The organism is Pseudomonas sp. NBRC 111143, from assembly GCF_001320965.1.
Taxonomy (GTDB): domain Bacteria; phylum Pseudomonadota; class Gammaproteobacteria; order Pseudomonadales; family Pseudomonadaceae; genus Aquipseudomonas; species Aquipseudomonas machongensis.
On record NZ_BCBT01000055.1, the window covers coordinates 1 to 43460 of the forward strand.

Sequence of the window (43460 nt, forward strand, 5' to 3'; positions counted from 1 at the left end):
CAAGGATCGACGAGGGATTGTTGCCATGAAGGACAAACCGGCGAAGGGGACGACACCGATCCCGGCCACCAGCATGAACGTGCAGAACGCCATTGCCGGCCTGCGCGGTCGCGACCTGATCTCGACCTTGCGTCAGGTCGGAAGCATCGGCCTGCGCAATCCGCTGCACACCGCCCACCATCTGCTGAGCCTCGGCGGCCAGCTGGGCCGCGTGCTGCTGGGCGACACACCCCACCAGCCGCACCCTCGGGACGCGCGCTTCAGCGATCCGACCTGGAGTCAGAACCCCTTCTACCGGCGCGGCCTGCAGGCCTACCTGGCCTGGCAGAAGCAGACCCGCCAGTGGATCGAGGAAAGCTCGCTGGACGATGACGACAGAGCCCGCGCGCACTTTCTGTTCAACCTGCTCACCGACGCCGTTTCACCAAGCAACTCGCTGCTCAACCCACTGGCGGTCAAGGAAATGCTCAACACCGGTGGCCAGAGCGTAGTGCGCGGCCTAGCCCACTTGCTCGACGACCTGCGCCACAACGATGGCCTGCCGCGCCAGGTCGACGATCGCGCCTTCGAAGTCGGCAGCAACCTGGCCGCTACCCCCGGCGCGGTGGTATTTCGCAACGAGCTGCTGGAGCTGATCCAGTACAAGCCGATGAGCGAAAAACAGTACACCCGCCCGCTGCTGGTGGTGCCGCCCCAAATCAACAAGTTCTATGTATTCGACCTGGGGCCGACCAACAGCTTCGTGCAATACATGCTCAAGAACGGCCTGCAGGTGTTCATGGTCAGTTGGCGCAACCCCGACCCGTGCCACCGCGAATGGGGCCTTTCGAGCTACGTACAGGCACTGGAGGAAGCGCTGGACGCCTGTCGCAGCATCAGCGGCAACCGCGACCCCAACCTCATGGGCGCCTGTGCCGGCGGGCTGACCATGGCCGCGCTGCAGGGGCATCTGCAGGTCAAGGGGCGCTTGCGCAAGGTGCGCAGCGCCACCTACCTGGTGAGCCTGCTCGACAGCCAGTTCGACAGCCCTGCCAGCCTGTTCGCCGACGAACAGACCCTCGAGGCCTCCAAGCGACGCTCCTACCAGCGCGGCGTGCTCGACGGCGGCGAGGTGGCGCGGATCTTCGCATGGATGCGCCCCAACGACCTGATCTGGAACTACTGGGTCAACAACTACCTGCTCGGCAAGACGCCACCGGCCTTCGACATCCTCTACTGGAACGCCGACAACACTCGCCTGCCTGCTGCGCTGCACGGCGAGCTGCTGGACTTCTTCAAGCTCAACCCACTGGTGCAGCCGGGTGGCCTGGAGGTGTGCGGCACACCGATCGACCTCGGGCAGGTCACGGTCGACAGCTTTACCGTGGCTGGCAGCAACGATCACATCACCCCCTGGGACGCGGTGTATCGCTCGGCCCTGCTGCTGGGCGGCGAGCGACGCTTCGTGCTGTCGCACAGCGGGCACATCCAGAGCATCATCAACCCTCCCGGCAACCCCAAGGCCTATTACCTGGAAAACCCTCGGCTCTCCAGCGACCCTCGCGCCTGGTTCCACGATGCCACCCGTAGCGACGGCACCTGGTGGCCGCAGTGGCTGGAGTGGATCTCACGCCGCTCAGGCAGCCTCAGACCGCCGAAGACCGAACTGGGCAGCCCCTCCTACCCACCGCTCGGGCCGGCGCCTGGCACCTACGTGATGGCACGCTGAGCCCATGAAGACCCGCGACCGCATCCTGGCCTGCGCCCTTGAGCTGTTCAACCGCCAGGGCGAGCCGAACGTCTCGACCCTGGAGATCGCCAACGAGCTGGGCATCAGCCCGGGCAACCTCTACTACCACTTCCACGGCAAGGAGCCGCTGGTTCTGGGCCTGTTCGAGCGGTTCGAAGATGAGTTGATGCCGCTGCTCGATCCACCGCTTGAGGTGCGCCTGGATGCCGAGGACTACTGGCTGTTCCTGCACCTGATCGTCGAGCGCATGGCGCAGTACAGCTTCCTGTTCCAGGACCTGTCCAATCTCACCGGCCGTCTGCCCAAGCTGGCACGCGGCATGCGCGGGCTGATCAATGCGATCAAGCGCACCCTGGCGGCGCTGCTGGCCAGCCTCAAGAGCCAGGGGTTGGTGGTGAGCGAGACCCAGGCGCTGGGGCAACTGGTTGAGCAGATCACGCTGACACTGCTGTTCTCGCTGGATTACCAGCGGGTACTGGGGCGCGAGGGCGATGTGGGGATCGTGGTGTACCAGGTGATGATGCTGGTGGCACCGCATCTGCAGGAACCGGCGCGCAGGGCGGCGGAGCAGTTGGCGGGGAAATATCTGGACGTGTAGGGCTGAACTTGCGGTGTTGCCACTGACGCATTCGCGGGCACGTCGCAGCGGCTGCTCACCGCTGCGACGTGCCCGCGAAACGCACGCCGCGATATCAGCTTTGGCTAGCTGGGCTCACCGGTGCCGACGGCGTATTGCCAGTTGCTGCTGCGCTTGCTGCCGGTGCCGTGGTTGCGGCCGGAGCGGCGGGCTTCGCGGCAGCCGGCTTGGCTGCAGTCGGCTTGGCCGGGGCTTTCTTCACAGCAGGTTTCTTCGCTGCCGCAGGCTTGGCGGCTACCGGCTTGGCTGCGGGTTTCGCCGCAGGCTTGGCGGCCGGCTTGGCAGCTGCAGCTTTGGCAGCGGGCTTGGCCGCAGGTTTAGCCGCGGCGGTCTTGGCAGCGGGTTTTGCCGCAGCAGTCTTGGCAGTTGGCTTGGCAGCGGGTTTCGCTGCAGCCTTGGCCAATGGCTTGGCAGCGGTCTTGCTCGCTGCGGACTTCGATGCCGAGGCCTTGGACACCGGTGCCACCGAGGCGCCTGTCAACTTCTCGATCTGCTTGGTCAGGCTGTCAACCTGCTGGTGCAGCGCCTTGATCTCGTTACGGCTGGGGACACCCAGACGCGAGATTGCACTGTTCAGACGCTTGTCGAAGGCCTCTTCCAGCTCGCTCCACTTGCCCAGCGCGCGATCCTTCACATCGGAGACTCGCGAGGTAGTCGCCGACTTGGCCGCATCGGCATCCTTCTTCGCCTGCTTTTCAGCCTTCTCGCCATCCTTCACCAGCGAATCGAAAAGCTTGGGGCCATCCTGGTCGACCTTGGAGTAGATCCCCAGGCCTGCCAGCCAGATCTTGCGGGAGTACTTCTCGATCCCGCCGATCCAGGAGCTGCCTTCTTTTTCGGTGTTCTTCTTGCCAGCCATCCTGCTCTCCTTATGGTTTGCGCGCGACACGCTCGAGCAACTCGGTCAGCTGTTCGAGTTTGATGGACAACGCCTCAACGTCATGTTTAGACGGAATGCCGATGCGATTCAAGGCGCGGGCCACCCGTGCGTCGAAAGCCTTTTCGATTTTGTCGAGCTGGACCTCGACCTTGCCACGTACCCGGCTCACTTCCTCGGCCGCTTCATCGAGCTGGCCGTTGGCCGCGTCGAGCTTCTTGTCGAGGGTTTTCTTACCGCGTTTCTCGACGCCTTCACCGGCCTTGACCAGCTCCTTGAAGTACTCCGAGCCTTCCTGGCCGACCCGGGCGTATGCGCCGATGCCTGCCAGCCAGATCTTGCGCGCGTAGCCGCGCACTTCGCTCAGGGTGCCTTGGGCGTTGTCCTGCTGCTTGAGATTCACTTTGGCCATACTGGTTGCCTCATGCTCGTAGAGGGAGGGAGGAACTGCCCATGGAAGTCGGGCTTGAGCATAAGGTAGGGGAGGAAATTAGAATCATCACCCTAAGCTGGTGATTGTGCTGGAACCGCTCTATAACAACGCCTTGCGGCCGCACGGGCGTCACGCCTCAAGCGCTTACCTGTTAAAAATGCCAGTTGCAGACGCAAAAACCAGCCTATTAGATGAGGTGACACCCCCCCCCGGAAGACATGAATATGAGCACCAGCACACATGGCGGAAAAGTAAATTTCCACAGCTACATCGAAAGTGGCGTCGATCCCAGAACACTGACGTTTTCGGCAAACATCCTCCTGGGCACATTGGTCAACCCCAACTACGATATTCGCCTTTTTTATTCGCCGCTCAATCAGAACGATTTTGGACTGGGTCTGGGGTGGCGGATCCCCGCGACGGTCTATAACAAAAAATCGAAGTTGCTTTCGCTATCAGATGGCCGTCTTTACCAAGTAGACGAAAACCTGAACTTGACGGACAGCAACGGTGATGTATTCCTGAAAGAAGAGCCAGGCGTGGGCTACCGGGTCACCTATCGAAGCACAGGGATCATCGAGTTTCTGGAGGCCGGAAAAATCGATCTCTGCCCCTGTACGTCTCGCTACTCTGCATTCGGCGTTGGCATGACACTGGACTGGGAGATTGATGAAGCGGCCAACAGTGTCAAATTGAAGAGCATTCATTCCCTGCATACCGACAAGGAACAGCTCCTTCAGATCGACTACGCGGCAGAGGCCCCTGTCATCAAGCTCTGGCCAGATCAGGACGAGCAAAGAACCTTCGCCCTAGAACTGAAATCAAATTACCTGTTAGGTATCGAAAACAGCAGTGTGCAACCACCGCTGAATTGGAAGTTTGAATACGAACTCACAAACATGCTCCCATATGAACCTGGTGTTTATCCCCTGAGCAGCATACGCTCCCCCTCCGGCAGCGTGGAAAAAGCGTTCTATAATGTCCGCGCAAGAGTTCAGGCTCACGCCACGGAAGACGACTTCACGCTATTCCTGAAAGCCGACACAGGCTCAAACACGTCATACACTATAACTTTGCGCCATGTAGGCGGGCATTTCATTGAACGCACCGGCCTTGAGTACGACACAAAAGGCGCACTCCTCTCAAGGAGTGAGTTCAGCTTTTCAGAAAAGACCTTCAACGACATCTTAAACAGCCCCTCCGAGGACTCTTTGAAGTATATTGAATGCGAACTGCTATCCACCACAAACCAAAGCTTAATCCGTTCCAGAGGCACCATTATTAATGATGTATCGACTTCATATTTACTCCAACTCAGCACTCAAGAAAATTTCAAAAACCAGCAATCGCAACTGAAAGAGCGTTTAAAAACAATTAACTACACTTACAATAAATTCTTCTCAACCACAAAAGAAACACATTTACTAAATGGTGCAACCCTGCTGACAAAAACCTATAAATACGACGCTCACGGACGCCTGGTCGAGGCGATAGAAAACCAGAGAAAAAAAACATTAAGCTACCTGTTGGACGACGCTGAAAGCAACCTGATCGCTTACGAAAAAACCATCCCTGACACGGTAGAAAAAAGTACCTACCTTGAGCGCTTTTACTTCTACACCCCACATAAACAAACTGACACTCCATTCAAAGGGCAAATCACCTACCTGCCTGAAGCGCTTATTACAAACCGCTATCAATCTGGAAAACTGAAACACCAAACGATTGACCACATCGAGAGCTATCACACTGACGCCAACAACAGCGAATACTTGCAAGTCGACGAAATGAGCTCATATGCAAGTAACTCTGAAATCATTGAAAGGCAGGCACTCCAAACCTGCTTGAACATCGCAGAATGGCCTGCCGACGGCTATGGCGACAGCACTAACTTGACTGAAGAACTCAAAACTTCTTACATCCACTCAACATCCGGAAAGACAGAGCGCATTGCAACACTAACGACGCGTGACGATTTGACATGTACCACAAGCAGTACCGTGTCGACGCGCACCGGCCTGGTCCTGGAAGAACAGGATATTTCTGGAAACATTTCCAGCTATACATGGGACGGTTTAGGCCGCCTGACCAAGACCCTCAATAACTCGGGCAGTGAGTTCGAAACGACAGAAACCTATGAGCACGGTCTGGCATTGCCAGACACGCTGAAATTCAAGGATGACAAACACCCCAGCTCAGCACTGAGTGGCTACATCCTGCACACCGACACCACGGGAGCCAAGACACTGTCGATCTACGACAACAGGAACCAGGAAATCGAGGTTTGGGAATGCAGTTCGGACCCTGAAAACGAATGGTACTGCCTGCAGAAAAAAAGCTACCTGGACGGGAAGGTTCGTGAAGTTATCGACTACGACTACTCCAGCCCAACGCCCGTTCACCGAACTGCACTCACGCAGTATCTCAGTGGCAATACCCGTTTCGATATCGAAAAAGATTCATCAGGCGATGCGAACACCACAGCCTATATTTATACCGTTGCGTGGGACACGGCTGAATATCGAGCGATCGCCAAAATATACTTCGACAACACTGTAGTCGAAAGTTCAAGTCAGGCTGAGCTAGGCGCAGGCACAATGGACGGCCTCATGCAGTTCTGGGTCAACGACGACAATGTGATCACCAAGGTAAAGGTACCGTTCGACTGCGTGAGCAGCAAACCGTTCGGCTTATGTGAAATGCAGTTTCTGGACACGCGCGGCAATGTCATCAACGTGCATCGCCTTGCTCTGTCAGTCACCGCCGACGACAGTCGCACCCTTACCGTCACGCCACACTCAACTGCCAGCCAGACCTACAATGCCGGTAAACGCACTTCGGTGACAGACGAACAGGGCCAGCTGACAAGCTTCGCCTACGACGTGTTCGGGCGTGTCACCACTACCACCTACTCGGATGGCAGCGTGCTGAACAAGACCTACCCCACACATTCCAGTCGGGAATTGATCGAGTCCATCACACTGACAGCAGGAGAAACCGTTCACGTACTTGGAACACAGGTATTCGATGGCCTCGAGCGTCTGGTTTCCAGCACCAGTACAGGTCAACGAACCTTCACCTACACCGATAACAGCCTGGATCCCGTCAAAGAAGTTTCACCGCGCGGAACCTTGACCTATGAAAGCATTCCCCAACTGGGCAGCGCCGCGAAATCCATAAAAGGCAAAGACCTTCATCATCAGTTCAGCTACGCCAAGGGTACCGGCCTGCTCAGCCAGTACGAGGACCAGAGCGGCCTCGACGTCACACTTGGCTACGGTGCACTCAGTCGTCCCGTCAACGAAACGATAGTGCCGGCAAAGGACCAGCCAGCACTTACGCAATCATTGGCATGGAGCCCCAATGGCAGATGCACCGGCTATAAAGATGTTGCCGGAGTCACTCAAGCCCGCAGGTACGATGCCCGCGGCAACGTAGTGGAAGTCGATGACCCGGACATCAAGGTCACCGCCGTATACGGTGCGTTCAACCGCATGACGTCGCAGGTAATAACGCGCAAGAAAAGCGCGGAAAAGCTGACCATCGAATATTCCTACAATGCGCTCGGAGAAGAAGTCGAACGTCGCATCGTACCCGCCGACAAGAGCAAGGCAGTCACGGTCCAGCACACCTATCGCAAGAACCGCCAACTGGCCACGCGCACTGTCATCGCCAAGGGGCAGACCGTACGCAAGGAAAGCTTCAGTTATGACAAGCGCAACATGCTTAGCGGTTACGAATGCTCAGGCTCCGAGCTGAACTTGGATTCCTTCGGTAAAGCCATCACCAAACTGGAACTGACCAACGACGCGCTGGGCAACATCGTCACCTGCATCAGCCACTTCGACGGTGGCTCGGATACCGCAACCTTCCACTACGATAATCCGCAGGTGCCTTGCCAACTGAGCAAAATCTCTCACACGCATGCCGATTACCCCGCTGTCATCGAGCTGAAATACGACGCCAATGGCTGCATGACCAAAAATGAAAAAGGCCAGACGCTGAGCTACGACGCCCTGAATCGGCTGGCCAGCCTGAAAGACGCAGAGCACACCTATCTGTATCACTACGATCCTCAAGGCCGGTTGCGCTCGCGCAGCAAGTTGACCGAACGTACCGATTGGCACTATGACCCGAGCATGACCATGCCGTTGCTGGTCAGCGAACGCCGGGGCGAAAAAACCCTGCGTCTGTGCAGGCTTGCCGAAGAGGTTTGCGCAACTACACACCCGGATACCGACAAACCGCTGCTTATCTGCGCTGACCGTGTGGGTACACCGCTGATTACCCTGGACGGAACTCTGGATCCGAAACTGATCAAGTGCTCCCCCTTCGGCATCAGCGATGCACCTCTATCGGCGGCCTGGACTGGCGGGCTGTATGACGACGTCAGCGGCGTCTATCACTTGGGTGAACGCCAATACAGCCCCTCGCTCATGCGTTTCACCACGCCCGACAGCTGGAGCCCTTTCGGTGCCGGGGGGTACAACATTTATGCCTATCTGGATCCGGTCAATTGCCCTGATCCGAATGGACATATTTCGTTCTGGGGATGGGTGGGCATCGCAGCGGCCGTACTACTTGGCGTCGTCGTGGGAGTGCTGACCATGGGGGCTGGCGTGGCGGCGATCATGGCTACGGGCATGACGTTGGCAGCAGGCATGATGGTCGCAGGCGGCGCATTGATACTCGCTGCCGGCGTAGTCGGCATAGCTGCTGAAGTGGTGCGCGACCATGACCCTGCCACCGCCCGTACGCTCGACTGGGTGGCATTTGGCCTAGGCGTGGCAGGCGCTGTCCTCACCCTGGGTGCGGGCTTCGCTCGTGGAGCGGCACAAACAGCCTTGCGTGGCGTTCGCAGCGCGGCCCCCAGGGTCGGGAGAATGAGCGTATATGCCGTTCAAGAAAGAACGCTGGCTATCGAACTACAGCCGCTGGGTCAGACGCTGGGGGCTGGAGGGCGGACAATGCAAGCCGAGTTCATTGGTGGCTCAAGATATGCATTCAGCACTGCCTCGGACATGGTCAGCGGGGTGCAGAGCGTTGGCAGCACGCTGGCATTGGACTTGCTTTCACGTCTGGCTTCCACCGCCCCGTTCCGACTGGTTGGCATGACCATGGGCATGGAGGCGATGCTGGGCTTGGGCATCGGCGCCCGTCATCATCACGACCAGCAAGCCTGAGCAACGAGCACCTGTTGCATGCTTCCCTGCTGCGCCTGCCGGGCGCAGCAAGGGAAGCGCCCTACAGCCCCCGAGGGCTTCGTCAGATCACACCAGGGCCTTGTCCAGCGCGCGCTCGATCTCGCCCTTGATGGTCCCGCTCATCATCGACAGCATCATGCCCAGCTTCAGCTCGACACGGATGCTGTCCTCGCCGATGTGCACGCTGCCGTTGGCGCCGCTGCGCGCGACATCGACGCGGTCGCCATTCCAGGTGGCCTTGAGGTCGTACTCGCGCGACAGCTTGTCGACCAGGCTTTCAGCCTTGGCCCGGGCGGCTTCGCGACCGAGGGAATGTTTGCGTTCGACGCTGATCTGAGTCATGCGGGGTATCCAGGCAATGAAGACATAATCGGCATTATGCCCGCGCCCGCGAGACGGCACACCCCGCCAAGACAAATCCGCCCGTTCGCCCTAGAATGGCGGTAATTTTTTCCGGTGAAGCGATATGAACGACCAGCGCAAAGGCGACCACGCCGAACCCACCACCCACTTTGGCTACCAGGACGTCCCCGAGAGCCAGAAGGCGAAGAAGGTCGCCGAGGTCTTCCACTCCGTGGCCGCCAAGTACGACCTGATGAACGATGTGCTCTCCGGCGGCATGCACCGCCTGTGGAAGCGCTTCACCATCGAGCTGTCCGGTGTGCGCCCCGGCAACCGCGTGCTCGACATCGCCGGCGGCACCGGTGACCTGGCTGCCAAGTTCTCGCGACTGGTCGGCCCGACCGGCCAGGTGGTACTGGCCGACATCAACGAATCGATGCTCAAGGTTGGCCGCGATCGCCTGCTCGACCGCGGCGTGGCCGGTAATATCGAGTTCGTCCAGGCCGATGCTGAAAAGCTGCCCTTCCCCGACAACCACTTCGACTGCGTGACCATCGCTTTCGGCCTGCGCAACGTGACGCACAAGGATGAAGCCATCCGCTCGATGCTGCGTGTGCTCAAGCCCGGCGGCCGCCTGTTGGTGCTGGAGTTCTCCAAACCCACCAACAAACTGATGTCGCGCGCCTACGACGCCTACTCCTTCGCCTTCATGCCCCTGGCCGGCAAGCTGATCACCAACGACTCGGAAAGCTATCGCTACCTGGCCGAATCGATCCGCATGCACCCTGACCAGGAAACGCTGAAAAGCATGATGGTCGATGCCGGTTTCGACCGCGTCACCTACCACAACATGACCAGCGGCATCGTCGCCGTGCACCGGGGAATCAAACCCTGATGCTCCTGGCCGGGCTGCTCGCCAGCGTCGAGCACGGGCTCAACCGTGTGCTGCGTATGGACAGCACGGCGCTGCCGCGCCTGGGTGCACTGGAAGGCAAGGTGATCGCCATCGACTGCCGCCAGCCCGCCCTGCAGTTGTTCATCCTGCCCGATGACGAAGGCCTGATGCTCGCTGCGCATTGGGAGGGCGAGGTCGACTGCACCCTGCGTGCGCCGGCCGGCAGCCTGGCCCAGTTAGCCTTCGCCACGGACAAGAACGCCGTGCTGCACAGCCCGCAGGTCGAACTGCATGGCGACAGCGCGGTGTTGCTCGACCTGGTCGGCGTGCTCCAGGACCTGGAGCTCGACTGGGAGTACGAGCTGTCGCGCTGGCTGGGGCCGGTCCCCACCGCGCTGATCGCCGGCCACTTGCGCCTGCGCGCACGCTGGACCCGGCAGGGCCTGTCGCGGTTCAGCCAGAATCTGTCCGAGTACCTGGCCGAGGAATCGCGTACCCTGGTCGGGCAGCGCGAAGCCGAAGCGGCATTCAGCGAGCTCGATGCGCTGAAGGTCGATATCGAACGTCTCGAGGCGCGCATCCGTCGCCTTTCCCACACTCTTGATTCCAGCGATAACGCATGAAGCTGCTCGCCGTCCGCCGTCTGTTGCGCATCCAGCGCGTCGTGATCCGCTACCGCCTCGATGACCTGCTGTTCGACCTGCCCCTGCCCTGGTGGCTGCTGAGCATCCGCCTGCTGCTGCCCTGGCGCTGGCTGCCGCGCAAGCCCAGCGAGCTCAGCCGCGGCGCGCGCCTGCGCCTGGCCCTGCAGGACCTGGGGCCGATCTTCATCAAGTTCGGCCAACTGCTCTCCACCCGCCGCGACCTGCTGCCAACCGACGTCGCCGACGAGCTGATGCTGCTGCAGGACCGCGTGCCGCCATTCGACCCACAGAAAGCCGTGGCGCTGATCGAAGCGCAGCTCGGTGCGAAAGTCGGCGAGGTGTTCAGCCGCTTCGACGTCGAGCCACTGGCCTCGGCCTCGGTCGCCCAGGTACATGCGGCACGTCTCAAGAGCGGCGAAGAGGTGGTGGTCAAGGTGGTTCGCCCGGGGCTCAAGCCCGTGATCGCCCAGGACCTGGCGTGGTTGTTCCTGATCGCCAAGGTGGCCGAACGGGCCTCCGCCGATGCGCGCCGCCTGCACCCGGTGGAAGTGGTCAGCGACTACGAAAAGACCATCTACGACGAGCTCGACCTGCTGCGCGAAGCAGCCAACGCCAGCCAGCTGCGGCGCAACTTCGAAGGCTCGGATCTGATGTACGTGCCGCAGGTGTACTGGGACCTGTGCCGCCCGAAAGTGCTGGTGATGGAGCGCATCTACGGCGTGCCGGTCACCGACATGGCCACCTTGGCCGACCAGCGCACCGACATGAAGCTTCTGGCCGAACGCGGTGTCGAGGTGTTCTTCACCCAAGTGTTCCGTGACAGCTTCTTCCACGCCGACATGCACCCGGGCAACATCTTCGTCAGCACGGTCAAGCCGTGGAGCCCGCAGTACATCGCCATCGACTGCGGTATCGTCGGCAGCCTGACCGCCGAAGACCAGGACTACCTGGCACGCAACCTGATCGCCTTCTTCAAGCGCGACTACCGTCGCGTGGCGCAGTTGCACATCGATTCGGGCTGGGTGCCGGCACACACCAAGGTCAACGAATTCGAAGCGGCGATCCGCACCGTATGCGAGCCGATCTTCGAAAAACCGTTAAAGGATATTTCCTTCGGCCAGGTGCTGATGCGCCTGTTCCAGACGGCCCGTCGTTTCAATATGGAAGTTCAGCCGCAGTTGGTGCTGCTGCAGAAAACCCTGCTCAACATCGAAGGCCTGGGGCGCCAGCTGTACCCTGACCTGGACCTGTGGAGCACCGCCAAGCCCTATCTGGAACGCTGGATGCGCGAGCGCATGAGCCCCAAGGCGGTGTTCGGCAACCTCTATAGCCAGGCCGAGCAGTTGCCGCACCTGGCCGACATGACCCGCGACCTGCTCGAACGCTTGTCGCAACCGCACCTGCACGACCCGCAACTGCCAGAGCGCCGCCGGGCGGGCGACAACTGGGCGCTGCGCCTGCTCGGTGCCGGCCTGCTCGGTGGCGGCGCGACCCTGGCCGCCGGTGCCGCGAGCCTCAGCGCCCCGGCCGCCTGGCCTGCGTGGCTGATGCTGGCCGCCGGGCTCTACCTGATCGTGCGCCGATAGCCAGCCGCGCTGCTGGCTGGCACACTAGGCGCAAAGGGTCCGGTACGGGAGCGGGCCTGTTTTGGAGTCGACGATGAAAGACTGGCTGGACGAGATCAAGTGGAACAGCGATGGCCTGGTACCGGCGATCGCCCAGGACCACAAGACCGGGCGTGTGCTGATGATGGCCTGGATGAACCGTGAATCGCTCGCCCTGACTGCTGCCGAGAACCGCGCCATCTATTGGTCGCGCTCGCGGGGCAAGCTGTGGCGCAAGGGCGAAGAGTCCGGCCATGTGCAGAAACTGCATGAGCTGCGCCTGGATTGTGACGCCGACGTGGTCATCCTGATGGTCGAGCAACTGGGTCATATCGCCTGCCATACCGGCCGTGAAAGCTGCTTCTATCGTGTCTTCGAAAACGGTGAATGGAAGATCGTCGACCCAGTCCTGAAAGATCCTGACACTATCTACCACGCGGGGCACTGAACATGAGCGACACACTCGATCGCCTGGCCGAAGTGCTCGAACAACGCAAGCAGGCAGCCCCCGACAGCTCCTACGTGGCGAGCCTCTACCACAAGGGCCTGAACAAGATTCTGGAGAAGCTTGGCGAAGAGTCGATCGAGACGATCATCGCCGCCAAGGACGCCGCCGTGAGCAAGGATTACAGTGATGTCATCTATGAAACCGCCGACCTGTGGTTTCATAGCCTGGTGATGCTCAGCGCACTGGGGCAGCATCCACAGGCGGTACTGGACGAACTCGACCGCCGCTTCGGGCTTTCCGGACATGACGAGAAGGCCGCGCGCCAACCGACCTGATCGCCATGCCCCTGCAGGAGCGGGCTCGCCCTGCGATAACGCCCGCTCAGGCTACACATCATTCAAGGGAGTACACCATGGGTATCTTTGACTGGAAACACTGGATCGTCCTGCTGGTCGTCGTAGTGCTGGTGTTCGGCACCAAGAAGCTGAAGAACTTCGGCAGCGACCTGGGCGAATCGATCAAGGGCTTTCGCAAGGCCATGAACGAGGAAGAGAGCAAGCCTGCCGAGCAGACTCCGCCGCCTGTACAGCCGTCCGTGCAACCCACCCAGCAGCCGCACAACACCGCGCCGCTGAGCCAGCCGCACACCATCGAGGGCCAGGCTCAGCCGGTCCAAGAGCCACAACGGAAAGACTGACCCATGTTCGGCATCAGCTTCAGCGAGCTGCTGCTCGTCGGCCTGGTTGCCCTGCTGGTGCTCGGCCCCGAGCGCCTGCCTGGCGCCGCGCGTACCGCGGGGTTGTGGATCGGCCGGCTCAAGCGCAGCTTCAACAGCATCAAGATGGAAGTCGAGCGCGAGATCGGTGCCGATGACATCCGCCGCCAGTTGCACAACGAGCACATCCTGCAGATGGAACAGGAAGCCAAGCGCATCCTCAACCCGCAGACACCGCCCGCGCAGCCCGTGAACACGACGGCCGCGAGCGAGACTCCCGCACCTGCCGCCGACGCCAATGCCGCCCCTGCGGCGCCCACGACCACCCCTGAGCCGCACCAGCCGCCCCGAGCCCCATGAGCGAAACTCCGGAACACGACCAGCCCATGCCGCTGGTCTCGCACCTGACCGAACTGCGCACCCGCCTGCTGCGTTGCGTAGGCGTTATCTTCCTGATCTTCGCCGGGCTGTTCTCCTTCGCCCAGCAGATCTACACCCTGGTCTCGGCACCCTTGCGTGCGCACCTGCCGGCCAATGCGACGATGATCGCCACCGACGTGGCATCCCCGTTCCTCACGCCGTTCAAGCTGACCATGATCGTCTCGCTGTTCCTGGCCATCCCGTTCATCCTCCAGCAGATCTGGGGCTTCATCGCACCGGGGCTGTATCGCCATGAAAAGCGCATCGCCATCCCGCTGCTGATTTCCAGCATCATCCTGTTCTACGCCGGCATGGCCTTCGCCTACTTCCTGGTGTTCCCGCTGATCTTCGGCTTCTTCGCCAGCGCCACCCCTGAAGGGGTGTCGATGATGACCGACATCGCCAGCTACCTCGACTTCGTCATGACCCTGTTCTTCGCCTTCGGCGTCGCCTTCGAGATTCCGGTGGCGGTGGTGCTGCTGGTGTGGATCGGCGTTGTCGATGTGAAATACCTGAAGAAGATCCGGCCCTACGTGATCATCGGCTGCTTCGTGGTCGGCATGATCCTCACCCCGCCGGACATCTTCTCGCAAACGCTGCTGGCCGTGCCCATGTGGCTGCTGTTCGAGATCGGCGTGCTGTTCGGCGGCCTGATCCGCAAGCGCAGCCATCCGCAGGATGAAGCCGCGGACGACCACAACGACCAGCCACCAGCGACCCAGGCGTGAACCTGCTGCTGCTCGAGGAGGCCGACTTCGCCGCGGCCGACCGTGTCGTACTGGCCGACCGCCGCTTCACGCACATGCAGGACATCCACCGCGTGGCGGTGGGCGACACCCTGCGCGTGGGCCGCATCGGCGGCCTGATGGGCCAGGCCGAGGTGATCCGCCTGGAGGGCCACGAAGCCGAGCTGCGGGTCAGCTTCGATCAGGAGCCACCAGCGAAGCTGCCGCTCACTCTGGTGCTGGCCGTCCCCCGCCCCAAGATGCTGCGCCGTCTGTTCCAGACCATCGCCACCCTCGGCGTGCCGCGGTTGATCCTGGTCAACAGCTACAAGGTCGAGAAAAGCTTCTGGCAGACGCCGTTCCTGCAGCCGGACAGCATCCGCGAGAACCTGATCCTGGGCCTTGAGCAGGCCCGTGACACCGTGCTGCCGGAAATCATCATCGAAAAGCGCTTCAAACCCTTCGTCGAAGACCGGCTGCCCACCATCGCCGACGGCACGCTCGGCCTGGTTGGCCATCCCGGCCCCTACCCGGCCTGCCCACGCGCGGTGCAAGGGCCGGTGACCCTGGCGATCGGTCCGGAAGGCGGTTGGATTCCCTACGAAGTGGAACTGCTGGGCAAGGCCGGCCTGGCCCCCGTACAACTGGGCGAACGCATCCTGCGCGTGGAAACGGCGGTCACGGCCCTGCTTTCCCGAATATTCTGACCATTTGGTCAACATCCTGCCATCAAGTTTCTCCCCAACAGGCCGATGGCCTTGCAACACAAGAAAATTCTGGCTTTTCAAGTCGCCGGGGAGATCGTCATGTACGGAAAGGTTGTCCAGTCGCTGGGAAACGTGAGCGTCAGTCGCAAACTGGGGGCCGGCTTCGGCCTGGTACTGTTGTTGACCATGGCCATCACCGCCACAGGCTGGCGCGGCATGGACTCGATCATCGACCGCGGTGACAAGCTGGGCAACATCTCCTTGATCCTCGGCTACAGCCAGGACCTGCGCATCGCCCGCCAGCAGTACGAACGCAATCGCGACGACGCATCGGCGGGCGAGCTGGAAAAAGCGCTCGGCAAGCTCGAGCAGCAGGTCGAGATGATGCTCGAGCAGATCGAGCATCCGCAGGATCACCAGCGCCTGGAGCAGCAGCGTCAAGCCGTGCGCCAATACCGCCAGGCCTTCCTCGAGCTCAAGCAGGCCGGCCAGCGCCGTGAAGCCGCACGCAGTGTGCTGGGTGACAGCGCCGACAAGGCCGCTGCGCTGATCGGCCAGGTGCAGCAACGCCTTGCGCAAGGTGGCGACATCAGCCTCTATCAACAGATCGTGCAGGCCAGCGCCTTGCTCCAGCAGGCGCGCTTCCAGGTCCGTGGCTACACCTATAGCGGCAAGGCCGAATTCCAGCAGACCGCGCTGGATGCCATCGATCAGGCGCTTGCTGTGCTCAAGGCCCTGCCGGCCAGGGTGCCCGCCGAATACGCCGCCAGTCTCGATGATGCCGCCAATGCCATGGGCGCCTATCGCGATGCGGTGAACCAGTTCGGCGCAGCGCAGACCAGCGCCGAGCAGACCTTGCAACGCATGGTTGTACAGGGCCAGGTGTTGATGGATGCCGGTGCGCAGATGACCGCATCGCAGACCGCCGTGCGCAACAGCGGTGCCCTGCAGGCCAAGACCCTACTGGGCGGAGCCAGTGCCCTGGCCCTGCTGCTAGGCATCATTGCCGCCTGGGCCATTACCCGGCAGATCGTCGTGCCCCTGCGCCAGACCCTCAGCGCAGCCGAACGCGTGGCCAGCGGTGACTTGAGCCAGGACCTGCAGGTGCAACGTCGCGACGAGCTCGGCCAACTGCAGGCCAGCATGCAACGCATGACCCAGGGCCTGCGCGAACTGATCAGCGGTATCGGCGACGGCGTCACCCAGATCGCCAGCGCTGCCGAAGAGCTGTCGGCCGTCACCGAGCAGACCAGCGCAGGGGTCAACAACCAGAAAGTCGAGACCGATCAGGTCGCGACCGCCATGAACGAAATGGCAGCCACCGTGCAGGAAGTAGCGCGCAACGCCGAGCAGGCGTCGGAAGCGGCGCTGATGGCCGATCAGCAGGCTCGCGAGGGTGATCGGGTGGTCGGCGAGGCCATCGCCCAGATCGAGCGCCTGGCCAACGAAGTGGGTAACTCCAGCGAAGCGATGAACCAGCTCAAGGCCGAGAGCGACAAGATCGGCAGCGTGCTCGACGTGATCAAGTCGGTCGCCCAGCAGACCAATCTGCTGGCCCTCAACGCCGCCATCGAAGCTGCACGCGCAGGCGAGGCTGGTCGCGGATTCGCCGTGGTCGCCGATGAAGTACGCAGCCTGGCGCAGCGCACCCAGCAGTCGACCGAGGAGATCGAGGAATTGATCGCCAACCTGCAGAGCGGCACCCAGCGGGTATCCAGTGTGATGGACAGCAGCCGCGAACTCACCGACAGCAGCGTCGAACTGACCCGTCGCGCCGGCAGCTCGCTGGATACCATCACCCGCACCGTGTCGTCGATCCAATCGATGAACCAGCAGATCGCTACGGCGGCAGAGCAGCAGAGCGCGGTGGCCGAAGAGATCAACCGCAGCGTGATGAATGTACGGGATATTTCCGACCAGACCTCGGCGGCCAGTGAAGAGACTGCCAGCTCCAGCGTCGAGCTGGCGCGGCTCGGCACCCACCTGCAAGGCCTGGTAGCCCGCTTCCGTCTCTGAGCGCCGCCAGGCAAGGAATAATCACTACCTGCCAGTGGAACTTTCCCACAGGATTTACAGGTCGAGTCCCACGCGCGCTCTGCCGATGAGCAGAAGGACCATGCTGGCAACCTACCAGCATGGTCCTTCTCTCATATGGATGGAGACTCGCCATGTTCGGATATCTCAATCGCCGCCTCGCCAACCTCAGCGTGCGACTCAAACTCACCCTCGGCTTCGCCGTGGTACTGTTGCTCACACTCGCGACCACCGTCAGCGGCTGGCGCGCCCTGGACGGTGCCATCGAACGCTCGCAGCAACTCAGCGAAATCGTCCGTATCAATGACCTGACCAAGGACCTGCGCGCCGAACGTATCACGTTCCGCGTACTGTCCGACGACACTAGCAAGGCCCGCATCGGTACTACCCTGGATCAACTCGACAGCATGCTGACCCTGCTCCAGCAGCGCAGTGGCGTCGACGAGTCGCGCCGCTTGCTCACGGAAAAACTGCAGCAACTGCAGCGCCTGCGCGAGAGCTTCAACGAGCTGCTGCAGGCGGTCGACAATCGCAGCCGCTTGCGCAACATCATGCAGGATCGCGACCGGGTTCTCGGCGAAGTCATCGACAACCTGCAGACCCAGGCTCTGCTCAAGCTCCCAGCCGATGGACAACAGAACGGTCTGCTCGGACTAATGGACACACTCACCCGCCAGGTCGACAGCGCCAACCAGCAAAGCCTGGTCCCCGCCTACACCTTCTCGCCGGTCGAGGATTTCGCCAAGGTTGGCGAGGCTTCGCTCGATGCTGCGCAGGCCAGCCTGCAACAAATGCTCACCGCCCTCACCCCGCTCGCGCTGCCAAGCGAGCTCATGGCGCGTCCACAGCAAGCCCTGACCGAGTACCGCGCCAGTCTTGAGCAATACCGTCAGGCGGCAATCCGCGCCGAACAGTTGCAGAACAGCATGGAAACTGCGGGCAACGACCTCAGGGCTGCGAGCCTGACACTGGCCGAACAAAAAATCGCCCAACGCGACCATGAAGCCGTAGCCGCTCGCTCACTGCTGACCAGCGTGGCACTGCTGGCCTTGGCTGTGGGCGTGCTGGCCGGCTGGCTGATCACCCGGCAGATCACCGAGCCACTGCGCCAGACCCTGGCCCAGGCCGCCCGCATCGCTCGCGGCGACCTCAGCCAAGTGGAAACGGTGGCGCGTCGCGACGAAATGGGCCAGTTGCAGCGCAGCATGTGCGAGATGACGCTGAGCCTGCGCCAGCTGATCGGCGGCATCGACCAGAGCGTCGAGCACTTGTCACAAGCGGCCTCGCAACTGGCCGGGGCCAGCGCAGACACGCTCGAGCGCATCACTCAGCAGCGCGAGGAAACCGACCAGGTGGCCACGGCCATGAACCAGATGAGCGCGACCGTGCAGGAAGTGGCGCAGAACGCCGAACATGCCTCATTGGCCGCAACCGACGCTGACCAGCAGGCACAAATGGGCGATCAGGTGGTGGCCGAAGCCATCGCGCGTATCGAACAGCTGGCAATGCAGATGGACCGTTGCCTCACCTCGATGCAACACCTGGCGGGAGAAAGCCAACGGATCGGCAGTATCCTCGACGTGATCAAGTCGGTTTCCGAACAGACCAACCTGCTGGCCCTCAATGCGGCCATCGAAGCGGCACGTGCCGGCGAAGCCGGTCGCGGGTTCGCGGTAGTGGCCGACGAAGTACGGGGCCTGGCCCAGCGCACCCAACAGTCGACCGAGGAGATCGAGCACCTGATCGAGAGCCTGCACCAGGGCACCGATGAAGTCACTTCACTGCTCGACAGCAGCAAGACCCTGACCGAGCAGAGCGTGGAGCTGAGTCGCCGCGCGGGCGATGCACTGGGGCAGATCACCCGGACCGTGTCGAACATCCAGGGGATGAACCAGCAAATCGCCACCGCCAGCGAAGAGCAGAGCGTGGTGGCCGAACAGATCAACCGCAGCGTGATCAGTGTGCGCGAGGCTTCCGATCACACCAGTTCGGCGAGCGAACAGACGGCCACTTCCAGTGGTGAACTACAGCAGCTGGGACAGCAGTTGCGGGGGATGGTGGGGCGATTCAGCCTGTAGGAACAGTGGAGTATCTTGCGCGCGCAAGCTCGCGCCCACAGGAGGCCGGGCTTGCCCACGCAAAGAGCGATCCGATCAAAGCACCTGGCGCAAGAACGCCTGGGCCCGCGGATCCCTCGGCGCCGCGAAGAACGCAGCGGGTGCCGAATCTTCCAGCAACTTGCCATGATCGAAGAACAGCACCCGGTCAGCCACCTCACGGGCAAAGCCCATCTCATGGGTCACGCAGACCATGGTCATGCCTTCCTGGGCCAGGGTCTTCATGACATCCAGCACCTCGCCGACCATCTCGGGGTCGAGCGCCGAGGTCGGTTCGTCAAACAGCATCACCTTCGGGTCCATCGCCAGGGCGCGGGCAATGGCCACCCGCTGCTGCTGGCCCCCCGAGAGGCGAGAGGGGTATTCATTGACCTTCTGGCCAATGCCGACCTTCTCCAGCAGTGCACGGGCCTTGGCTTCGCGGTCGGCCTTGCTACGTTTGCGCACCACCTTCTGCGCCAGGCACAGGTTCTCCAGCACGGTCATGTGCGGGAACAGGTTGAAGTGCTGGAACACCATGCCGACTTCACGGCGGTAGGCATTGATGTCGGTCTTGGGGTCTTCCAGGCGCAGCCCATCAATGGCCACGTGGCCTTCGTCGAAATGCTCCAGGCCGTTCAGGCAACGCAGGAAGGTCGACTTGCCGGAACCCGAGGGGCCCAACACCACCACCACCTCGCCCTTGGCAACCTGGGTGGAGACGTTGTCCACCGCACGCACCACCTGGCCACGGGTGTCGAAGACTTTCAGCAGGTCACGGACTTCAATCACTTTGCGCAAGCCTCCGCTCGAGCCGGCTGGCAATGTGCGACAGCGGCAGGTTGATCAGCAGGTACAGGCCTGCCACGCAGAACCAGATCTCGAAGGTCGAGAACGACGTGGTGATCGCCTCGCGACCGCTCTTGGTCAGCTCGGTAATGGCGATCACCGACACCAGCGAGGTGTCCTTGACCAGGCTGATGAACTGCCCCGCCAGTGGCGGCAGCACACGCTTGAACGCCTGGGGCAGGATCACATGGCGCATCGACTGGCTGGCATTCAGGCCCAGCGAGCGCGCCGCTTCGTTCTGCCCCTTGGCGATCGACTGCACACCGGCACGGACGATCTCGGCCACATAAGCGCCGGTGAACAGCGCCAGCGCCGCCACCCCGGCGAACTCGCGGGACAGGTTGAGCACGGTGCCGATGAAGAAATAGAAGATGAAGATCTGCACCAGCAGCGGCGTACCGCGCACCAGTTCGACATAGACCGTGGACAGGTCGCGCAGGGTCGGGTTGCTCGACAACCGGCACAGCCCGGCGAACAGGCCGATCACCAGGCCGAACGCACCGGAAAGCACCGAGATCCACAAGGTGGTCCACAGGCCCCAGGCCAGCGGGCCGGCCGCCCAGTGGCGGGTGACGCCGATCTGGTCGCCCTCGGCGACATCGTCACCACGGCTCAGTTGCAGACTGTCCTTGACCACCTCCAGCACTTGTACCTCGCCGTCCTCGCTCTTGAGCGTGACGCGGGCGTCGTTGCCGGACACGACGATCTCCTCGACGGTGCCGTAGGCCGCGGCGCGCTGCACGTCTTCGGCCTGGAAGGCGAAGTACTGCGGCACACGGTTCCAGCGCCACTCGTAAGAGATCATCGAGGTGGCCATGTACAGACTGAACGCCAGGCCCACCAGCACCAGCGCGGTGAGCGCGTGCCAGGGCCACTGGGCTTTCTTGTGTTTGATCACGTGGGTGCTTCCGTAAATGCGAACGCGCAGGGGTTGCCTGCGCGTCAGGGTCATCGCCAGGGCTTGTGGTCCGGGCTCTTATTCCATGTCCTTCAGCCAGTCGGTCTTCTTGAACCACTTGTCGTGAATACGATCGTAGGTCCCGTCGTGCTTGATCTGGTGCAGGAAGTTGTTGATGAAGTTGATGCTGTCGTAGTCGCCCTTCTTCAGGCCGAATGCCAGCGGCTCGTAGGTGAAGGGTTCTTCCAGGTAGACCAGCTTGCCGGCGCCGGCCTTGTTCACCGCGACCACGTTGTACGGCGCGTCGTAGACGAAGGCATCGGCCTTGCCGTTGACCACGTCCATCACCGCTTCCTGCTCGTTGTCGTAGCCGTGGTACTTGGCCTTGCTGATCAGCTTCTTGGCGACCATCTCGCCGGTGGTGCCGAGCTTGGAGGTCAGGCGGTACTTCTCGTTGTTCAAGTCCTTGTACGACTTGATCTCGCCTGCCAGCTCCTTGCGGATCAGCAGGGTCTGGCCAACCACGATGAAGGGTTCGCTGAAGTTCAGGCGCAGGTTGCGTTCCTGGGTCAGGGTCATGCCGCTGCCGATCATGTCGAACTTGTCGGTCAGCAGGGCCGGGATGATGCCGTCATAGGCGGTGGAGACGGTTTCGAGCTTGACGCCCATGGACTTGGCCATCGCCTTGAGGATGTCGACCTCGAAGCCGACGATCTCGCCGCGCTTGTTGGTCATCTGGAACGGCATGTAGGTCGGGTCCATACCCACGCGCAGGGTGCCGCGCTTGACCGCATCATCGATGGCGCCCGCCTGGGCGGTTGTGACCGCGATCAGCGCGGTGACGCCGAGCAGCATGCGCGACAGGTATTTCTTCATCATCACCAGGTCCCCTAGCAAGAAGTACGCAGAATTTTATTGTGTGCACGATCGTTCCGACCGGTGCGTTGTGTCGGGACGGATGCTAACGCATGCAGGCCCTGGGACCTAGAGCCGGTGGGGACTTTGTTGGCCAAAAATCATGGTGGTAGAAAAAGCTTCGCGGGCAAGCCCCCCTCCTACAAAGCCTGTAGGAGCGGACTTGCCCGCGAATGCGATGGATCAGGCGCCGACGAGTGCCGGCTGACCTTCACCTTCAGGATGCAGCGGCAGCAGCGGCGAGTGCGGATCGTTGGCGATGGAGTTGCGCCACACTTTGATCCACGCCTCGTTCTGCTCGGTCCACACCCGCTCGTGCAGGCGCGACAGCGCCACCGGGTCGCTCAGCAGGGCCAGGCGAGTGTTGCCGTCGATCCCCTTGGGGCCGGCTTCCAGCGCCTTGGCGATGCGTTCGGCGCGCAGCGTCTCGATCGCGGCAGAATGACCGTGACGGGCCGTACCCATGGCGCAGGCCAGGGCGTTCTGACGCGGATCGACCACGGCGCGAACGAAGCCATCCTTCAGGGCGTGCCAGCGGTTCTCGTGGGTGTACTGGTCGGTTGCCAGCAGCTCGTGCGGCGTGGCGTATTCCTCGGGAATCAGGAACAAGCGCTCGTCCTTGGCCGCCAGGCCCAGACGCACACGGCTGGAGATCACCGAAACCGGGATCGACAGCACCAGCGAGCCGACGATCGGCGCCAGCCACCACAGGAAGCTCGGATTCAGCCAAGCCACCAGCGCAGCCCAGGCGATACCCAGCAAGGTCTGCGGGCCATGACGCCGCACCGCTTCGCTCCACGGGGTGGAATCGTCGTCACGCTGCGGCGAATTCCAGGTCGCTGCCCAGCCGAGGAACGCAGCCAACACGAAGCGGGTGTGGAAGATCATCCGCACCGGCGCCAGCAACATGGAGAACAGCATCTCCATCAGCATCGACAGGGTCACCCTGATTCGCCCGCCGAACTCGGTCGCGCCCTTGGCCCAGATCAGGATGATGCTGAGCAGCTTGGGCAGGAACAGCAGCACGATGGTGGTGGAGAACAGCGCGATGGCTTTTTCCGGGTGCCACTGCGGCCACAGCGGATACAGCTGGAACGGCTCGATGAAGTACTGCGGCTCCATCAGCGTGTTGGTTGCCAGCAACGCGGTCGACAGCACCAGGAACAGGAACCACAGCGGTGCCGACAGGTACGACATCACCCCGGTGAGGAACACCGCGCGGTGCACCGGGTGCATGCCCTTGACCAGGAACAGGCGGAAGTTCATCAGGTTGCCGTGGCACCAGCGCCGGTCGCGCTTGAGCTCATCGAGCAGGTTCGGCGGCAGCTCTTCATAGCTGCCCGGCAGGTCGTAGGCGATCCACACGCCCCAGCCGGCACGGCGCATCAGCGCCGCTTCGACGAAGTCGTGGGACAGGATCGCGCCGGCGAAGGCGCCCTTGCCCGGCAATGGCGCCAAGGCGCAGTGCTCGATGAAGGGCTTCATGCGGATGATCGCGTTGTGCCCCCAGTAATGCGATTCGCCCAGCTGCCAGAAGTGCAGGCCAGCGGTGAACAGCGGGCCGTACACACGGGTGGCGAACTGCTGCATGCGCGCATACAGCGTGTCCATGCCAGAAGCCTTCGGCCCGGTCTGGATGATACCGGCGTCCGGGTTGGCCTCCATCAGGCGCACCAGGCTGCTCAGGCACTCACCGCTCATCACGCTGTCGGCGTCGAGCACGACCATGTACTTGTATTCGCCCCCCCAGCGACGGCAGAAGTCGTCGAGGTTGCCGCTCTTGCGCTTCACGCGGCGCCGGCGGCGGCGATAGAAGATACGACCGAAGCCTTTCGCCTCACGGCACACCTCGAGCCACGCCTGTTGCTCGGCAACGGCGATGTCGGTGTCGTTGGTGTCGCTGAGCACGAAGAAGTCGAAGCGGTCCAGGTTGCCGGTGGCGGCCACCGACTCGAAGGTCGCGCGCAGGCCAGCGAAGACCCGTGGCACATCCTCGTTGCAGATCGGCATGACGATCGCGGTGCGGGCATCGGCCGGGATCGGCTCGTTGCCGGCACTGCTGCCGGAAATCTTGTACTTGTCGCGGCCGGTGAGCAGCTCGAGGAAGCCCATCAGCGCGGTCCAGAAGCCCGCCGACACCCAGCAGAACAGGATGCCGAAGAGAATCAGGATGGAGGTCTGCAAGGCATAGGGCCAGACTTGCACGACGGTGTCCCAGATCGGCTGGTTGACCACTTCGTCCAGGTCGACGAACGACCAGCCCTGGTACGGCAGGATGCCCTTCATGTACCAGCCGGCGACGATGGTCTGGCCGATCATCAGCGCCAGCAGGATGTAGCGGCGCAACGAACCGACCCGGCGCCAGCGTGCCGGCGGCAACTCGCGCTTGGGCGGTTGCGGGGCGTTGGTGCGGCCAGTCATGCGCCGCCACATGCGCACCAGGATATTGGTGCGCCAGGGCTCGGGCAGGACCTTGGTACGCTTGATCGGCGGGGCGATCTTCAGGCACAGGCGGCCACCGCCGTCGACGCCGAGCATCTCGGCCTCTTCGAGCTCGGCGGCACTGCCAACCGTCAGACGGGAACCCACCGAAGCCTGGACGGCCTCGGTGGCGCTGGCGGCCGGATCGGCCGCCAGGCGTTGGTGCAGCTCGCTGAAGGAAGAGCAGCTGGCGAGCTCCGCTCGCTGCTCGTCGCTCAGAGGGAGGTGGGCCAGGTACTCGCCAAGCGATTCCGGCCTTGCGCTTGAGTTACTCATCGGCAGGCAACTGATAGCTCCAGGTTTCGGTCAGCACCTTCTCGGTGGTGGCCGGGGCCCCGTTGGTGGACGCCGCGTCGGCGGCTGGTTGCTCGGCAGGCGTCTCGGCCTTCTCGGCCTTGGCATGCTGAGCCTTGGCGTGCTTGGCGGCCGCCTTGTCCTGCTTGGTTTCGGCAGGTTTGGTTTCCTTCGGCGCCTCGACCGGAACATCGCGTACCAGCGCGGCACGCATCTCGGTGGACTTCTTCGGATCCTTGACCTTCAACCGCAGGGTCAGACGCCAGCCCTTGATCTCAGGGTTGTAGCGTAGATTGTTCTCGACCAGCTCGGCATTGTCGCCCACGCTGACCTGGCTGCGCACCGCGGTGTCTTCCGGCAATGCCGCCAGCACCGGGCCGTTGAAGTCGACCAGGAAAGCCACGCTGCCATCGGCCTGACGGATCAGGTTGGCTTGCTTGACGTCACCGGTGGAACGCAGGGTCTGCTTGACCCAGCCGAGGTCCTGGGCCTGGAACTTGGGCTCGCTGATGGTCCAGTGCAGGCGGTAGTTGTACTCGAACGGCTTGCCTGGCTCAGGCAGGGTTTCCGGGCTCCAGAAAGCAACGATGTTGTCGTTGGTCTCGTCGGCGGTCGGAATCTCGACCAGGTCGACGGTACCCTTGCCCCAGTCGCCCTTGGGCTCGATCCAGGTACTTGGACGCTTCTGGTAGTTGTCGTCGAGGTCTTCGAAGTCGCTGAAGGCGCGCTGGCGCTGCATCAGGCCGAAACCACGCGGGTTCTCGACGCTGAAGTTGCTGACTGCCAGGTGTTTCGGATTGTTCAGCGGACGCCACAGCCATTCGCCGTTGCCGGCGTGAATCGACAGGCCCTCGGAGTCATGCAGCGCCGGACGGTAGTTCTGTACCTTCGACGGCTGGTTCGGGCCGAACAGGAACATGCTGGTCAGCGGGGCGATGCCCAGGCGGCTGACGTGATCGCGCAGGAACACCTTGGACTTGACGTCGACGATGGTGTCGTCGCCTGGACGCACGGTCAGCTTGTAGGCGCCGGTGGAACGTGGCGAATCGAGCAGTGCGTAGATCACCAGGTGCTTGTCGGCGGGCTTGGGCTTCTCGATCCAGAACTCGCGAAAGCGCGGGAACTCTTCGCCGGACGGCAGCGCGGTGTCGATGGCCAGGCCACGGGCAGACAGGCCATAGGCGTGCCCCTTGCCGACCACGCGGAAGTAGCTGGCGCCCAGCAGGGTCATGATCTCATCCTGCTTGTCAGGCTTGTTGATCGGGTAGAGCACGCGGAAACCGGCGTAGCCGAGGTTCTTGGTGGCATCGGCGTCATGCGGTACGTCGCCGAACTCGAAGCGGCTCGGGTCGTACTTGATCTCTTCGACCTTCTTGGCGGTGATCTCGTTGATGGTCACCGGCGTGTCGAAGTGCATGCCCTGATGATAGAAGGAGAGCTTGAACGGGGTCTTGTCATTCGCCCATTCGGCCTTTTCCTGGATGAAGCGGATTTTCTGATAGTCCGCGTACTTCATGTCGCGGAACACCGGAGGCAGGTTGCTCTTCGGTGCTTCGTACTTCTGGCCGGCCAGATCCTTTGCCTTGGCTGCAACATCGTCAAGATTGAATGCCCACAGCTGGCCAGCGCTCATCAGGCCAACCAGCGCTGCGCCTGCCAACAAGGCCGTGCGCAGCCGATTGCCGGGGATTCTTGGTGCATTACAGGGACTTACAATCACGAGCAACCCTCGCCGTAAACAGATCATGAAACCAACGGCCAGCGACCAATGCCGGGTTGGCGAGCACTGTTCGGACCCCGCAAGGGCGCAATGATTCCCCAAACGGATCCAGACAATGCTCGAGTCAGAGTGAAACGAACCTGCGAACGCAGGCTCACGCAGCGCGCGATTATCCAGCAGGCTGCGTTACAACGCATCAGGCTGGACAAACTATTTATCGTACAAAACCCCTTGTTTTCCTACAAACAAGGGGTTTTTGCGGCTCATATTTGTAACATAAATGTTACGGGGCCATCATTGACCAGGTGAACCTGCATGTCTGCACCAAAACGGCCACTCTCGACGTCCGAGTGCTGAAGCTTAGCCTGCTGCAAAAGATAGTCGAAAAGCTCGGCCCCCAGTGCAGGCGGCGCCGCTGTCGAAAAACCCGGCCGCATGCCACTACGGGTGTCGGCTGCCAGGGTGAACTGCGACACCAGCAGCAGCCCGCCGCCGATATCCTTGAGCGACAGGTTCATCTTGCCTTGCGGGTCGCTGAACACCCGGTAGTTCAGCAGCTTGTGCAAAAGCTTATCGGCATGTTCGCGGGTATCTTCAGGCTCGACCGCCACCAGCACCAGCAAACCCTGGTCTACGGCGCCGACGATCTCGCCCTCGACTTCGACCCGTGCTGCGCGTACACGCTGCAGCAGGCCCTTCATGCTTCTTCCAGGGGCAGGTCGAGCAGGCGACGCGCCATCTGGTCTGCGGCGCGTACCAGGGCATCGGTGATGCCTGGCTCGGACGCGGCGTGCCCAGCATCGCGGATCACCTTGAGTTCGCTGTTCGGCCAGGCCTGGTGCAGCTCCCAGGCGTTGTCCAGCGGGCAGATCACGTCATAGCGTCCATGCACGATCACCGCCGGCAGATGGGCGATCTTCGGCAGGTCGCGGATCAGCTGGTCCGGCTCGAGGAAGGCATTGTTCATGAAGTAGTGGCATTCGATACGGGCGATCGACAGCGCACGCTGAGGCTCGGAGAAGCGATCGACCACCAGCGGGTTGGGACGCAGCGTGGCAGTACGGCCTTCCCAGGTCGACCAGGCCTTGGCGGCTTGCATCTGGGCGATCTGGTCGTGGCCGGTCAGGCGCTTGTGGAAAGCCTTTACCAGGTCGCCGCGCTCATCGGCCGGGATCGGCGCGATGTAGTCCTGCCAGTAGTCGGGGAACAGACGGCTGGCGCCCGCCTGATAGAACCATTCTATTTCCTGGGGACGGCACAGGAAGATCCCACGCAGGATCAGGCCATGCACGCGCTCGGGGTGAGTCTGGGCGTAGGCCAGCGCCAGCGTCGAGCCCCAGGAGCCACCGAACAGTACCCATTTGTCGATGCCCAGGTGCTCGCGGATGCGCTCCAGGTCTTCGATCAGGTGCCAGGTGGTGTTGTTCTCCAGGCTCGCGTGTGGCGTGGAGCGTCCACAGCCGCGCTGGTCGAAGGTGATGATGCGGTAGAGGTTGGGGTCGAAGTAGCAACGACTCTGGGCGTCGCAGCCCGAGCCCGGACCTCCGTGGATGAACACCACCGGCAAACCTTCAGGCGAACCACTTTCATCGACATACAACACGTGCGGCGCTTCTACGGCCAGATCGTGCCGGGCGTAGGGTTTGATCTGCGGGTAGAGGGTCTGCATTGCGCACTCCGTGTGAGGATTGTTCGGCCGAGGGCCATCATAAACCTGAATTGCGCTTTGAGCATGTACCCGTGTGATGGGCCTGCCAGATCATTGCCCCACGGCCCCTATAAACTGTTATGTCAGCCTGGCCTGCGCGGCTCACTAGCATCGGTGATTTCCCCATGAGACACCGCCATGAACCCAGCAGCCCCCCTCACGCCCCACGCCTTGATCGAACACAAGATGCCGTCGTGGATGCACACGACCCCTGCCCAGGCGCACGCCATCATGCGCGAAACCCTCAAAACACCGCCGGCCTGGTTCGCGCAGGCCAACGCGACTACCCGTGACCTTGCCCAGGCCTATACCGACTACCAGGCCCACGGCACCGAGCTCAATGCGCAACTGGGTGCGCTCCCGGCACTGACAGCGTTCGCCAGCCAGCATCTGGGCGAGGCGATTCAAAAGCGGTTCGCGTTGTCCCTCGACGTATCCACCCACTACCTGATCAATGCCAGCAAGGCAGAAGCCTACAAACTGCAGTTGGAAGGCGACCCCGTCGTCAACGGACAGCGTGCGTTGAAACTGGCCACTCAATCGCTGCTGCACTGCGCACTGCAGAATTTCGAGGAGGCCGAAGCCGAGCCCAATGGGCTAGATGGACAATGGCTCAGCGCAGCCGTTGTCGACAGCAACACGTTTACGTTCCTTACGCCGGACGGAAAGCAACTCTCCATTGTTCCCCACGAGTTCGCGGCCCTGAGCCGTGAGCTGGACATCGGCGGCCAGTACCAGACGCTGATCGGCGACGTGTTGAACTCCGCGGCACCAGCGCTGCGCGCGACCGAACAGGCGGCCTTGCGCGTGGAGGTGCACAAAGCCTACCTCAGCCATGCGATCGACGCCGAATTGCACTCGATACTGCTCGCCCTCGTCGAGGACAAGCCAGCCGAGTACCAGGGCAGCCCGGTGCGTTGCGCCGGGCTGGCCCTGTTCGGGGTGCCGTTGACCGGGGCCATGGTCATCGGCGCCGTCCCCTCTCCCGAGCAGCTATTGACCTACGATCCACTGCTATTGCCGCACAAAGGCCTCCTCGTCACCTACCTGCCCGGCAGCGACACCCCCTTGCAGCAGCACCATTCGGTGCACGAGGCACAGGCCCACTTGCGCGAACAGCTGTGGATGATGCCGGTCGATCAGCTCAAGCGCGCAGTGCCGGCGCGTGACAGCGCCACCTTCTTCGAAAAGCTGCGCGACTGCCTGCAACCGGTCGACTGGAGCACCGTACAACCTAGCCCCGACGGCCAAGGCAGCCAGGTCGAGCGGGTCCGCGACCCAGAGGCCTGGGTTCCGGTGACCCTGGAGCCCTTGCGCCAGCCGCTGCTCAGCCATCAGGTCGAGCACAAGCAGCAGCGGCTCAAGGACGACGCGGCATTCCACGCGGTGCCCACCGCCGTCGAGGACGAAAAGACCGCCGAAAAGCGTCGAGCCTACTTCACCCAGCTGGCATTCGACGCGCTCAACATCAGCGCCTTCTTCATACCCGTGCTGGGCCAGGTGATGATGGGCGTGGCCGCTATCCAACTGAGCTACGAGGTGTTCGAGGGCCTGGACAGCTGGGCCAGCGGCGACCAGCAACAGGCCTTCGAGTACCTGATGGATGTGGTCGAGAACGTGGCGCTCACCGCCGCACTGGGGGCCGCCGGCGGCACAGGCGAGGTACCGGCGCTCGAGCGTATTCCGGTGGAAACGCCCTCGTTCATCGAGGAACTCACCCCCATCGAACTGCCCGATGGCCAGACCCGCCTGTGGGCGCCCGACCTGCGGCCGTTCGCGCACGACATTCTGCTGCCAGCCGACCTGCAGCCAGATGAATTCGGCCTGTACCATCATCAAGGCAAGACCTGGCTGGCGCTGGATGGCACCCACTATTCGCTGAGCCAGGCGATGCCTACTGGTGAATACCGGCTCGAACACCCGCACAACCCGCAGAGCTACCAACCGAGCCTGCGCCACAATGGTGCCGGTGCCTGGCTGCACGAACTGGACCAGCCGCTGACCTGGCAGGCGCTTACTCTCATGCGTCGCGCAAGCCCGCTGGCCGCCGCGTTCGATGATGCAACCATCACCCGCATTCTGGAGATCAGCGACACCCAGGAAGACGTGCTGCGCCGGATCATCGCCGATAACCAGCGGCTTCCCGCACTGCTGGAAGACACCCTGGCGCGCTTCACGCTGGACCAGCAGATCAGCCAGACGCCCGCCTACGCCGAGCCACACATCGCCCAGGCAGAATTCGCCACGCGCTACAGCGCCTTGTCGAGCAGCGTGACGCCGTCCGCAGAGCTCATCCAGCAGCGCTACCCGCAACTGCCGCATGCCATCGTCGAGGAACTGCTGCGCCACGCCTCGCCCGAGGAGCTGCAAAGCCTGGCACAAGCCAAGGTGCCCTACCGCCTGGCCCAGGAAATACGCCTCTATCAGCAACAGGTGCGCCTGGCGCGTGCCTACGAGGGGCTATTCCTGGACTCGGTACGCAATGCCGATAGCGAGCGGCTGGCGCTGTACACGCTGGAGCAGTTGCCCGACTGGCCAACCGGCACCCGCCTGACACTGGAGCAGTTGCCTGGCGGAACCTTCGAGATCGGCACCACCAACTCGCAGGGCCAGACCCTCGTCAGCACCGCCTCAGGCTACCTTGCGCAATCGGCCACCTCCTTGTCCTCGCATACTTCGTTGTACAGCGCACTGCTCGAGGTGATACCCGCCGCCCTGCGCGAAACACTGGCGGGCGACGGTGCCGAACAGACCCTTGCCTTGCAACGCCTGATCCAGGCCAACCTCCTGCCACGCGCTACGTTCAGGCGCCTGCTGGGCATGCAACCGCTGAACCCAGGCTACCGCTCACCGATGCGCCTGGCCGACGGGCGCATCGGCTACCCGCTGGGCGGTCGAGGTGCGGTTGGGGGTTCGTTCACCCGCCATACACTGCTGCGCATCATCCGCACCCTCGAACTGCCCGAACACCTCTCCCGCTCGGCCGAACAGATCCTGACCCGCCTTGAAACCAGCGGCATGAACCGTTCGGACATCCATAACCGCCTGCGCGAGCTGCAAGAACAGCGCACCGCCCTGCAGCGCTGGCTGGACGATTGGCGCACGGCGGTCCACCCCGACATCCTTGTCCCGCCACAAACGTTCTCCGAGCTTCAGGCACGCTTCATGGAACACTGGCACCGCAACGCATTGCCCGCCCTCGGAGACACCCAAGCCCCCCTGCACCTGGAGCGCATCGACCTCAGCAGCTTCCCCTCGGACCTGCCCGACTTCCTCAGCGCGACCATCACGCACGTGCAACTGACCGAGCCGTCATTTGGCAGTAGCGTGGGTTGGACCGCATACGAGCGGCACCTGAACAACCTGTTCCGACAGCTGCCAGGCGTGCGCTCACTCGAAATCAGCCGCCCCTACTCGCAAACCGCCGCCCCATCGCAAATGCTGTTCAGCGTCGGGTTGATGGCAACGCACTTCCCCGAACTCGAATCGCTCAGCCTGCTGAACCAGAACCTGCAACTGTCCGAGAGCGACATCAACAGCCTCGCCGGCCTGCCTCGCCTGCGTCGCCTGGACTTCAGCGGCAACCGCCTTTCCGAACGCTACCGCCCGGATTTTCGCGAGCTCACGCTGGACTATCTTGGTCTCGACCGTATGACCCTCGATCACTGGCCGCAGGGTCTGGGCCTAGGGGCACTGGCGAACATCGGCGAACTTTCGCTACGCGACAACAACCTGCGGGTACTGCCTGGCATGCTGCTCAACAGCCACGCCGACGCACGCCCACACACCGTCATCACACTGGAAGGCAACCGCATCAGCGATGACCAATTGCTGCGCCTGCTGCTGGCCCAGGAAGCGTCGAGCCCCAACGTCACGGTCGATATCTCGCCCAGCCTGCGTACCCGTCTCGACCAGCACCTCCAGCAACGCCAGACGCTGCACGAGGCCATCGACCAGTGGGCCAACGCCTCCAGTTCGAGCGCACCGCCAAGCCAAGCCGCGACACTTGCCCGCCGCCGTATCGGCTCCGCGTTGAGCACCTTCTGGCAGAGCCAGGAACAAGGCCTGACCCAGACGACCTTGCGCTTGGAAGACATGGACCTGGGGCATTTCCCGCCACAGTTGCCGACCTTCTTCAACGAGCGGGTGCGCAACCTGTCCCTATCCCGAGCGAGTGGAAGCACAGAGCAGTTGGATGCGTTTCTCGCCCGACTCTCGAACGTCGAGAGCCTGAACCTGGTGGAATACATCGGCGCCAGCCAGACCCTGCCCACGGCACTGCTCCGCCTGCCACGCCTGACCTATCTTTCGATGCGCGACATGCACCTGGAGGTGGACGACAGCATGCTTGCAACCCTCGCACACTTGAGCAACCTGACAGTGCTGGACCTGGGCGGCAACCGCATGGGCACCATCACCCAAGTGCCCGAAGCGCTACGCAACCTGCGCCGCCTCGACCTGAACAACATGGGCCTGCAGCAATGGCCGGCATGGATCGACAGCCTGCTGCCGATGGACATGCTGGATCTCAGTGAAAACCAGCTCACCGAACTTCCCGAACACATCCTCAGCAACATCGACAACGGTTTCCCGATCTCATCGATCGCATTGTTCGGCAACCCGTTGAGCATGGACACCATGACGCGCGCGCGCACCTCATCGGACAGCCAGCACAGCTATACCTTCGCCATGGACGTGCCCGAAGACCTGCTCTTGCTCACCTCTTCAGATGATGAATTAGCTGGCGGACACCTGCATAACCCGATGCTCTCTGCCGATAACGACCTGCCCAACGTCGACGACTGGTCGCTCGGCGCCCAGGCGCAGAACGAGGCCTTGAAAAGCGCCTGGCAAACCCTCGAAGAAAGCGGTGACGCTGCCAACCTGCTGGCGCTGGTCGGTCGGTTGCGCCAGGCTGCCCCCTATCGCAACGGCCAGACCCGCCAATCGTTCTGCGAGCGCGTGCGTCTGATGCTGGTCAAGGCCGCGGTCAATACCGAAGAGCGTCTGCTGTTCAACGCCGTGGCCGAAGAGGCCCTGGTGCAGCCCGACACCGGCAACCAGACCTGCCATGACGGCGCCCTGCTGGTGTTCCAGAACATTGAACTGCTGATCGACGGTCGGCGCTTGCTGACCGAGGCGGCAGAGTCGGAGCACACGCTCTACCGGGAGCTGCGTCGTCTCTTCCGCCTGCACCGCCTGGACGAGATTGCCCGGGACAAAGCCAGGGGGCGCGACGAGGCGGAGGTGCGCCTGGCCTATCGACGCGGTTTGAACGCGGAACTCAAGCTTGGCGTACCGGAGGACAGCATGCTGTACGAGGCTTTTGCCGACGTCAGCCGTAACGAGCTGGCGCTGGCCGTGGACCAGGTGCAACGCGAAGAACAGGGCGAGTCTTTCCTGAACTACGCCACCAGCAACGAAGAATGGATTCGCTACCTGCGCCACGCCCACCAGGCGCGTTTCGAAGCGATCGAACAGCAGTACCAGGCGCAGGTACTGGAGTTGCCCGAGCAGTTCCCCGACAGCACCCTGGAGCAACTCGCGCCGGAGCTCGAAAACTTGGAGCGAAACAAGCAGGCAAAGGAAACCCGCCTGATACAAGAGCTGACCATCCAGGCCAACCCTGAGCGCGATTGACGCGCTGGCGACACCGCAATGCCCCCCAGGCCGGCTTTGTCACGGCCTGGGGTTGCCCTCACTTGCCGTAACGCCCCTTGCCCCACTCGAGCACGCTTACGAGCAGGCGCCGCAGCACCTCCTGCGTGGGCCGCGCCAGGTCCTCACGGTAGGTGAATGGCTCAACCTCTTCCATATAGGTGCTCTGTGCCAGTTCCAACTGCACCGCATGGACGTGGTTGGCCGGGTCGCCGTAGTACCGGGTGATATGCCCGCCCTTGAAACGCCCGTTGAGTACATGGTTGTAGGCAGGTGCATCGGCGCACACCGCCTTGAGCCGCTCGGCCAGCGCCGGGTCGCAGCTCGCGCCGTTGAAGGTACCGAGGTTGAAGTCCGGCAGCTTGCCCTCGAACAGGTGTGGAATCAGCGAGCGGATCGAGTGGGCGTCCCACAGCAGCGCATAACCGAACTCGGCCCGCAGGCGATCCAGCTCCTGGCGGATAGTGCCGTGGTACGGGCGCCAGATCTTCTCAAGGTAGGTGGCACGCTCGTCGGCCGACGGCACCTGCCCTTCCTTGAACAGCGGCTCTCCGTCGAACAGCGTCGCCGGGTACAGCCCGGTGGTGGCGCCGACGTACAAGGGCTTGTCGTCGTCCGGCCGGTTCAGGTCGATGACGAAGCGCGAGTACTCGGCCGCCACCACGCTGGCCCCCAGCTCACGGGCAAAGTCGTACAGCTGCGGAATATGCCAGTCGGTGTCCGGCAGGCTCCTGGCCTCGTCCACCAGCCCGGCTTCGACCGCCGGGGTCAACGTGAGACCGGCATGGGGCATGCTGATCAGCAGCGGCAGGCGACCTTGATGAAAACTCAATACCTTGTCCATGACGCCTCGCTCAGTGGGAAATTTCGTGGCCCAGGCGCACCACGCGCTTGGGCAGGTCGCCACCCAGCCAGTAGGCCAGGTCGGCAGGACGATCGATCTGCCAGGCGACGAAGTCAGCGACCTTGCCAGCCTCCAGCGAACCATGGCTGTCGCCCAGGCCCAGGGCCGTGGCGGCGTGCACGGTGACACCGGCCAAGGCTTCTTCCGGGGTCATGCGGAACAGGGTGCAGCCCATGTTCAGCATCAGGCGCAGCGACAGCACCGGCGAGGTGCCGGGGTTGAGGTCGCTGGACAGGGCGATCTTCACGCCATGCCGACGCAGGGCGTCCATCGGCGGCAACTGGGTTTCACGCAGGAAATAGAACGCCCCCGGCAGCAGCACGGCGACGGTGCCCGCCTGGGCCATGGCGATGGCATCTTCCTCGGTCATGAACTCCAGGTGATCGGCCGACAGCGCCTGGTAGCGTGCCGCGAGGCTCGAACCATGCAGCGACGACAACTGCTCGGCGTGCAGCTTGACCGGCAACCCCAGCTCACGCGCCTTGATGAACACCCGCTCGACCTGCGCTGGCGAGAACGCCAGGTGTTCGCAGAACGCATCCACCGCATCCACCAACCCTTCGGCGGCCAGGGCCGGGAGCATCTCGTCGCAGATATGGGTGATGTAGTCATCGGCCCGGCCGGCGTACTCCGGCGGCAATGCGTGAGCGGCAAGGCAGGTGGCGCGCACGGTCACCGGCAGCTCTTCGGCGATGCGCCGGGCAACGCGCAGCATCTTGCGCTCATTGGCCAGGTCAAGGCCGTAGCCGGACTTGATCTCCAGTGTGGTAACGCCATCGCGCAGCAACGCCTGAACACGCTGACGGGCGCTGGCCAGCAGTGCGTCCTCGCTGGCCGCACGCGTGGCACGCACGGTGCTGGCGATGCCACCGCCCTGGGCGGCGATCTCGGCATAGCTGACGCCCTGCAGGCGCTGTTCGAACTCACCACTGCGGTTGCCGCCGAACACTGTGTGGGTATGGCAGTCGATCAAGCCAGGAGTGACCCAGGCGCCGCCCAGGTCGACCACACGCTCGGCATCGACGCCCGGCAGTTCGGACTTGGGGCCGATCCATTCGATCAGCCCGGCATTGGTGACGATCGCCGCATCCTCGATGATCGAGTAGCTGCCGTTGGCCATGGTAGCCGCGTGGCAGTGCTGCCAGAGGGTTCTCATAAAGCTCTCCACAAGTCAGCGGTGCAGTTCAGCCTGCTCCCGGGCGACCTGGCCCTGCCCCGAGCGCGGCTTGCACCACAGCAGGTAGGACAGCACCAGGAACACCACCCACGCCACGCCCACCAGCAGCGCCGCCTGAGTGTTCGGGAAGTAGCCGAGCACACCGAAAATGAACAACATGAACACAATCGCCAGCGCCGGGCCCCAGGGCCAGAACGGCACCGGGAACTCCAGCGCGGCCGCTTGCTCGCGGCTCATACGCCGGCGCATGGCCACCTGGGTGACCAGAATCATCAGCCACACCCACACGGTGGCGAAGGTGGCGATCGAGGCGATCAGCAGGAAGACGTCTTCCGGAATCAGGTAGTTGAGCAGCACCCCCAGCAGCAGCGCAGCGCCCATCACCAGCACCGTCAGCCACGGCACGCCGTGCCTGGACAACTGTGCGAACCCTCGCGGCGCCTGGCCTTGCTCGGCCAGGCCGTACATCATGCGACCCGCACCGAAGATGTCGCTGTTGATCGCCGAGACCGCCGCGGAAATCACCACCACGTTCAGCACCGCAGCGGCCGAGCCGATGCCCAGGTTGCTGAAGATCTGCACGAAGGGGCTGCCCTGGGTGCCGATCTGTGGCCAGGGGTACAGGCACATCAGCACGAACAGCGTCAGCACGTAGAACAGCAGGATGCGCAGCGGCACGGCGTTGATCGCCTTGGGGATGACGCGCTTGGGATCCTGCGCCTCACCGGCGGTAATACCAATGATCTCGATACCGCCGAAGGCGAACATCACCACCGCGAACGAGGCGATCAGGCCACCGATACCATTGGGCAGGAAGCCGCCATGCTCGAACAGGTTGGCGACCCCGACACCGGTTTCGGCACCGGCCTGGCCCATACCGAACGCCATGATGCCGAAGCCGGCCACGATCATCGCAACGATGGCGCCGACCTTGAGCAGCGACAGCCAGAACTCCATCTCGCCGAACACCTTGACGTTGCACAGGTTCAGCCCGCCGATCAGGAACACGATGCCCAGTACCCAGATCCAGCGCGGCACCTCGGGGAACCAGAAGCCCATGTAGATCCCGAACGCGGTGACGTCGGCGATGCACACGATGATCATCTCGAAGGCATAGGTCCAGCCGAGCACGAACCCGGCCATCGGTCCGAGATAGGTGCTGGCGTACTGCCCGAAAGAACCGGCCACGGGGTTGTGCACCGCCATTTCGCCAAGCGCGCGCATGACCATGAACACCGCCGCGCCGCCGATCAGGTAGGCCAGCAGCACCGCAGGCCCGGCCATCTGGATCGCCGACGCCGAGCCGTAGAAAAGGCCGGTGCCAATGGCCGATCCCAAGGCCATGAATCGAATGTGTCGGGCTGTCAGCCCGCGTTTGAGTCCTTGTGCTGGTTGCATGGTTCGTCCTTATTGTTGTTCTCAAGAGCCTCATCGCGGGGCCAGCCCGCTCCTGCAGCTTCGACTGCGGGAGCGGGCTGGCCCCGCGAAGGCATGGACACCGATCACAGGCTCGGCAGCACTCCAGCCGGCAACAAGCCGGTCAGGCGCCCGTCGGCCAGCAGTTCCACAGCCACCTCGATATCCGGCGCGAAGAAGCGGTCACGGTCATAGTGCGGCACCTCGCGGCGCAGCGTCTGGCGCGCCTGCTCCAGCTTCGCCGAGGTCTTCAGGCCCTCACGCAGGTCCAGGCCCTGGCAAGCGCCCAGCCATTCGATGGCCAGCACGCCACGGGTGTTCTCGGCCATCTCCCACAGGCGCTTGCCCGCAGCCGGGGCCATCGACACGTGGTCTTCCTGGTTGGCCGAGGTCGGCAGGCTGTCGACGCTGTGCGGGTGCGACAGCGCCTTGTTCTCGCTGGCCAGCGCAGCAGCGGTGACCTGAGCGATCATGAAGCCGGAGTTGACGCCACCGTTTTCCACCAGGAACGGCGGCAGCTGCGACATGTGCTTGTCCATCATCAGCGAGATGCGGCGTTCGCTCAGCGAGCCGATCTCGGCAATGGCCAGGGCGATGTTGTCGGCTGCCATGGCCACCGGCTCTGCGTGGAAGTTGCCGCCCGAAATCACTTCGTCCTCGGCAGCGAACACCAGCGGGTTGTCAGAGACGGCGTTGGATTCCACCGCCAGCACCTCGGCAGCCTGGCGCAACTGGGTCAGGCAGGCGCCCATGACTTGCGGCTGGCAACGCAGCGAGTACGGGTCCTGGACCTTGCCGCAGTTCTTGTGCGATTGCGAAACCTCGCTGGAGTCGCCCAGCAGGTCGCGGTAGCAGGCGGCAGCGTCGATCTGGCCACGTTGGCCGCGCACCTCATGGACACGCGCATCGAACGGCGAGCGCGAGCCCAGTGCCGCTTCCACGGTCAGTGCGCCGCAGGCGACGGCGCCAGCGAACAGATCCTCGGCCTGGAACAGGCCACGCAAGGCATAGGCGGTGGACGCCTGGGTGCCGTTGAGCAGGGCCAGGCCTTCCTTGGCAGCCAGGGTCAGCGGCTCGAGGCCAGCCACCGCGAGGGCTTCGTTGGCATTCAGCCATTGCCCCTGGTAACGCGCCTTGCCCTCGCCCAGCAACACCAGCGACATGTGCGCCAGCGGCGCGAGGTCGCCAGAGGCGCCGACCGAGCCCTTCAGCGGAATGTGCGGATAGACCTCGGCGTTGACCAGGCTGATCAGAGCATCGATGACCTTGCGGCGGATGCCGGAGAAACCACGGCTGAGGCTGTTGATCTTCAGCACCATGATCAGGCGCACCAGCGCGTCGTCCAGCGGCGCGCCGATCCCGGCAGCGTGGGACAGCACCAGCGAGCGCTGGAGGTTTTCCAGGTCGTGGCTGGCGATGCGGGTCGAGGCCAGCAGGCCGAAACCGGTGTTGATGCCGTAGGCCGTGCGGTCTTCGGCAAGAATGCGCTCGACGCAGGCAACGCTGGCGTCGATGGCGGCACCCGCGTCGGCATCCAGGCTCAGGCGCACCGGCGCCTGGTGGATGCGGCGCAACTGGGCCAGGGTCAACTGGCCGGGGGTCAGGGTCAAAGCTTCCATGTTCATGCTCCTTGTTATTTTGTCTAGTGCAGCGCAGCCAGCACCGGCTGCGGCAACCGTGGATCCTTTAGCAAGGCCGCGGTGCTGGCGATGTCCGGCGCCAGCCAGCGGTCCTGCAGGTAGGCCGGCACGCTCTCGCGCAGCAAGCGCCAGGCCGCGTCGGTGCCCGCGCCGAAACGCTGTTCCTTGAGGAATTCGAATGCCTGGGCGGCCAGCAGGTACTCGATGGCGAGGATCTGCGTGCAGTTCTCCAATACCTGGTGCAGCTTGAGTGCGGCATTGGTGCCCATGCTCAGATGATCTTCCTGCAGCCCCGAGGTGACGAAATTGTCGAGCACTGCCGGCTGCGCCAGCTGGCGGTTCTGCCCGCACAGCGAGGCGGCGACGTACTGGGCGATCATCATCCCCGAGTTGACGCCGGGGTTGCTGACCAGAAACGCCGGCAGGCCACTGACATGCGGGTTGACCAGGCGGTCCAGGCGGCGCTCGGCGATCGAACCGATCTCGGCCATGGCGATCGCCAGCAGGTCGGCAGCCAGGGCCACCGACTGGCCGTGGGGGTTGGCCTGCGAGACCACACGGAAATTGTCCGGTGTACCGAGCAGCAGCGGGTTGTCGTTGGCGCCGTTGAGCTCGGCCTCGACCTGGCGCACCACATGGGCCAGCTGGTCGCGGGCCGCGCCATGCACCTGCGGGATCGAGCGAATGCTCAGGGCGTCCTGGGTACGGATGCCTTTGCTCGCGGCGATCACTTCACTGCCATCGAGCAGCGCGCGCAGGTTCTCGCCCACCAGTTGCATGCCTGGATGTGGCTTGAGGGCGATGATCTCGGGGTCGAACGCAGCGATCTGGCCACGCAGGGCCTCGAAGCTCATGGCGCCGATCACATCGGCCCATTGCAGCAGGCGGCTGGCGTCATCCAGCGCAAGGCTGGCAAGGCCGGTCATGCACGGCGTGCCGTTGACCAGGCATAGCCCGTCCTTGGCTCCGAGCTGCACCGGCGCAAGCCCGGCATCGGCCAAGGCCTCGGCGGCCTCGACGAGGCGCCCGCGATAACTGACCTTGCCCACACCCAGCAGGCTCACGCCGATGTGGGCCATGTGCGTGAGATAGCCCACCGAGCCCTGGGACGGGACCTGCGGGGTAATGCCATGTTCGAGCAACGCCAGCAGCGCCTCGACCACCGAGCGCTGCAGGCCCGACTTGCCGTGGCTGTAGTTGACGATGGCGGCGCAGATGATCGCTCGCGTCTGCTCGTCCGGCAGCGCCGGACCGACGCCGCACGCGTGGCTGAGCAAGGTGTTGCGCGACAGCGCGCTGAGCTGCTCGCCCTGCAGCGAGACGTTGCACAGGGCGCCCAGGCCGGTGTTCACGCCATAGGCGCGCTCGCCGCTGTCGACGATACGCCGGACGATGGCCTGGGCATTGTCGATACGCGCCCACACCTGCGGCGCCAGCTCCAGGCGCGCGCCGTGGCGGGCCACGGCGGCAATGTCCTGCCAGCGTACCGGCCCGTTGCCGATCACCACGACTTCAGGTTTCGACATGATGCTCCTCATACCGCGACGGCGCGGCGCTGAACGAAACGGTCAACGTATTCGTCGGCCGGCGAGTGCAGGATTTCCTGCGGCGTACCAACCTGGATCAAGCGGCCATCCTTGAGAATGGCGATGCGGTTGCCGATGCGTACCGCCTCGTCCAGGTCGTGGGTGATGAAGACGATGGTCTTGTGCAGGGTTTTCTGCAGTTCCAGCAACTGGTCCTGCATCTCTGCGCGGATCAGTGGGTCGAGGGCGCTGAAAGCCTCGTCCATGAGGATGATGTCGGTATCGGCGGCCAGCGCCCGGGCCAGGCCCACACGCTGGCGCATGCCACCGGAGAGCTGGTGCGGGTACTTCTTCTCGTAGCCCTTCAGACCCACGGTCTCGATCCACTGCAGCGCACGTTCCTGGCACAGCTGCTTGCTCTCGCCACGCACCTTCAGGCCGTAGGCGACGTTGTCCAGCACATTGCGGTGCGGCAGCAGCCCGAAGCTCTGGAACACCATGCTGATCTTGCGTCGGCGGAATTCGCGAAGGGCCTCCATGTCGTACTGCAAGATGTCTTCGCCATCGACCAGGATCTGCCCGCTGGTGGGGTCGATCAGGCGGTTGAAGTGGCGCACCAACGTGGACTTGCCCGATCCGGACAGGCCCATGATGACGAAGATCTCGCCGCTGCCGATCGACAGCGACAGGTCGTTGACCCCGACCACGCAGCCGGTCTGCGACAGCACCTGCTCCTTGCTGCGTGCCTCGCGGATCAGTTGCAGGGCTTCCCCGGCGCGCTCGCCGAAGATCTTGAAGACGTTCTTCACTTCGATCTTGCTGATCGGCTGCGTGCTCATTTGCTCACCTCATGACGTGGCCGACCATAGGCCTGGGTAATGCGGTCGATCACCACCGCGAGAATCACGATGGCCAGGCCCGCTTCGAGGCCGCGGCCAACGTTGAGGGTCTGGATACCGACCAGCACATCCTCGCCCAGGCCACGGGCGCCGATCATCGAGGCGATCACTACCATCGAAAGGGCCATCATGGTGGTCTGGTTGATCCCGGCCATGATGCTCGGCAGCGCCAGCGGCAACTGCACGCCGAACAGCTGCTGCCAGCGATTGGCGCCGAAGGCGTTGATCGCTTCCATCACCTCGCCGTCGACCTGGCGAATGCCCAGGTCGGTCAGGCGAATCAGCGGTGGTGCGGCGTAGATGACGGTGGCGAAGATCGCCGGCACCTTGCCCAGGCCGAACAGCATCAGTACCGGAATCAGGTATACGAAGCTGGGCATGGTCTGCATGATGTCCAGCAGCGGCATCAACACCGCCCGCAAGCGGTTGCTGCGCGCCGACAGGATGCCCAACGGAATGCCCACCAACACCGAGATCAGCGTGGCCACCAGCATCAGCGCCAGCGTCTGCATCAGCTTGTCCCACAGGCCGACGGCGCCGACCAGGAACAGCAGGCCGGCGATCACCAAGGTCGGCAGGGTGCGGCGGGTGGCGTGCCAGGCGATGACCGCGACGATACCCAGCATCAGCCACCAGGGCGTTGCACGCAGCAGGCCTTCGAGGTTGACGATGGCCCACAGCAGGGTGTCGGAAATGTGCCGGAACACATCGCCGTAGTTGGTCACCAGCGCATCGACCCAACCATTGACCCAGTCGGCGATGGAGAATGTGAGATTGTCAGGGAACATAGGTACCACTCATCAGGTGAGGACGCTCAGAGCGCCGCATTGATCTTCTTGGCAGCGTCTTCACTGACCCACGCCTGCCAGACTTCAGGATGTTCCTTCAGGAAGATCTTGGCCAGCTTCGGCGATTCGATGCGTTCCTTGCTCATGCGCCCCAAGTTCTGGTTGAGAATGTCGATCGGGATATTGACCTTCTCCAGCACGCCGACCAGCTCCGGCGCTTGTTCGTGGAAGGTTTTCGACAGGCCGACCTTGATCGACACGGTCTTGTCGACGCCCGGTTTTTCCTCGAGCTTGACCAGGTCGATCTGGCCCATCAGCGGGGTTGGCGTCCAGTAGTAGAAGAGGATCGGCTCGCCGCGCTTGTAGCTCGACAGCGCCGCCGCATCCAACGCAGGGCCGGTGCCCGGGCGGAAGTTGGTGAATTTGTCTTCCAGGCCGTATTCCTTGAGCATCTGGGTGTTGTCCAGCTCGCAGGTCCAGCCGGCCGGACAGTTGTAGAAACGGCCTTTGCTCGGTTCTTCAGGGTCCTTGAAGAGGCTGGCGTACTGGGCCAGGTCGGCCACGCTCTTCAGGTCTGGCGCCTTGGCTTCGAGCTTGCGCTTGGCATCGCCCTCGATCACGTAGCGCGGCACGTACCAGCCTTCGACCGCACCGACCACCGGTGCGCCGACGCCGACCACCTTGCCGGCTGCCTCATCCTTTTTCCACACTTCGCTGCGCCCCACCCATTCCTCGGCAAAAACCTGGATATCGTTGGTGCCCAGGGCGTTCTCCATGGTGATGGAGTTGCCCGGCAGGCTGTCGGTCTTGCAGTCGTAGCCCTTCTCGAGCACGAACTGCATCACATCGGTCAGCAGCATGCCGCTTTCCCAGTTCAGCCCGGCGAATTTCACCGGTTTGCCGGATTCGCACCAGGTAGCGGCCTGAGTGGCACCGGCGCTGCCGAGCAGGCCAAGGGCGAACAGCGAAGCAAGCAAGGTCTTGTTGGTTTTCATTGCGTGACGCTCCCAAACTTAAGAAGTGGAAATCGGCAGTCCTTGCAAAGAAAGCAGAACCTGGCGCCGCATGGCGGCGCTT

The 43460-nt window shown here is 62.9% G+C and carries 33 protein-coding genes; 15 read left to right on the forward strand and 18 right to left on the reverse strand.

Annotation, left to right across the window (positions count from 1 at the left end):
* Window positions 1–25 precede the first annotated feature (25 nt).
* Window positions 26–1708 (forward strand): class II poly(R)-hydroxyalkanoic acid synthase, encoded by a 1683-nt coding sequence (phaC, locus tag APH44_RS23350; RefSeq protein ID WP_054894782.1) that lies wholly within the window; start codon window positions 26–28, stop codon window positions 1706–1708.
* Between the two features lie 4 nt (window positions 1709–1712).
* Window positions 1713–2327: a TetR/AcrR family transcriptional regulator gene (locus APH44_RS23355; protein WP_054894783.1), complete on the forward strand. Its 615-nt coding sequence runs from the start codon at window positions 1713–1715 to the stop codon at window positions 2325–2327.
* 94 nt (window positions 2328–2421) lie between these two features.
* Here the strand turns inward: APH44_RS23355 and APH44_RS23360 are convergent, their stop codons facing one another.
* Window positions 2422–3225 (reverse strand): phasin family protein, encoded by an 804-nt coding sequence (locus APH44_RS23360; protein WP_054894784.1) that lies wholly within the window; start codon window positions 3223–3225, stop codon window positions 2422–2424.
* Between the two features lie 10 nt (window positions 3226–3235).
* Entirely contained in the window at window positions 3236–3655 is a 420-nt protein-coding gene (locus tag APH44_RS23365; protein ID WP_054894785.1) for a phasin family protein, read from the reverse strand.
* Window positions 3656–3900: 245 nt separating this feature from the next.
* On the opposite strand from APH44_RS23365, the gene APH44_RS23370 reads away from it, so the two are divergent.
* A complete protein-coding gene (locus APH44_RS23370) occupies window positions 3901–8859 on the forward strand; it encodes an RHS repeat-associated core domain-containing protein (protein WP_054894786.1) in 4959 nt (1652 codons plus the stop codon).
* A gap of 87 nt (window positions 8860–8946) precedes the next feature.
* On the opposite strand, the gene APH44_RS23375 is transcribed toward APH44_RS23370, so the two are convergent.
* Complete coding sequence (locus APH44_RS23375) at window positions 8947–9222, reverse strand: polyhydroxyalkanoic acid system family protein (RefSeq protein WP_054894787.1); 276 nt, start codon at window positions 9220–9222, stop codon at window positions 8947–8949.
* 124 nt (window positions 9223–9346) lie between these two features.
* Here APH44_RS23375 and ubiE point away from each other — a divergent pair, with 124 nt between their 5' ends.
* The 11 genes from ubiE (at window position 9347) to APH44_RS23430 (ending at window position 19492) form a co-directional block, all read left to right on the forward strand.
* Window positions 9347–10117 (forward strand): bifunctional demethylmenaquinone methyltransferase/2-methoxy-6-polyprenyl-1,4-benzoquinol methylase UbiE, encoded by a 771-nt coding sequence (gene ubiE, locus APH44_RS23380; RefSeq protein WP_054894788.1) that lies wholly within the window; start codon window positions 9347–9349, stop codon window positions 10115–10117.
* Window positions 10117–10740 (forward strand): SCP2 domain-containing protein, encoded by a 624-nt coding sequence (locus APH44_RS23385; RefSeq protein ID WP_054894789.1) that lies wholly within the window; start codon window positions 10117–10119, stop codon window positions 10738–10740. Before ubiE ends, APH44_RS23385 begins: the two co-directional genes overlap by 1 nt.
* Entirely contained in the window at window positions 10737–12347 is a 1611-nt protein-coding gene (ubiB, locus tag APH44_RS23390) for a ubiquinone biosynthesis regulatory protein kinase UbiB (RefSeq protein ID WP_054894790.1), read from the forward strand. The genes APH44_RS23385 and ubiB overlap by 4 nt, the downstream gene beginning before the upstream one ends.
* Before the next feature lie 73 nt (window positions 12348–12420).
* Complete coding sequence (gene hisI, locus APH44_RS23395) at window positions 12421–12813, forward strand: phosphoribosyl-AMP cyclohydrolase (protein ID WP_054894791.1); 393 nt, start codon at window positions 12421–12423, stop codon at window positions 12811–12813.
* Between the two features lie 2 nt (window positions 12814–12815).
* Complete coding sequence (locus APH44_RS23400) at window positions 12816–13148, forward strand: phosphoribosyl-ATP diphosphatase (RefSeq protein ID WP_054894792.1); 333 nt, start codon at window positions 12816–12818, stop codon at window positions 13146–13148.
* 77 nt (window positions 13149–13225) lie between these two features.
* Window positions 13226–13510, forward strand: a complete 285-nt coding sequence (locus tag APH44_RS23405) for a twin-arginine translocase TatA/TatE family subunit (protein WP_054894793.1) — start codon at window positions 13226–13228, stop codon at window positions 13508–13510.
* Window positions 13511–13513: 3 nt separating this feature from the next.
* Window positions 13514–13888: a Sec-independent protein translocase protein TatB gene (tatB, locus tag APH44_RS23410; RefSeq protein ID WP_054894794.1), complete on the forward strand. Its 375-nt coding sequence runs from the start codon at window positions 13514–13516 to the stop codon at window positions 13886–13888.
* Entirely contained in the window at window positions 13885–14676 is a 792-nt protein-coding gene (gene tatC, locus APH44_RS23415) for a twin-arginine translocase subunit TatC (protein ID WP_054894795.1), read from the forward strand. Before tatB ends, tatC begins: the two co-directional genes overlap by 4 nt.
* Window positions 14673–15380, forward strand: coding sequence for a 16S rRNA (uracil(1498)-N(3))-methyltransferase (locus APH44_RS23420; protein WP_054894796.1), 708 nt, complete (start codon window positions 14673–14675; stop codon window positions 15378–15380). Before tatC ends, APH44_RS23420 begins: the two co-directional genes overlap by 4 nt.
* Window positions 15381–15479: 99 nt before the next feature.
* Complete coding sequence (locus tag APH44_RS23425) at window positions 15480–17396, forward strand: methyl-accepting chemotaxis protein (RefSeq protein WP_054894810.1); 1917 nt, start codon at window positions 15480–15482, stop codon at window positions 17394–17396.
* A 152-nt stretch (window positions 17397–17548) separates the two neighbouring features.
* Window positions 17549–19492, forward strand: a complete 1944-nt coding sequence (locus APH44_RS23430) for a methyl-accepting chemotaxis protein (RefSeq protein WP_054894797.1) — start codon at window positions 17549–17551, stop codon at window positions 19490–19492.
* A 75-nt stretch (window positions 19493–19567) separates the two neighbouring features.
* Here APH44_RS23430 and APH44_RS23435 read toward each other — a convergent pair whose 3' ends face one another.
* The 7 genes from APH44_RS23435 to pip form a co-directional block, all read right to left on the reverse strand.
* Window positions 19568–20302 carry an amino acid ABC transporter ATP-binding protein gene (locus tag APH44_RS23435; RefSeq protein WP_054894811.1) on the reverse strand — a complete coding sequence of 245 codons (735 nt, stop codon included), beginning with the start codon at window positions 20300–20302 and terminating at the stop codon, window positions 19568–19570.
* Window positions 20295–21257 carry an amino acid ABC transporter permease gene (locus tag APH44_RS23440; RefSeq protein ID WP_054894812.1) on the reverse strand — a complete coding sequence of 321 codons (963 nt, stop codon included), beginning with the start codon at window positions 21255–21257 and terminating at the stop codon, window positions 20295–20297. Before APH44_RS23440 ends, APH44_RS23435 begins: the two co-directional genes overlap by 8 nt.
* A 78-nt stretch (window positions 21258–21335) precedes the next feature.
* Complete coding sequence (locus tag APH44_RS23445) at window positions 21336–22133, reverse strand: transporter substrate-binding domain-containing protein (protein WP_054894813.1); 798 nt, start codon at window positions 22131–22133, stop codon at window positions 21336–21338.
* 222 nt (window positions 22134–22355) lie between these two features.
* The gene (gene mdoH / locus APH44_RS23450; RefSeq protein ID WP_054894798.1) at window positions 22356–24929 is read right to left on the reverse strand and encodes a glucans biosynthesis glucosyltransferase MdoH; all 2574 of its coding nucleotides are present in this window, start codon (window positions 24927–24929) and stop codon (window positions 22356–22358) included.
* Window positions 24922–26667: a glucan biosynthesis protein G gene (locus APH44_RS23455; protein WP_081255321.1), complete on the reverse strand. Its 1746-nt coding sequence runs from the start codon at window positions 26665–26667 to the stop codon at window positions 24922–24924. Before APH44_RS23455 ends, mdoH begins: the two co-directional genes overlap by 8 nt.
* A gap of 263 nt (window positions 26668–26930) precedes the next feature.
* Window positions 26931–27368: a D-aminoacyl-tRNA deacylase gene (dtd, locus tag APH44_RS23460; RefSeq protein ID WP_054894799.1), complete on the reverse strand. Its 438-nt coding sequence runs from the start codon at window positions 27366–27368 to the stop codon at window positions 26931–26933.
* The gene (gene pip, locus APH44_RS23465; protein WP_054894800.1) at window positions 27365–28336 is read right to left on the reverse strand and encodes a prolyl aminopeptidase; all 972 of its coding nucleotides are present in this window, start codon (window positions 28334–28336) and stop codon (window positions 27365–27367) included. The genes dtd and pip overlap by 4 nt, the downstream gene beginning before the upstream one ends.
* A gap of 177 nt (window positions 28337–28513) precedes the next feature.
* Here pip and APH44_RS23470 point away from each other — a divergent pair, with 177 nt between their 5' ends.
* Window positions 28514–34015 (forward strand): dermonecrotic toxin domain-containing protein, encoded by a 5502-nt coding sequence (locus tag APH44_RS23470; RefSeq protein WP_054894801.1) that lies wholly within the window; start codon window positions 28514–28516, stop codon window positions 34013–34015.
* A gap of 58 nt (window positions 34016–34073) precedes the next feature.
* Here the strand turns inward: APH44_RS23470 and hutG are convergent, their stop codons facing one another.
* From hutG to APH44_RS23510, 8 genes are all read right to left on the reverse strand, one after another.
* Window positions 34074–34877, reverse strand: a complete 804-nt coding sequence (gene hutG, locus APH44_RS23475; protein WP_054894802.1) for an N-formylglutamate deformylase — start codon at window positions 34875–34877, stop codon at window positions 34074–34076.
* 10 nt (window positions 34878–34887) lie between these two features.
* The gene (hutI, locus tag APH44_RS23480) at window positions 34888–36093 is read right to left on the reverse strand and encodes an imidazolonepropionase (RefSeq protein ID WP_054894803.1); all 1206 of its coding nucleotides are present in this window, start codon (window positions 36091–36093) and stop codon (window positions 34888–34890) included.
* Between the two features lie 15 nt (window positions 36094–36108).
* Complete coding sequence (locus tag APH44_RS23485) at window positions 36109–37512, reverse strand: amino acid permease (protein WP_054894804.1); 1404 nt, start codon at window positions 37510–37512, stop codon at window positions 36109–36111.
* Window positions 37513–37616: 104 nt separating this feature from the next.
* Window positions 37617–39149: a histidine ammonia-lyase gene (hutH, locus tag APH44_RS23490; protein ID WP_054894805.1), complete on the reverse strand. Its 1533-nt coding sequence runs from the start codon at window positions 39147–39149 to the stop codon at window positions 37617–37619.
* A 23-nt stretch (window positions 39150–39172) separates the two neighbouring features.
* Complete coding sequence (gene hutH, locus APH44_RS23495) at window positions 39173–40696, reverse strand: histidine ammonia-lyase (RefSeq protein ID WP_054894806.1); 1524 nt, start codon at window positions 40694–40696, stop codon at window positions 39173–39175.
* Between the two features lie 8 nt (window positions 40697–40704).
* Window positions 40705–41535 (reverse strand): glycine betaine/L-proline ABC transporter ATP-binding protein, encoded by an 831-nt coding sequence (locus APH44_RS23500; protein WP_054894807.1) that lies wholly within the window; start codon window positions 41533–41535, stop codon window positions 40705–40707.
* A complete protein-coding gene (locus tag APH44_RS23505; protein WP_054894808.1) occupies window positions 41532–42383 on the reverse strand; it encodes a proline/glycine betaine ABC transporter permease in 852 nt (283 codons plus the stop codon). Before APH44_RS23505 ends, APH44_RS23500 begins: the two co-directional genes overlap by 4 nt.
* Window positions 42384–42409: 26 nt before the next feature.
* Window positions 42410–43378, reverse strand: a complete 969-nt coding sequence (locus APH44_RS23510) for an ABC transporter substrate-binding protein (RefSeq protein WP_054894809.1) — start codon at window positions 43376–43378, stop codon at window positions 42410–42412.
* Between the last annotated feature and the right edge of the window lie 82 nt (window positions 43379–43460).

Bases quoted from the DNA above. Each gene is read 5' to 3' on its own strand.
- tatC (WP_054894795.1), top strand. From the start codon at position 13,885: ATGAGCGAAACTCCGGAACACGACCAGCCCATGCCGCTGGTCTCGCAC.
- APH44_RS23385 (WP_054894789.1), top strand. From the start codon at position 10,117: ATGCTCCTGGCCGGGCTGCTCGCCAGCGTCGAGCACGGGCTCAACCGT.
- hisI (WP_054894791.1), top strand. From the start codon at position 12,421: ATGAAAGACTGGCTGGACGAGATCAAGTGGAACAGCGATGGCCTGGTA.
- APH44_RS23430 (WP_054894797.1), top strand. From the start codon at position 17,549: ATGTTCGGATATCTCAATCGCCGCCTCGCCAACCTCAGCGTGCGACTC.
- dtd (WP_054894799.1), bottom strand. From the start codon at position 27,368: ATGAAGGGCCTGCTGCAGCGTGTACGCGCAGCACGGGTCGAAGTCGAG.
- APH44_RS23500 (WP_054894807.1), bottom strand. From the start codon at position 41,535: ATGAGCACGCAGCCGATCAGCAAGATCGAAGTGAAGAACGTCTTCAAG.
- APH44_RS23365 (WP_054894785.1), bottom strand. From the start codon at position 3,655: ATGGCCAAAGTGAATCTCAAGCAGCAGGACAACGCCCAAGGCACCCTG.
- APH44_RS23355 (WP_054894783.1), top strand. From the start codon at position 1,713: ATGAAGACCCGCGACCGCATCCTGGCCTGCGCCCTTGAGCTGTTCAAC.
- pip (WP_054894800.1), bottom strand. From the start codon at position 28,336: ATGCAGACCCTCTACCCGCAGATCAAACCCTACGCCCGGCACGATCTG.
- phaC (WP_054894782.1), top strand. From the start codon at position 26: ATGAAGGACAAACCGGCGAAGGGGACGACACCGATCCCGGCCACCAGC.
- APH44_RS23425 (WP_054894810.1), top strand. From the start codon at position 15,480: ATGTACGGAAAGGTTGTCCAGTCGCTGGGAAACGTGAGCGTCAGTCGC.
- APH44_RS23485 (WP_054894804.1), bottom strand. From the start codon at position 37,512: ATGCAACCAGCACAAGGACTCAAACGCGGGCTGACAGCCCGACACATT.
- ubiB (WP_054894790.1), top strand. From the start codon at position 10,737: ATGAAGCTGCTCGCCGTCCGCCGTCTGTTGCGCATCCAGCGCGTCGTG.
- hutG (WP_054894802.1), bottom strand. From the start codon at position 34,877: ATGGACAAGGTATTGAGTTTTCATCAAGGTCGCCTGCCGCTGCTGATC.
- APH44_RS23405 (WP_054894793.1), top strand. From the start codon at position 13,226: ATGGGTATCTTTGACTGGAAACACTGGATCGTCCTGCTGGTCGTCGTA.
- mdoH (WP_054894798.1), bottom strand. From the start codon at position 24,929: ATGAGTAACTCAAGCGCAAGGCCGGAATCGCTTGGCGAGTACCTGGCC.
- APH44_RS23505 (WP_054894808.1), bottom strand. From the start codon at position 42,383: ATGTTCCCTGACAATCTCACATTCTCCATCGCCGACTGGGTCAATGGT.
- tatB (WP_054894794.1), top strand. From the start codon at position 13,514: ATGTTCGGCATCAGCTTCAGCGAGCTGCTGCTCGTCGGCCTGGTTGCC.
- hutH (WP_054894805.1), bottom strand. From the start codon at position 39,149: ATGGAAGCTTTGACCCTGACCCCCGGCCAGTTGACCCTGGCCCAGTTG.
- APH44_RS23360 (WP_054894784.1), bottom strand. From the start codon at position 3,225: ATGGCTGGCAAGAAGAACACCGAAAAAGAAGGCAGCTCCTGGATCGGC.
- APH44_RS23510 (WP_054894809.1), bottom strand. From the start codon at position 43,378: ATGAAAACCAACAAGACCTTGCTTGCTTCGCTGTTCGCCCTTGGCCTG.
- APH44_RS23370 (WP_054894786.1), top strand. From the start codon at position 3,901: ATGAGCACCAGCACACATGGCGGAAAAGTAAATTTCCACAGCTACATC.
- APH44_RS23400 (WP_054894792.1), top strand. From the start codon at position 12,816: ATGAGCGACACACTCGATCGCCTGGCCGAAGTGCTCGAACAACGCAAG.
- APH44_RS23470 (WP_054894801.1), top strand. From the start codon at position 28,514: ATGAACCCAGCAGCCCCCCTCACGCCCCACGCCTTGATCGAACACAAG.
- ubiE (WP_054894788.1), top strand. From the start codon at position 9,347: ATGAACGACCAGCGCAAAGGCGACCACGCCGAACCCACCACCCACTTT.
- hutI (WP_054894803.1), bottom strand. From the start codon at position 36,093: ATGAGAACCCTCTGGCAGCACTGCCACGCGGCTACCATGGCCAACGGC.
- hutH (WP_054894806.1), bottom strand. From the start codon at position 40,696: ATGTCGAAACCTGAAGTCGTGGTGATCGGCAACGGGCCGGTACGCTGG.
- APH44_RS23375 (WP_054894787.1), bottom strand. From the start codon at position 9,222: ATGACTCAGATCAGCGTCGAACGCAAACATTCCCTCGGTCGCGAAGCC.
- APH44_RS23445 (WP_054894813.1), bottom strand. From the start codon at position 22,133: ATGAAGAAATACCTGTCGCGCATGCTGCTCGGCGTCACCGCGCTGATC.